Source organism: Streptomyces sp. NPDC030799 (assembly GCF_055572255.1).
The window spans coordinates 265,853-321,209 of record NZ_JBVIDS010000002.1 but is presented as its reverse complement, the minus strand read 5'-3'; the positions used below and the strand labels follow the sequence as shown (position 1 = coordinate 321,209).

Below are 55,357 nucleotides of genomic sequence, written 5' to 3'. Positions count from 1 at the left end.
TGATCTTCCCGGGATCGTTACCGTCCGAGGCGCTCTCGGCAGTCCCTCACTTCGCGGAGGCGGTGAGATCACCGCGCCGGGGCGACGCGAAGCCCTCCAGGTCGGCGCGGGTCAGGCCGGTGAGGCGGGCGACCTCGGCGATGTCGAGGGCGCCGCAGTCCAGGCCGCGCAGCAGGTAGCCGCTGAGGGCCTTGGCGGTGGCGGGCTCGTCCATCACGTCGCCGCCGGCGTGGTTGGCGTAGCGGGCGAGGCGGCCCGCCGCCTGCTCGAAGCCCTCGCGGTAGAAGGCGAAGACGGCGGCGTAACGGGTGGGGATGTGGCCGGGGTGCATGTCCCAGCCCTGGTAGTAGGCGCGGGCGAGGGCGCGGCGGGTGAGACCGTAGTGGAGGCGCCAGGCGTCGTGGACCTTGGCGGTCGGGCCGACGGGGAGGACGTTCGTCGAGCCGTCGGAGACGCGCACGCCGGTGCCCGCGGCGGCCACCTGCATGATCGCCTTGGCGTGGTCGGCGGCCGGGTGGTCGCTGGCCTGGTAGGCCGCGGAGACACCGAGGCAGGCGCTGTAGTCGAAGGTGCCGTAGTGCAGCCCGGTGGCACGGCCCTCGGCGGCCTGGATCATCCGGGCGACGGTGGCGGTGCCGTCGGTGGCGAGGATGGACTGGCTGGTCTCGATCTGGATCTCGAAACCGAGCCGGCCGGCGTCCAGGCCGTGCACCTTCTCGAAGGCCTCCAGGAGGCGGACGAAGGCGGAGACCTGCTCGGGGTACGTCACCTTCGGCAGGGTGAGGACCAGGCCCTCGGGCAGTCCGCCCGCCTCGATCAGACCGGTGAGGAAGACGTCGAGGGTGCGGATGCCCCGGTCGCGTACCGCGGCCTCCATGCACTTCATGCGGATGCCCATGTAGGGCGCCGCCGTGCCGTTCTCGTACGCCTCCGCGATCAGACGGGCCGCGCGGGCCGCCGCCGCGTCCTCCTCGGCGTCGGGGCGGGGGCCGTAGCCGTCCTCGAAGTCGACGCGCAGGTCTTCGATCGGCTCGTGTTCCAGCTTGGCGCGGACGCGGGAGTAGACCGGCTCGGCCAGCTCGCCGGGCAGGCCGAGCACCGCGGCGAAGGAGGCGGCGTCCGGTGCGTGTGCGTCGAGGGCGGCGAGCGCCTGGTCGCCCCAGGAACGGATGGTGTCGGCGGCGAAGGCGTCACCGGGGACGTAGACGGTGTGTACGGGCTGCCTGGTGCCGGGGTCCCCGGGATAGCGGCGCTCCAGCTCCGCGTCGACCGGTGCGAGGGAGGCGCTGATCTCCTCGCTGACGGCGCCCGCGAGGCTTGTCGCCACCTTCTCCTGCTGACCCATCCCACACCCTCCATTTTTCCGCTGTACGGAATCAACAATCCGTAGAACGAAGTTATCTGTGCGGTTCTCGCTGGTCAACACCCCGTCCGGACGCTGGTCGGCAGCCGGCCGGTCGTCACCAGGATGCACCGAGGCCCCCGTGACCGCGCCGGTCACAGGGGCCTCGTCGAGCCAGGGAGGCGCTCAGCCCTTGCGGGCCTTGATCTCCTCGGTCAGCTGGGGCACGACGTCGAAGAGGTCGCCGACCACACCGAAGTCGACCAGCTCGAAGATCGGGGCCTCGGAGTCCTTGTTGACGGCCACGATGGTCTTCGAGGTCTGCATACCGGCGCGGTGCTGGATGGCGCCGGAGATGCCGTTGGCGATGTACAGCTGCGGGGAGACCGACTTGCCGGTCTGGCCGACCTGGTTGGTGTGCGGGTACCAGCCGGCGTCGACGGCGGCACGCGAGGCGCCGACGGCGGCACCGAGGGAGTCGGCGAGCGCCTCGATGATCGAGAAGTTCTCGGCGCCGTTCACACCGCGGCCACCGGAGACCACGATCGCGGCCTCGGTCAGCTCCGGGCGGCCCGTCGACTCACGCGGCGTACGGCCGGTGATCTTGGTGCCGGTGGCCTTGTCCGAGAAGGTCACGGACAGGGCCTCGACGGCGCCGGCGGCAGGGGCGGCCTCGACGGCGGCCGAGTTCGGCTTGACCGTGATGACCGGGGTGCCCTTGATGACCCGCGACTTGGTGGTGAAGGACGCGGCGAACACCGACTGAGTGGCCACCGGGCCCTCGTCGCCGGCCTCCAGGTCGACGGCGTCGGTGATGATGCCGGAACCGATGCGCAGCGCCAGACGGGCGGCGATCTCCTTGCCCTCGGCGGAGGACGGGACCAGCACGGCGGCCGGGGAGACGGCCTCGTGGGCGGCCTGCAGGGCGTCCACCTTCGGCACGACCAGGTACTCGGCGTACTCGGACGCGTCGTGGGTGAGGACCTTCACCGCGCCGTGCTCGGCGAGCGTGGCGGCGGTGTCGGCGGCGCCGTTGCCCAGCGCGACGGCGACGGGCTCGCCGATGCGGCGGGCCAGGGTCAGCAGCTCAAGGGTCGGCTTGCGGACGGCACCGTCCACGTGGTCGACGTAGACGAGGACTTCAGCCATGGGATTGCTCTCCTGCGTAACGAAGTTGAGGGGCGGTCAGCGGGGGCGAGCCCTTAGATGAACTTCTGGCTCGCGAGGAACTCAGCGAGCTGCTTGCCGCCCTCGCCCTCGTCCTTGACGATGGTGCCGGCCGTACGGGCCGGGCGCTCGTTCGCGGCCTCGACCTTGGTGAACGCGCCGTCCAGGCCGACCTCCTCGGCCTCGATGTCCAGGTCGGACAGGTCCCAGGACTCCACCGGCTTCTTCTTGGCCGCCATGATGCCCTTGAAGGACGGGTAACGGGCCTCGCCGGACTGGTCGGTGACCGACACGACCGCCGGGAGGGAGGCCTCCAGCTGCTCGGAGGCGGCGTCGCCGTCGCGGCGGCCCTTCACGACGTCACCCTCGACGGAGACATCGGACAGCAGGGTGACCTGCGGGACGCCCAGGCGCTCGGCGACCAGGGCGGGTACGACGCCCATGGTGCCGTCGGTGGAGGCCATGCCAGAGATGACCAGGTCGTAACCGGCCTTCTCGATCGCCTTGGCCAGGACCAGGGAGGTGCCGATGGCGTCGGTGCCGTGCAGGTCGTCGTCCTCGACGTGGATGGCCTTGTCGGCACCCATCGAGAGGGCCTTGCGGAGCGCGTCCTTGGCGTCCTCGGGGCCGACCGTCAGAACGGTGACCTCGGCGTCGTCCGCGTCCTCCGCGATCTGCAGCGCCTGCTCGACCGCGTACTCGTCCAGTTCGGAGAGCAGACCGTCCACGTCGTCGCGGTCGACGGTCAGGTCATCGGCGAAGTGCCGGTCGCCAGTGGCGTCGGGCACGTACTTCACAGTGACAACGATCCTCAAGCTCACGCCGGCTCTCCTACTGCATCGTCATTTCCGGGCTGCCTCTTGCAGGCAGCATAGGCGCCTCAAGCGGCCGATCCCGGTCGGGGCGTCCGCGCGCTCCGACCGAAATATTACTCGTCAGTACACCCAGTTCATGCCCGCTAAGCAAGCGCTTTGAACTGTGACCTTCGCAACGCAGCGTAACCGGAACTCGACCGCTTCGCAGGACCGGGGAGCGTGATCAATCCCGCAGGCCGTTGAAGCGGCCCTGGTGGTAGAGGAGGGGACGGCCGGCGCCCGTGGGGTCGCCCAGGACCACCTCGGCCAGCACGATGCGGTGATCACCGGCGGGAACACGCCCGACGATCCGGCAGACCAGCCAGGCCAGCACGTCGTCGAGCACCGGTACGCCTTCCGGGCCCTCGCGCCACACGGTCGGCGCGCCGAAGCGGTCGGCACCGCTGCGGGCGAAGGTGGCTGCCAGCTCGCCCTGGTGCTCGCCGAGTATGTGGACGCCTATGTGCTCCGTCTCGGCGATGGCGGGCCAGCTGGAGGCGCCCGTGCCGATACCGAAGGAGACGAGCGGGGGCTCCGCGGAGACGGAGGTGAGGGAGGTGGCGGTGAAGCCGACCGGGCCGGCGTCACCACGTGCGGTGATCACCGCCACACCGGCGGCATGCCGACGGAAGGTCGAGCGCAACAGGTCGGGAGAAGCGAGCTGAACGGTGCCGAGGTCGGGCGAGGCCGTCATGGAGTTGTCCTTCTGATGGAGGTCACGAGTTGGGCCGTCGGTGCTCAGCAGCCCGGACAGGTGGCGCTCGCGGTGCGGGCCAGGTCGACGTGGACCCGGCCGTGGAGAAGGAGTTCGATCGGCATACGGTCAGGCTGACGATAGGTGGTGCGCCCAGTCAAGCGCGTTCCGGGATACGGAAGTCGCCGCTCCGTCTCCTGAGGCCCCCTCACACGGCCTCCCCCAGGGCCGCGATGACATCGGCCTTGCGGGGCTGTCCGGTGGCGCGCCGCACCACGCGGCCGTCGGCGTCCAGGACCAGGACGGTGGGCGTCTTCAGGATCTCCAGTGCGCGTACGAGGTCCAGACGGGCCTCGGCGTCGATCTCGACGTGAACCACTCCGGGGACCATCCCGGCGACCTCGCCGAGGATGCGCCGGGTGGCCCGGCAGGGCGCGCAGAAGGCGCTGGAGAACTGGACCAGCGTGGCCCGCTCACCGAGGTCGCCGCCCAGCTCGGCCGCGCCCAGCCGCTTGTCCTCGTCCCGCCCGCGCACCCGTACTCTCCCGCTCCGCCGCTTGTGCAGCACTCCGAAGGCGCCCGCCACGACGAGCACCGCCACGCACACCACCAGTCCGGTCATCATCTCCACCAGCATTCATGAGACTGCAAAGATTCCCGCCTCCCGCGGGGGTTCCCGTTGCGGAATGCTTGCTTCATGAACATCGACGTGAGGGGGCCGCGCTTCGGGGCGGCCGTGACGACGGCCGTACTGGCCGTGGCGCTGAGCCTGCAGAACACCTGGGTGCTGGGCTGGCAGACGGTGGCGTTCGCGCTCGGCGCCGCCGCGGGTGTGCAGCACTCGCCGTACGGCTGGGCGTTCCGCACGGCCGTACGGCCGCGACTCGGACCGCCGAGGGAGTTCGAGGCGCCGGAACCGCCCCGGTTCGCGCAGGCGGTGGGTCTGGTGTTCGCGGGGCTGGGGCTGGTCGGCTTCACGGTGGGACCCCAGTGGCTGGGACTGGCCGCGACCGGGGCGGCGCTCGCCGCAGCCTTCCTGAACGCGGCGTTCGGGTACTGCCTGGGATGCGAGTTCTTCCTGCTCCTGAAGAGGGTCACGGTGCGGACCGAGCAAGCGGAGTAAAGAGGACTTGAATATCGGAGGCGGGATATGGGCCGACGTGACGAGGATCTCGCCGCCGCGGGGCACCAGGACTGGCTACCCGTCCGTTCTTCGGGCACGATCTGCGAGACGCCGTAAACCTACGGCTGCGTAACTTTCCCGCCGGGAGCCCCTTTCCCGAGCAGAGCAGAGAGGGCCCACCCCGCCCATGGCAGAGCTGGTCTACCGTCCCGTCATCGGTCTCGCCAAGACGCTGTTCAAGGCCTGGGATCTGAAGATCGACTGCCAGGGGTCGGAGAACATCCCGCGCTCGGGCGGCGCCGTCCTGGTGAGCAATCACATCAGCTACCTGGACTTCGTCTTCAACGGCCTGGCAGCCCTGCCGCAGAAGCGTCTGGTGCGCTTCATGGCGAAGGAGTCCGTCTTCCGCCACCGGATCTCGGGACCGCTGATGCGCGGGATGAAGCACATCCCGGTGGACCGCAACCAGGGCGAGGCGGCCTACGCGCACGCGCTGGACTCGCTGCGCTCCGGCGAGGTGATCGGGGTCTTCCCGGAGGCCACCATCTCCCAGTCGTTCACGCTGAAGAGCTTCAAGTCCGGTGCGGCCCGCCTCGCACAGGACGCCGGTGTCCCGTTGATCCCGATGGCGGTGTGGGGCACCCAGCGGCTGTGGACGAAGGGCCACGCCCGCAACTTCAAGCGCGACCACCTGCCCGTCACCATCCGCGTCGGCGATGCGGTCGAGGCACCCCGCGACCAGTACGCCGGGGCCATCACCCGCCGGCTGCGCGAGGCCGTCCAGGAGCTGCTGGAGGCCGCACAGCGTGCCTACCCGGGCCGCCCCAAGGGCCCCGAGGACTCCTGGTGGCTGCCCGCCCACCTGGGCGGTACGGCACCGACGGTGGAGCAGCTGCGCACCGCCGAGGCGCGCTGACCTGCGTCGCTTCGGCCAGGTGGGGCTCGCGGCTTGAGCAATGTGTCCACCTGCGGGCCGGTCGCGGCTGATCGCGCAGTTCCCCGCGCCCCTGGGAAGCTGTAGTCGGCCTCATAGCGTGTCGGGGAGCGTCTTCCACAGGTACGGCCGGTCCGGGGCGGCTTTCAGGGCGTCCAGGACGACCGGATGCGGTGCGGCGTACAGCACCGGATGGTCCAGCTCGCCGGCCCCGGGGTCGGGGATCCAGGCCAGCCGCTCCCCGTCCAGGGAGAACTGGGCGTCCACGCCGGGCTTGTTGCCCCGTGGGTCCTGCCGGTGCCAGGCGCCGTGGAAGCGGACGGCGACCAGACCGTGCAGGGCATGACCGCTGCCGTCGTCGTGCGTCAGCCTCTGGTAGCACAGGGCCGTGGGGATGTCCTCGGCCCGCAGCAGGGCGGCCAGGGCGTGGGCCTTGGCGTGGCAGATGCCGGTGCCCAGCCGCAGGACGTCGGAGGCGCGCCAGGTGACGCGCATGTCGCCGGAGTCCTGGGAGTGCGGGACGGTGTCCCGTACGAACTCATAGGCGGCTCGCGCATATTCATACGAGTCGGCCGCGCCCTCGGCCAGCCTGGCGGCGGTTTTCCGCACGACGGGATGGCCATGGTCGATGGCCTCGTCGGCGGTCAAGTACGCGGACAGATCGGCGGTGTTCTGGATCAGCTCCATGCCCGCAGAGCATAGGAATGCGACCGCTCGACAGTCAATGACTTTTCGAGCGGCCGCATATCTATGCATCGCCGGTCAGCGGGCCATCTCCTCCTTGACCGCGGCCACGAACGTGTCGACGTCCTCCTCGCTGGTGTCGAAGGAGCACATCCAGCGCACGACCCCGGCGGCCTCGTCCCAGAAGTAGAACCGGAAGCGCTTCTGCAGCCGCTCGCTCACGTCGTGCGGGAGCTTCGCGAAGACGCCGTTCGCCTGCACCGGGTAGAGGATCTCCACGCCGTGCACCGCGCGGACACCCTCGGCGAGCCGCTGCGCCATCTCGTTGGCGTGCCGGGCGTTGCGCAGCCACAGATCCTTGGCCAGCAGCGCCTCCAACTGCACCGAGACGAAGCGCATCTTGGAGGCCAGCTGCATCGACATCTTCCGCAGGTGCTTCATCTGCCGCACCGCGTCCTGGTTGATGACCACGACCGCCTCGCCGAAGACGGCGCCGTTCTTGGTCCCGCCCAGCGAGAGGAGGTCGACGCCGACCGCGTTGGTGAACGTCCGCATCGGCACGTCCAGCGAGGCGGCCGCGTTGGCTATCCGGGAGCCGTCCAGGTGCACCTTCATACCGCGGGCGTGGGCGTGCTCGCAGATCGCGCGGATCTCGTCCGGCGTGTAGAGGGTGCCGAGCTCGGTGCTCTGGGTGATCGACACCACCTGGGGCATGGCCCGGTGCTCGTCCTCCCAGCCCCAGGCCTGCCGGTCGATCAGCTCGGGGGTGAGCTTGCCGTCGGGCGTGGGGACGGTGAGCAGCTTCAGGCCGCCCATGCGCTCGGGCGCGCCGCCCTCGTCGACGTTGATGTGCGCGCTCTCGGCGCAGATCACCGCGCCCCAGCGGTCGGTGACCGCCTGGAGCGCGACCACGTTGGCGCCGGTGCCGTTGAAGACCGGGAAGGCCTCGGCGGTGGCCCCGAAGTGGCTGCGGATGATCTGCTGGAGGTTCTCGGTGTACTCGTCCTCGCCGTACGCCACCTGGTGGCCGCCGTTGGCCAGGGCCAGGGCGGCCAGCACCTCCGGGTGGGCTCCGGCGTAGTTGTCACTGGCGAAACCGCGGACCTGCGGGTCGTGGTGGCGACGCGCGTCGGTCTTGGGAGGGTTCACGGCTTCTCGGTCAGCCACAGACGGTTTCCGTTCACTTCGGCGGCGGGCTTGCTCCAGACGCCCTCGATGGCCTCGGCGAGGTCCTTGACGTCCGTGAAACCCGCGAACTTCGCGTTGGGGCGTTCGGCGCGCATCGCGTCGTGCACCAACGCCTTCACCACCAGGATCGTAGCCGCGGACGTGGGACCTTCCTCACCCCCGGCCTTGCGGAAGTAGTCGGCCATGGCCAGCGTCCACGCCTCGGCGGCGGCCTTGGCCGACGCATAGGCGGCGTTGCCGGCGGTGGGCTTCGACGCGCCGGCCGCGCTGATCAGGACGTACCGGCCGCGCTCGCTGCGCTGCAGCGCCTCGTGGAAGGCGAGGGAGGTGTGCTGGACGGTCTTGACGAGCAGCAGCTCCAGGAAGTCCCAGTCGTCGAGGCTGGTCTTGGTGAAGGTCTCGCTGCCGCGCCAGCCGCCGACCAGGTGCACCAGGCCGTCGACGCGCCCGAAGTCCTTCTCGACGTGGGCGGCCCAGTCCCGGGTGGACTGCAGGTCGAGCAGATCCACCGTGTCACCGGTGACGGTGGCGCCACCGGAGGCGTACCGGGCCGCGTCCACGGCCTCGGACAGCCGCTGCGGGTCGTTGTCCGCGCCGACGACGGTCGCTCCGGCCTCGGCCAGACGCAGCAGGGTGGCGCGCCCGGCGGGTCCGCCCGCGCCGGCCACCGCGATCACGGCACCGCTGAGCGGCCCGTTCGCCCCGTTCCCCATGTTCTTCCCCTCTGCAGCAGTGTTCTGGACGCGTGAAGCAGTGTTCGGGTCGCTCACGCGGCGACCGGCTCGGCGCTGTCCGCCGTGATGCCCTTGGTGGAGGCGATCACATTCTTCAGCTTCTTGGACAGGGCCTCATAGAACATGCTCAGCGGAAACTCGTCCGGAAGCACGTCGTCCACCAGCTTGCGCGGCGGCTGGGTCAGGTCCAGGGCCTCCGGGCCCTTGGCCCAGGTGGAGCCGGGGTGCGGAGCGAGGTAGGTGCGGACCAGCTCGTAGCCGGCGAACCAGTGCACCAGCTTCGGGCGGTCGATGCCGTCCTTGTAGAGCTTCTCGATCTCGGCGCACAGCTGGTTGGTGACCTGCGGGGCGCGCTCCCAGTCGATGGAGAGCTTGTTGTCGGTCCAGCGGACGACGTCGTGCTTGTGCAGGTAGGCGAAGAGCAGCTGGCCGCCGAGGCCGTCGTAGTTGCGGTTGCGGTCGCCGGTGACCGGGAAGCGGAACATGCGGTCGAAGAGCACCGCGTACTGCACGTCACGGGCCTGCGGTACGCCGTCCGCCTCCAGCTTCACGGCCTCCTTGAAAGCGGTGAGGTCGCAGCGCAGCTCCTCCAGGCCGTACATCCAGAACGGCTGGCGCTGCTTGATCATGAACGGGTCGAAGGGCAGGTCGCCGTGGCTGTGGGTGCGGTCGTGGACCATGTCCCACAGCACGAAGGCCTCTTCGCAGCGCTTCTGGTCGTGGACCATGGCGGCGATGTCCTCGGGCAGCTGAAGGCCCAGGATGCCGACGGCGGCGTCGGTGACCCGGCGGAAACGGGCGGCCTCGCGGTCGCAGAAGATGCCACCCCAGGAGAATCGTTCCGGCGCCTCGCGTACGGCGATGGTCTCCGGGAAGAGGACCGCGGAGTTGGTGTCGTAGCCGGAGGTGAAGTCCTCGAAGGTGATGCCGCAGAACAGCGGGTTGTCGTAGCGCGTGCGCTCCAGCTCGGCCAGCCAGTCCGGCCAGACCATGCGCAGCACGACCGCCTCCAGGTTGCGGTCCGGGTTGCCGTTCTGCGTGTACATCGGGAAGACGACCAGGTGCTGCAGGCCGTCCGCGCGGTTCGCGGCGGGCTGGAAGGCCAGCAGGGAGTCCAGGAAGTCCGGCACCTGGAAGCCGCCCTCGGCCCAGCGGCGCAGGTCCTTCACGAGGGCCTGGTGGTAGGCCGCGTCGTGCGGGAGCAGCGGGGACAGCTCCTCGACGGCGTCGACGACACGCCGTACGGCGGCCTCGGCCTCCGCCGCGGCCGGGGCACCCTCGGCCGCGAAGTCGATCGATCCGTCCTGGGACTGCCATGGCCGGATCTGCTCCACGGCATCCTTGAGCACGGGCCAGGCCGGGTGCTCCACCACCCTGGTCAGCGAAGAAACCTGTCCCTCCGCACCCGCCTGCACAAGAATTTCCGTCATGTCCCATCCTCCACGGGAGAAGCTCGCGTAAGGACACCGTATGCATACCCGGTTTCAGCCAGCAAGAGGCAAGCTCAGGAAATTATTCTGTCGACGCCCATCACCACCGACATTTTTCCTGCCGTAAACCGTGACGACGCTCACTTCCGTCGATGGGGCCCGCTTCTGCCTCGCGGCGCCGCGGGGCGGTCAAGGGTGTGGAGGACTCGCCCACGGCAGGGTGACGGCGGGGGCGGATACCGGCCAGCTGACGGCGGCCACCCACCCGGATGCCTCGTGCACGTGCGGGTTCATCGCGGGGCACGGCCATTAGGCTGCGACTCTGCCCGCGGACGACGGCGTCCGCCCGTCCCGCGCGCGCCGAGCCGCCGTCGACGGAAGCGAGTTGAACCTTGAACTTCCTTACCATCGGTCACCGCGGGGTCATGGGTGTCGAGCCCGAGAACACCCTCCGTTCGTTCGTCGCCGCGCAGGACGCCGGCCTCGACCTGATCGAACTCGATCTGCACCTGAGCAAGGACGGTGCCCTGGTCGTCATGCACGACGCCGAGGTGGACCGTACGACCGACGGCACCGGACCGATCGCCGACAAGACCCTGGCCGAGCTGCGTGCCCTGGACGCGGGCCGGGGCGAGCGGGTGCCGGTGTTCGAGGAGGTGCTGGACGCGGTGCACACTCCGCTGCAGGCCGAGATCAAGGACGTGGCGGCGGCCCGGGCCCTGGCGACGGTGATGCACCAGCGCGATCTGGTCGGGCGTGTGGAGGTGTCGTCCTTCCACGACGACGCGGTCGCCGAGATCGCGCGGCTGGTGCCGGGCGTGCGCACGGCGCTGGTCGCCAGCCGCTACGGCACGGACGTGGTGGAGCGCGCGGTCGCCGTCGGCGCGGCGACCGTCTGCCTCAACATCCGCCGGCTCACCCTGGAGGTCGTCGAGCACGCCCGCGCGTCCGGGCTGCGGATCATCGGCTGGGTCGTCAACACGCAGGAGCATCTGCGCCTGGTACGCGCCCTGGAGCTCGACGGCGCGGCGACCGACTTCCCGCAGATCAAGCGCACCGGGCGCTTCACCGCGTAGGGCGTGCCGGACCCCGCGACGCCGGGATGATCCAAACGACACCCCCTGGGGGGCCGCGCCGGCGCGCGGGTCACACGGGAACGCTCACACGAGCTTCTTGACCAGCAGCTCGAACTGCAGGTCCGCGCGCTGCGGGACGCCGAAGCGCTCATCGCCGTACGGGAAGGGAGTCATCCTTCCCGTACGGCGGTAGCCGCGGCGCTCGTACCAGGCGATCAGATCGTCCCGTACGGAGATCACCGTCATGTGCATCTCGGTGACGCCCCAGGTCTCCCGGACCCGGCGCTCGGCCTCCGCCATGACCGTCTTGCCGAGGCCCGCGCCCTGCAGGGTGGGGCTGACCGCGAACATGCCGAAGTAGGCGTGGTCGCCACGGTGTTCGAGCTGGCAGCAGGCGACGATCCGGCCGTCCTGCTCCACGGTCAGCAGCCGGCTGTCGGGCGACTTGATGACCTCCAGCACACCCTCCGGATCCGTGCGCTGCCCCTCCAGGATGTCCGCCTCGGTGGTCCACCCGGCCCGGCTGGCGTCCCCGCGGTAGGCCGACTCGATCAGCGCGACCAGCGCGTCGACGTCGGCGTCGGTGGCATCTCGGAAGGTGGGTCCAGTGGCGGCGGTTTCCATGAGGCGGCCTTTCGGTCTCGGGCGTGGCAGAGCCAGGGTCGAGAGTAACCCTGCTCTAGGCTCCGCCTGCATGGTGCACGTACTCAGCAGCCGGACCCTGCTCACCCCCACCGACCCCGAGCGCTCCCGGGCCTTCTACGGAGAGCAGCTGGGGCTCGCCGTCTACCGCGAGTTCGGTACCGGTCCCGAGCGCGGGACGGTCTACTTCCTCGGCGGCGGCTTCCTGGAGCTCTCGGGAAGGTCCGAGACACCGCCGTCGCCCCCGGTCCGGCTGTGGTTGCAGGTGCCCGATGTGACGGCCGCGCACGAGGAGCTGCGCACAAAGGGCGTCGGCATCGTCCGGCCGCCGGTGCAGGAACCGTGGGGCCTGGTCGAGATGTGGATCGCCGACCCGGACGGCACCCGCATCGCCCTGGTGGAGGTCCCCGCGGACCATCCGCTGCGGTACCGGCCGGGACTCTAGCGTCCGGCGAGAAGGCAGGCCGTGGTGAACAGGGGCTTCGGCCCTGTTCGGTCGGCGGCCGGAGACAGATCCGCGGCAGGAGGCGGGCGGATACACGGTGCGCACCTGGGGGACGCGGCGGTCGCCGCGCTCACCCCGCGGTACCAGGAGTCCCAGCCGGTCGCGTGGCGCGCCGGGCTGTTCAACGCGCCCGGCACGCTGGGCCGGGTGGAGCCGGCGACCCGGGACACCCGGCGGGCCCGGGACTTCTGCACCAGGGTGCTCGGCTGGAGCGTCCGCGCCTCGCAGTGGTACACGCAGTGGGACATCGACGGCGAGGACTTCGGCGGCATGGCGGACATGGGCGACCGGTTCCCGCCCGAGGTCCCCCGCACTGGCTGCCGTACTTCGCGGTGGGCCACGTGCGCGACGGCCGAGGTCGCGGCGCGGGCGGGCGGTGCCGTCGCGCCGGCGTCCGTCTCCGTGCCGGACGGCCCGCGCATCGCGGTGCTGCGCGATCCGCAGGGCGCGGCGTTCCGGGTGCACCGGGCCGGTGCGGAGGGCTGAGCGGCGCTCTTGCCTTCGAGAACACTCCAGCCCCTAGCGTCGCACGCACCACTTGCCGGAAAGGGAAGCACACGTGCGGTACACACTGTTCGGACGGACCGGTCTGCGCGTCAGCGAGCTGGCGCTCGGCACGATGACCTTCGGGGAGGACCTGGGCTGGGGTGCCGACAACGACACCTGCGCCCGGATCCTCGACGCGTACGCCGACGCGGGCGGCAACTTCGTCGACACCGCGAACAACTACGCCTCGGGCAGCTCCGAGCGGATCCTCGGCGAACTGCTGGCCGGGCGCCGCGACCGGTTCGTGCTGGCGAGCAAGTACACCTGCGCCACCCACGACGGCGACCCCAACGCCGGGGGCAACCACCGCAAGAACCTCGTGCAGTCGGTCGAGGAGAGCCTGCGCCGGCTGCGCACCGACCGGCTCGACGTGCTGTGGGTGCACGCCCGGGACAACTTCACCCCGGTGGAGGAGGTGATGCGCGCCCTGGACGACGTCGTACGCGCCGGCAAGGTGCTCTACGTGGGGGTGTCGGACTGGCCGGCCTGGGAGATCGCCCAGGCCAACACCCTGGCGGAACTGAGGGGCTGGACGCCTTTCGCGGGCTCGCAGCTGCGCTACAGCCTGCTGGAGCGCACCCCGGAGCGTGAACTGCTTCCGCAGGCCCGGGCCTTCGACCTCGCCGTGCTCGCCTGGGCGCCGCTGGCGGCGGGCAAGCTCACCGGGAAGTACCGGCGTGGGGAGCGAGGCCGGCTGGACGTGCTGGGAGAACGGCCGAAGACAGGGGAGGAGGACGTGATCAGCGTCGTCCTGGACGTCGCCGAGCAGGGTGGCTGGAGTCCGGCGCAGGTGGCCCTGGCCTGGCTGCTGGCCCGGCCGGGGAACGTCGTCCCCATCATCTCCGCCACGAAGCCGGAGCAGCTGGCCGACAATCTCACGAGCACCGAGGTCCGGCTGGACGCGGACGCGGTGCAGCGGCTGGACGAGGTGAGCGCGGTCCCGCTGGGCTTCCCGCACGACTTCCTGCGCGAGCCGCCCGTCACACGCAACGTCTACGGCGACCGCTGGCCCGGCATCCAGGACCGCCGGTCGACATATCGGCGCACGGCACACGACGTGCTCTAGGTGTATTGGCCTGAAGCGTCACCTTCCAGCGCTGTGCCGGCTCGGTGCGTGCGCATCGGCTTGACGACACCCCCTAGGCGCGCAGCGCGCCCATGTGGCCCTCCAGACGGCTCAGCAACTCGGCCAGCAGACCGGCGAGTTCGTGCTGTCCCTCGGGGGCCAGCCCGGACAACACGGTGGTTTCGTAGGCGAGTTGCTCCGGGAGGATGCCGTCGACCAGTTCACGGCCGGTGTCGGTGAGGCGGAGGTGGGCGACGCGGCGGTCGCGGGTGTCGCCGCGCCGCTCGACCAGACCGCGTTCGGTCAGCTGCTTGAGCCGCTTGGTGACGGCGGCCCCGGAGGAGAAGGTCTCCCGGGCCAGCTCCCCCGGGGTCAGCTCGTGCCCGGTGCGGCGCAGCGCCCCCAGCAGGTCGAACTCGGGACGGCTGAGCCCGGCCCGGCGCAGCGGCGCGTCCTCGGCCTGCTGGAGCAGCGCGGCACAGCGGTTGATCCGGCCGATGACCTCCATGGGCCCGGTGTCCAGCTCGGGGTGGACGGCCTGCCACTGCCGGACCACGGCGGCGACGGTGTCACGGCGGCCGACGGTGTCCGCGCCACTGCCGGTGCCCCCGCCAGGGGCGGTCCCGGGGGCGGGCGCGCCGGGGGCGGGGCCCGTGTCGGACGCGGAGCCCGTGTCGGACGCGTCGTCCGTCGGCGTGTGGTCGCCGTTCCTCGCCGTCATGGCCGTATGCCCTCCGTCGTCCTGCCCGGGGCGCGGCCCTGGTCCTGGGGCCGGCCCGGGTTGTGGCCCTGGTCCTGGATCCGCGGTACGAACCCCTGGCGTCGTACCGTCGCCGCGAGCGTACGGTGTCCGGACTGTTCGGCGAGCACGACCCGCTCCTCGGGCAGGTCGCGCTGCCACCACTCGCCGGCTGCGGCGTCGGCCGTGGCGCGCAGGTCGACGAGGGCGGCGGCGAGGGCACGACGCGCGGACTCCAGAGCGCGGGGTGCCGGCTGCGGCTCGGCGAGCAGCCGGGCGGCGTCCTCGCGGGCGCGTTCCGCGGTCGTCAGCGCCTGGTCGAGACGGTCGCCCGCACGCCGGTTGGTGACGGCGACGGCCGCGACGAAGCCGACCAGCGCGCCGACGAGGGTGTCCGCGACCCGCTGGGTGATCAGCTCGGCCGGGTTCTGGGCGCGGGCGAACTCGGTGACGAGCAGGGCCATGGGGGTGACGCAGACGCTGCCCAGCCAGTAGTTGCGGCCGATCAGCGCCTCGGCGCCGAAGTTCAGGGCCAGGGTGCACAGCACCAGGGCGGCCGGGTGCAGATGGGCGAGCGGCGCGAGCGCGGCGAAGAGCAGGACGCCGACGACGTTGCCGACGACACGCTGGACGCCGCGGCTGAAGGTGAGGGTGACGTTGGCCTGGTAGAGCGAGGCCGCGGTGACCAGGGCCCAGTAGGGGCGGCCGACCCCGAGCGCGAGGGAGGCGTAGCCGGCGAGGGCGCAGCCGATCGCGGTCCGTGCGGCGATCGGGACGAGGGGGACCAGGCGGTGCCGCAACGACAGCCTGGGGTGGGCGGGTTCGGTGTCCACGCCGAGGAGTTCGTCGGCGGACTCGCGCGGTGAGTCGGCGCGCGGTATCCGGCCGGTGCCGCGCAGGTGGCGGGCCCAGGCGCGCAGCCGTGCGGAGTCGGTGTCGCCAGGTGCGGCGAGGGCGACCTCGGCACGGACGAGGAGCCGTTCCAGGGCGCGCCGGGTGCGGTCGGGCCGGGCGCCGGCAGCGAGCAGCGACTGCCGGGCGGCGTGGATCGCGGCGGCGGCCGCGGCCCGGGCCCGGGCGTGGCCGTCGGCGGTGCCGCGTGTGTCGGCGTACCCGGCGGCGGCGTTCAGGGCGTGGGCGGTGGCGCGGCGCTCGGGACCGTGCGGGCGGAGCAGTCCGGGTGCCATGCCGACCAGCCAGGCCCAGGCGCCGGCCGCCAGGGCCAGACCGACGTGGGCCGGCACCTGGCCGAGGATCTGCGGGGCGAACAGCGAGGCGGAGCTGATGAAGGTCAGCACCACGTTCGCGGGCGGTCCGAGGCGGGTCGCGTCGCACGCCGTCTTCTGGACGGCCGCCATGACGGCGCCGACAGTGACCAGGACGACGGGATCGGAGGTGAGCGACGCGACGAGCAGGGCGACGGCGAGCCCGCCGACCATGCCGAGCACCACCCGGGCGAGGACGCGGGCGCGGGCGGCGTAGGGCCGGTTGTGGCCGTACAGGGCGCACAGTGACCCGGCCATCGTGTACATCGCGAGGTCGAGGCGGCCGAGGGCCAGCAGGGTCAGGTTGGGCGGGGCGACCGCGGCGACCACGCTCAGCGCGGGCTTGAACCAGATGTCGGAGGGCCGACCGAGACGGAGCACTCCGGCGAGGGGGAGTCGGGGACGGGTCGCACTGCTCATACCATTAATTTAGCATGTGTTTTACTCGTAAAATTCTATGTCGGAATCGCTTCCACAGCGCGTTCACCTGTCGTGCTCCGGCGAGTGCTCCCCGTGTACACCCTTGCGCTCGCGTGCGCTCCACCTGGCGTGGGCATCGCATCCTCGACCCACCGTCGAGCGGGGAGGTGCGTGTGCACGGACCGGTGCCGGCAGCCTGGCTGCTGGTCGCACTGTGCGCCGCGACCGGCGCCTACTGCCTGATGCGCATGCGCAGCGGCGTGGAGGAGCAGCGCCGGGCCGCGGGCGGCGAGGCGCTCATGGGCTTCGGCATGGCCGTGATGGCCGTGCCGGCGGCGGTGTTCACGCCCCCGAGGTGGGCGTGGCCGGTGTACGCGGTCGTGTTCGCCGCCGCGGCCCTGCGCGCACTGTGGACGGTGCGCGCCGCCCGGCATCATCTGCACCACCTCGTGGGCGCCGCCACGATGGTCTACATGGCGGTGGTGATGGCCGCGGCCCCGCCCGGCGCGCACCACACGCACGGCGGCACCGGAGTGCCCTTGCTGACCGGCGCGCTGCTCGCGTACTTCACGGGGTACGTGCTGCTCGCCGGCGCCCGTCTGGTGCCCGCCGCCGTCGCGGTGGCCGGGGCCGTCGGCGCCCCGGCCGGCTGGGGCGACCGGCCGGAGCTGGCGCGGGCCTGCCGGCTGTCGATGGGGATCGGGATGGTGGCCATGCTGCTCACCATGTGAGCCAGAGAGCCGGCGAGCGAGTGAGCACGTACGCCACGGGAGCCGTGCGCGCTGTCAGGGGAGCCATGGGCGCAAGGTGCGCCCGGCGCGGGTGCGTTGTCTGCGTCACTTCGACGGCGTGGACCGTACCCGTGAGCGGCCTCGCCCTCATAGGGTGCTGACCATGATGGTCCCCGTGACCCTGCTGCTGCTCGGCGCCATGACCGCCGTCGTCGCCCCGCGGCTGCTCGCCCGGGCCGACTGGCCGGACCGTGAACCGGTCGTCGCCCTCTGGGTGTGGCAGTGTGTCGTGGCGGCCGTGCTGCTGTGCTGTCTGCTGTCGATGACGCTCAGCGCGTCGGCGGCCTGGCAGGCGGTACGCGGGCAGGTGTTCGCCCGGGCTCCGCGCGCCGTCGTCGATGCCTACGCCCTGGGCACGGCCGGCCCCTGGGCGGCGCCCACCGCCGTCCTGCTCGCCGTCGGCGGCCTGTGGAGCCTCGCGATGCTGGTGCGCGAGGTGGTACGGGCCCGTGCCCGGTGGCGCGCACGGCGGGCCGAACTCCTCGTGCGGGCCCCGCTGTTGCCGGGCGAGGAGCCGGCGAGCGGCCGGCTGGTGGTGCTGGAGGGCGAACGGCCCGATGCCTGGTGGCTGCCCGGTGCGGCACCCCGGCTGGTCATCACGACGGCCGCACTGCGTCGCCTGAAGGGGCGTCAACTGCACGCCCTGCTCGCCCACGAGCAGGGCCACGCCCAGGCCCGGCACGACTGGCTGCTGCACTGCTCGGCGGCGCTGGCGGCAGGGTTCCCGCAGGTGCCGGTGTTCGCCGCGTTCCGCGACGAGATGCACCGGCTGGTCGAGCTCGCCGCCGACGACATGGCCTCCCGGCGCTTCGGCCGGCTGACGACCGCGCTGGCGCTGGTCGAACTCAACGAGGAACGGGGCGTGTTCGGGCCCTGTCCCACGCCGCATGCCCATGTACCGCAGCGTGTGCACCGACTGCTGGCTCCCCCGGACCGGCTCCCCGCACTGCGCCGGCTGCGTTTGACGGCGGTCGCGGCGCTGGTGCCGGTGATCCCCGTGCTGGTGGCCCTGGTTCCCGGCTTGCGGGCGCTCGGCTGAGCCCCCGACCGTACGCCACACCGCACGAGCCGGCCGGTTGGTCGCCACGGGCTGCCCGACCGGCAAGGATCGCAGACATGCACCACAGCACCGCCCCGCCCCGGCCCCGCACCCTGCGCACCGCCGCGTTCGTCGCAGCCGCCCTCGGCATGTGCTGCGGACTGCTGTCGATCCTGGTCGTGATCCACTGGCACCCGCTGCTCGGCATGGACGGCGACATCTCCCGTACGACCCACCGCTGGGCGGTCCGCGACCCCGTTCTCACGCACGTCTTCCGGGTGCTGACGGACTGGGTCTGGGATCCGCTGACCATGCGTCTGGTGGGCGTGGTGGCCGCGGTGTGGCTGGTGTGGCGGTACGCCGCCTGGTGGACGGCGCTGTGGCTGGCGGCCACCGTGGCCCTCGCGGCGATCGTGCAGCAGACGGTCAAGGACGCCGTCGGCCGGCCGCGCCCGGTGTGGCCGGACCCCGTCGACTCCGCCCACTACGCGGCCTTTCCCTCCGGTCACGCCATGACGGCCACCGTGGTCTGTGGACTGCTGCTGTGGCTGCTGCACCGCTTCGGCGCGGGCCGGGCCCGGTGGCGTACGGCCGTGGCGGCGGCCGTGGTCTCGGTGGTGGGCGTGGGCGTCACCCGGGTGTGGCTGGGCGTCCACTGGCCCTCGGACGTGCTCGGCGGGTGGCTGTTCGGAGCGTTGCTCGTCACGCTGGCCGTGGTGGTGCACGAGTGGTCACGCCGCCGCCACGCCCCCGGTACGCCACTCGGCGGACCCCGATAGGGTCGGGCGCATGACTGCCGTGTTGTTCGACTTCTCCGGGACGCTGTTCCGCATCGAGTCCACCGAGTCCTGGCTGCGTGCGGTGCTGGCCGAGACGGGGCAGACGCTGCCCGAGCCCGAACTGCTGGCTGCCGCACGGGCCTTGGAGGAGGCCGGTGCGCTCGCGGGCGGCGCGGACCCGGTGGAGCTGCCGGAGGATCTGGCCGAGGTCTGGGCGGTGCGGGACGAGAGCGCGGAGCTGCACCGGGCCGCCTACACGGGTCTGTCCCGGCGGGTGCCGCTGCCCGATCCCGGACTGCACGACGCGCTGTACGAACGGCACATGACCCCGGCCGCCTGGGCTCCGTACCCGGACGCCGCCGAGGTGCTGCGCACGCTGCGCGAGCGCGGGATCGGCGTCGGCGTGGTCAGCAACGTGGGCTGGGACCTGCGGCCGGTCTTCCGCGAGCACGGTCTGGACAAGTATGTGGACGCGTATGTGCTGTCGTACGAGCACGGCGTGCAGAAACCGGACCCGCGGCTGTTCGCCGTCGCCTGTGCGGCGCTGGGCGCCGATCCGCGGCAGGTGCTGATGGTCGGCGACAGCAAGGAGGCGGACGGCGGCGCGACCACGCTCGGCTGCCGGGTGCACTTCGTCGACCACCTGCCGGTGACGGACCGGCCCGACGCGCTGCTTCCCGTGCTGGACCTGGTGGGATGACGCCCGGAGGCCGCCGACGGACCGGCCGGCCCTCGCAGCCCTCGGCCCGGTCGTGTTCGCGCTGCAGCTGTCCGGGCGTCCGAGCATCTGGCCGGAAGGCGCTGGGAGTGCGGGAAAAAGACTCGTTTCCGTGCCGTCCGCCTGAGACGATCCCCCGCGTCGCCCCAGACGGACGGCAACCCTGGACAGGGCGGCCCGCGCAGGGCTGCGCCCCCTGCGGTGAGTATAGTTGGCTGGCAGCCAGTCAACGCAGGAGTTACAGGATGTCCCCGCGCAGCGCCTCGGTCAATGAAGAGTTGCGGCGACGTTCCCGGGAGCGGCTGTTGCAGGCCGCCGTGGAACTGGTCGACGAGCGCGGTTACGAGGCCACCACCTTGGGCGACATCGCGGACCGGGCCGGTTCTGCGCGCGGACTGGTGTCGTATTACTTCCCCGGCAAGCGCCAGTTGGTGCAGTCCGCCGTACACCGGCTGATGCACCGCACGCTGGAAGAGGCGCTGGAGCGGGAACCGCACACCGAGGACGGCCGAGAGCGGCTCGCCCGGGCCATCGACGCGATCCTGGGACTGGCCCGCGACCGGCCGGTGCTGATGCGCCAGCACATGGCGGGGCTGCTGCAGGCGGAGGGCTTCGTGCAGTGCCCGGAGCAGCGCCGGCTGTCGGAGCTGCTCAGCGACACCGTCGCCCGGTACGGCTCCGAGGACGTCGTCATCGACTATTCGATGCTGCGGGCCCTGCTGATGGGTGCGGTGTACTCGGCGCTGATACCGGGGGTGCCGATGCCCGTCCCGGCGCTGCGGGCCGAACTGTTCGAGCGGTACGGGCTCGACTGGGAGTCGGGAGTGCCGCCGGAGAGCGTGCCGGGCGGTGAGGCGCGGGAACAGGACCTGTCCCGGTTCTTCGCCACGGAAGAGCGCCCCAGCCACCCCGGCCATCCCTGACGCGGCGGCAACTCGTCTCCGTTAACTCCGGTCAGTCGCGGCGCGCATGACGGGGCGTCAGGTATCCCGCGTCCCGTGCCTGGGCGATCAGCCTGAGGGAGCGGCGACGGCTGTGTCCGGTCGCGCCCATCACGGCGAGCACCGGGTCGAAGCCCTGCTGCTGGGCGGCGCGGTACTCCTGCGCCACGAGCCGCCGGCCCTCGTTGCCCCGCGGCCAGCCCGGCCGGGCGCGGCGCGGCCCCACGTAGTGCAGCACGCCGTCCTGCTTGCCGTCGGCTGCCGGTGCGCGCTCCCCGGCGGCGGGTTGCGGTGCGCGCTCCCTGGCGGCGGATTGCGGCGCGTGCCCGCCGGCGGCGGCATGCGGGGCTTGCTCACGGGCGGCGGGTTGCGGTGCGTGCCTGCCGGCGGCGGCATGCGGGGCTTGCTTCGTACCGACAGCTTCCGGTGCGTTCTCCCTGCTGTCGACTTCAGGCGCGCGCTCACCGACGGCGGCATGCGCGGCGTGTTCCATACGGCCGGCTTCCGGGACGGGCTCCCTGCCGGCGGCTTTCGAGGCGGGCTCCGTGATGGTGTGCTGCATGACGGCGGGTTCCGGGGCGGGCTCCGTGATGGTGTGCTGCATGACGGCGGGTTCCGGGGCGGGCTCCGCGCCGGCGGGTGGAGTGGCGTACGCCGCGCCGGCGGGTGGCGGTGCGCATGCCCCACCGACGGGTGGCGGTGCGCATGCCCCACCGACGGGTGGGAGTGCGTATGCCGCGCCGACGGCTTCCCGTTGCTGCCCCCGGTCGGCGGCTCCCCGTTCGCGCCGCTCTGCCGACCGCAGGTCGCCCCCGCCCTCGTACGACCGCTCCGCCGCCACCCCGCACGACTCCAGCAGCGGCGCTGAAATCCAGTTCGCGAGGACCGCCAGGTCGGTGAGGGACAGGGCCGGCTGCGCGCTGACGTCCTCGATGGAGACGCGTCCGTCGCGCAGGACGGCCAGGGCGTCGACGCGGGCGCCGTCGGGGAAGGCCAGCTGGACCTGGTACCAGGACGTCGTGCCGCCGTGCTCCCGCACCTTCCACGCGGGCCACACGGACACGGCGCCGTCCTCCGCGTTCCGATCAGAAAGATCAAGAAAGGATGCTTCTAGCACACACGCAACGTAACCGCATGATCGCATTCCATACGAACGGACACGCGTCGGCGTCACCCCGCCGGCCCCTGCCGCCGCGGGCCCGGGGATGCCATGCTGGAGCCGTCCGCACACCCTCCTTCGGGCAAGGAGTACCGCTGTGCTGCGTGTCGCCGTCGTCGGTTCGGGGCCGAGCGGGTGTTACACCGCCCAGACCCTGGTTCAGCGCGACCCCGGAGTGTGCGTGGACGTCCTGGACCGGCTGCCGTGCCCCTACGGCCTGGTCCGTTACGGCGTCGCTCCGGACCACGAGAAGATCAAGTCGCTGCAGAGCAGCCTGAGGACGGTGCTGGAGCACGAGCGGGTGCGCTTCCTCGGCGGGGTCCGGGTGGGCGGCCCGGGCGGCCTTCCGGTGGAGCGGCTGCGGGAGGCGTATCACGCGGTGGTGTACTGCGTGGGGGCCGCCACCGACCGCCGGCTGGGGATCCCGGGCGAGGAGTTGCCGGGCAGCTGGTCCGCGACCGACTTCGTGGCCTGGTACAGCGCGCATCCGGACGCGGCCGACGCCGGCTTCCTGCGCGGCGTGCGGTCGGCCGTCGTCATCGGCGTGGGCAATGTGGCGGTGGACGTGACCCGGATGCTGGTCCGGGGTGCCACCGAGCTGCGCCCGACGGACATCCCGCAGGCGGCGCTGGACACGCTGGCGGCGAGCGGGATCACCGAGGTGCACATGGTGGGCCGGCGTGGCCCCGCACAGGCCCGCTTCACCACCAAGGAGCTGCGCGAGCTGGGCGCGCTGCCCGGGTCCGAAGTCACCGTCGATCCGGCCGACCTGGCGCTGGATCCCGTCGACCCGACGGCGCTGCCCGCCGTACAGCGCCGCAATCTGGAGGTGCTGCGCGACTGGGCCGCCCGGCCCCCGGCCGGTGCCGGCCGGCACATCGGGCTGCGGTTCTTCCTGCGCCCCGTGGAACTGCTCGCGGACGGGGGCCGGGTGGGCGCCGTGCGCTTCGAGCGGACGGCGCCGGACGGGCACGGCGGGGTGACGGGCACCGGCCGGTTCGAGGACGTACCCGCCCAGTTGGTGCTGCGCTCGGTGGGCTATCGCGGAGTGGCGCTGGACGGGCTGCCGTTCGACCCGGCGAGCGGCACGGTGCCGAACGCGGCCGGCCGCGTCGTACGCGACGGTGTCCCCTCCCCGGGCGAATACGTCGCCGGGTGGATCAAGCGCGGCCCGACGGGAGTCATCGGCACCAACCGGCCCTGCGCCAAGGAGACGGCGACGTCGCTGCTCACGGACGCGCCCGCACTGCTCGGCAAGCAGCTGCCGGAGGATCCGGTGACGGCGCTGCGCGCGGCCGGGATCGAACCCGTGCCCTGGGCGGGGTGGCTGGCGATCGAGCAGGCCGAGGCCGCACTGGGGGCGCGGCTGGGGCGGAGCGTGGTCAAGCTGGCCGACTGGGACGCGCTGCTCACGGCGGCCCGGTCGGCGTAGCGCCGGGGACCGGCCACTCGGTGGCATGACCTGGTGGTACGGCCCGCTGGTTCACCTCAATGGCACGGCCGGGTGGCACGGCGTGGTGACACGGCGTGGTGGCATGACACGCGCCGGCAACAGAGCGGAAATCAACAAACTGTTCAAGTCCCTTACGGTCTCGTCCTGTTCGGATGCCACTCCCCCGCCGCTGACGGAGCCCCCATGACCACGACCGCAGACGTCCACCCCGTCGACGAGATCCCACCGGTACGGCAGTTGGCCGCCTTCGGACTGCAGCACGTGCTCGCGATGTACGCCGGTGCCGTCGCCGTGCCGCTGATCGTGGGCGGCGCGATGAAGCTGTCACCCGCGGATCTGGCGTATCTGATCACCGCCGACCTGCTGGTCTGCGGGATCGCCACGCTGATCCAGTGCGTCGGCTTCTGGCGGTTCGGCGTCCGGCTGCCGATCATGCAGGGCTGTACGTTCGCGGCCGTCTCGCCGATGGTGCTCATCGGGACGACGGGCGGCGGACTGCCCGCGATCTACGGCTCGGTGATCGTCGCAGGCCTTGCGATCATGCTGCTCGCGCCGGTCTTCGGCACGCTGTTGCGCTTCTTCCCGCCGCTGGTGACCGGCACGGTGATCCTGATCATCGGGCTCTCCCTGCTGCCGGTCGCGGGCAACTGGGCCGCGGGCGGCGTCGGCGCGAAGGACTTCGGCGCGCCGAAGAACCTGGCGCTGGCCGCCTTCGTGCTGGTGGTGGTGCTGGCCGTGCAGCGGTTCGGGCCCGCCTCGCTCGGCCGGATCGCCGTACTGACCGGCATCGCCGTCGGTCTCGCGGTCGCCGTGCCCTTCCACCTCACCGACTTCAGCGGGGTCGGCGACGCCGACTGGGTGGGCATCAGCACGCCGTTCCACTTCGGGGCGCCGCGGTTCAAGGCGTCGGCGATCGTGGCCATGCTGGTGGTGGCGCTGGTGGCGATGACCGAGACGACCGGTGACCTGATCGCGGTCGGCGAGCTGACGGGGCGTACGGTCGAACCGCGTTCCCTGTCCGACGGGCTACGGGCGGACGGGCTGTCGACCGTCCTGGGCGGAGTGTTCAACACCTTCCCGTACACGGCGTACGCACAGAACGTGGGACTGGTCGGCATGACGCGGATGCGCAGCCGCTGGGTGGTCGCGGCGGCGGGCGGCATGCTGGTGCTGCTCGGCCTGCTGCCCAAGCTGGGCGCGGTGGTCGCGGCGATCCCGGCGCCGGTGCTGGGCGGCGCCGGACTGGTCATGTTCGGGACGGTCGCGGCGAGCGGGCTGCGGACGCTGGCCCGGGTGGACTTCCGCGGCAACAACAATCTGACCGTGGTCGCCGTGTCGGTCGCGATCGGCATGCTGCCGGTGGGAGTGCCTACGGTCTACGAGAAGTTCCCGGACTGGTTCCAGACGGTGATGAACAGCGGGATCAGCGCGGGCTGTGTGTCCGCGATCACGCTGAACCTGCTGTTCAACCATCTTCCGGCGGGCAACCGCCTGTCTACGAAGGCCGGTTCAGACGTTCTCCCCGAGCCGGCCGGCCTGCCGGTCGGCGGCCGCGAGGAGGCTGTCGAGCAACCCCGGGAAGAGTCCCTCTAGCTCGTCCCGGCGCAGGCCGTTCATCTTGGCCGTGCCCCGGTAGACCTGCCGGATGACCCCGCTCTCGCGCAGCACCCGGAAGTGGTGGGTGGTGGTGGACTTGGTCACCGGCAGCTCGAACTGCGAGCAGGTCAACTCGGCTTCGGCGGCTGCGAGTTCGCGCACGATCTGCAGCCGCATCGGGTCGGAGAGGGCGTGCAGCACGGACTCCAGCCGGATTTCGTCGCGCTCCGGGTGCGGCAGTGCGCGGCCGGTGGTGGCGGTTTCGGTCACGGCGGCTGCCCTTCGTCGCGGTACTCCTCGGCTGCCAGCATTGTACGAGAGGCATCGTAGTTTGACACTTCTCGTAGTACGAGGGTTATCGTACGAGCCGACAGCGGTCCCGTGACGAACGGAGTCTGTAGTGAGCACGCTCTTCGAGAGCCTCACCCTGCGTGGAGTGACCATCCCGAACCGGGTGTGGATGCCTCCGATGTGCCAGTACTCGGCCGAGCCCGAGGGTCCGCTCGCGGGTGCCCCGCACGACTGGCACTTCGCGCACTACGCGGCGCGCGCCGCGGGCGGCACCGGCCTGGTGATCATGGAGGCCACGGCGGTCTCGCCGGAGGGCCGGATCTCCCCCTACGACCTCGGCCTCTGGAACGACACACAGGTGGAGGCCTTCCGCCGGATCACCCGGTTCCTCGGCGCCCAGGGCACGGTGCCGGCGGTCCAGCTCGCGCACAGCGGTCGCAAGGCATCGACCGACCGGCCCTGGAAGGGCGGTGCGCCAGTCGGACCGGAGGCGCACGGCTGGCAGCCACTCGCTCCGAGCGCGGTGGCCTTCGACGAGCGGCATCCGGTGCCGACCGAGCTGTCTGTGGATCAGATCCAGGAGGTCGTCGGCCAGTTCTCCGCCGCGGCCCGCCGGGCGCTCGCCGCGGGATTCGAGATCGCCGAGATCCATGGCGCCCACGGCTACCTGATCAATGAGTTCCTGTCCCCGCACTCCAACCACCGCACCGACGCCTACGGCGGCTCGTACGAGAACCGCACCCGGTTCGCCCTCGAGGTCGTGGACGCCGTACGCGCGGTGTGGCCGGAGGACAAGCCGGTGTTCTTCCGTATCTCGGCCACCGACTGGCTCCAGGACGGCGGCTGGACCGCGGACGACACGGTCCGCTTCGCCCACGACCTGCACACCCACGGCGTCGATCTGCTCGACGTCTCCACCGGCGGCAATGTCTCCGGGGTGACCGTTCCGACCGGCCCCGGCTACCAGGTGCCGTTCGCCGCCCGGGTGAAGGCCGAGACGCCACTGCGCGTCGCGGCCGTAGGACTGATCACCGAGGCCGGGCAGGCCGAGAAGATCGTGAAGAACGGCGAGGCCGACGCCGTCCTGCTGGGCCGCGAGCTGCTGCGCAACCCGTCCTGGGCCCGGCACGCCGCCCGCGAACTGGGCGGCGAGGTCCGGGTACCGGACCAGTACCACCGGTCGCTCTGACCACACCCGACCCAACTGCGGGACGGCAGCGGGCCGGTCGCCAGCGGGTCAGTCGGCAGTTGCCCGACTCCGACGGCAGCGGGCCAGTCGGCTACTGCCTGGCTTTGGCGGGGAGCGGTCAGTCGGCAGCTGCCCGGCTGCGGGGCGGCAGCAGGCCGGTCGATTCCTGCCCGGACGGCAGCGAGTCAGACGGCAGTTGCCCGACTCGACGGCAGCGGCCCGGCGGCTACTGCCCACCTGCGGCGTGGAGCGGACCAGTCGGCAGCTGCCCCTCTGCGGCGTGGCGGCGGACCAGCTGTCTCCTCGGAGGACCAGCCCGGCACCGTCAACGGGTCAACGGGTCGGTCCTCCGCCGCCCCGCCCGGCAGCCGGCGGGGCAGCCCCTCCACCGACCCGCCCGGCAGCCGGCGGAGCAGCCTCACCACCGGCCCAGGCACTTCCGTCGCCCGACCGGCACTGGCCGACCGGTCGGCTCCGGTGCGCGGCGCGGTGGCCGGCGGGCCGTCTTCCGCGGTGGGTCAGCCCGGCAGCAGGCGGCCGACCGTCTCCTCCAGGCGGGGCAGCGCCCGCTGGCCGGCCAGGGCCAGGGCGATCGCCGCGAGGACACCGGCCCAGGCGACCGGGCCGAGCGGGGTGCACCCGACCGCGTGGCTGACGCCCGGGGTCTGCACCGCCGCGACCAGCGCCACGGCGGAACCCAGGCAGGTGATCTGCACCAGGCGGCTGTCGCGCCGGTCCAGCCACGTCTGCACGAGCTGGGTGCCGACCACCCCGCACAGCGCCATCGTGCCGGAACGGCGCGCGGTGCCGGGCGTGAAGCGGCCCATCAGCCACGCCGTCACCGCGCCCAGGCAGGTGGTGAGCGCCCGGTGCCGGATCTGCCGCAGCAGCGGCGCGCCGAGCACGGCGGAGGCGTCCTCCGGCGATCCACCGCGGGTGCGTACGGTGCTCGGCTCGTCGTCCTTCTCGGTCACCGCCACCGCCATCGACGGGAACAGGTCGGTGAAGAGGTTCACCATGAGCATCTGCCGCGTGGACAGCGGCGCCCGGCCGGACAGCAGCGTGCCGAGGATGCCGAACCCGACCTCGCCCGCGTTGCCGCCGATCAGGATGGCGATGGCGTCGGCCACGCTGTGCCACAGCGCCCGCCCCTCGCCGACCGCGTCGATCAGGACCGTCAGATCGTCGTCGGTGAGGACGATGTCGGCGGCGTTGCGCGCGGCGGCCGAGCCGCGGGCGTTGATGCCGACGCCGATGTCGGCGGCGCGGATGGCCGCGGCGTCGTTGGCGCCGTCGCCCACCATGCCGACGACCCGGCCCGCGTCCCGCAGCGACTCGACGACCTGGAGCTTCTGCTCGGGCGCCACCCGGGCCACCACGCCCGCGTCCCGCAGCATCCGGGCCCTGGCCGCCCGGTCCGCCGCGGCCAGCTCGTCCCCGGTGACCACGACGGTCTCCTCGGGCCAGCCCAGCTCGGCGGCGATGGCCCGTGCGGTCTGCGGATGGTCGCCGGTGAGCATGACCGGTCGTACGCCCGCCTCGTTGAGCCCCTCCACCAGTGCCGTGGACGTCTCGCGCGGTACGTCGGACAGCGCCAGCAGGCCGGTGAACTCCAGCTCCTGCAGCGGCTGTTCGAGGATGTCGTCGGCATCCTGCCCGGCCGCGTCGAGCCGCCGTTCGGCCACCGCCAGGACCCTGAGGCCGTCCGCCGCCAGCGCGTGGGCCGCCTGCGCCGCGTGCTCCGGTAGACCCGGGCAGGCGGGCAGCACGGTCTCCGGGGCGCCCTTGACCACGAGCACGAGGGGGCCGTCCCCGCTCCGGCCGACGGCGGCGGCGTATCCACGTGCCGCCTCGAACGGAAGGTCCGCGAGCTGGGTCCAGTCCGGGTCGGCGCCGGCCGCGGCCAGCACCGCCTCGTCGGTGGCGTGCACCGGGCGGTCGCTGCCCCCGTTGAGCTGCGGACAGGCACGCGCGGCGGACCGGACGATGCCGGCCGACCCGGGGTCGTCCGCCGCGCGGACCGTGCCGTCGGCGCCCGAGGTACGCACCAGCCGCAGCCGGTTCTCGGTGAGCGTGCCGGTCTTGTCGAAGCAGATGGTGTCCATGCGCCCCAGCGCCTCCAGGGTGCGCGGGGTGCGGACGAGGACGCCGCCGCGGCTGAGGCGCCGGGCCGCGGCCAGCTGCGCGACCGTGGCGACCAGCGGCAGCCCCTCCGGTACGGCCGCCACGGCCACCGCCACACCACCGCTGACCGCCTCCCGGATGGGGGTGCCGCGCACCAGCGCGAGTCCGGTGACCGCGGCGCCGCCCGCCAGCGTCAACGGCAGGGCCTTGCGGGTGAGTTCCTGCAGCCGGGCCTGGACGCCGCCGGCCGGGGGCGTACGGGCGGCCAGGTGGACGGCGCGGGCGGCCTCCGTGCGCTCACCGATGTCGACCACGACGGCCCGGGCCTGCCCCGCCACGACCGTCGTCCCCTCGAAGACCATGCAGCGACGGTCGGCGACCGGGGCGTGCGGGGTCGGGTCCGTCTGCTTCTCCACCGGCAGCGACTCGCCGGTCAGGGCCGACTCGTCGACCTCCAGACCGTCCTGCCACAGCAGCCGGGCATCGGCGGGCACCACGTCGTCCGCCTTCAGCTGGATCACGTCACCCGGATGCAGCTTGCCCGCCTCCACGGTGCGCGTGCCGCCGACCGGTGCCTCCGTCTCCGGCGGCACGAGACGCGCCTTCTGCTGCTGCTCGGCGACCAGTCCGGACAGCGCCCGTTCGGCACGCAGCCGCTGGATGCCGCCGACCAGGGCGTTCAGGTCGAGGGCGCCGACGACGAGCAGGGCGTCCACGACCGAGCCGAGGATCGCGGACGCCGCCGACCCGACGGCGAGCACCGGGGTGAGCGGGTCGTGGAGTTCACCGCGTACGGCCCCGCCCAGCCGGTAGGACCAGCGCGCGGGCGCGGCCAGCGGGTGCCGGGCTACACCGGCGGCGGCCTCGCGCACGCGGGCGGTCAGCCCCTCGAAGGCGGTGCTCTCGGCGGCCGGTTCGTGCTCCAGCCGCTCCCGGGCCTGCTCGGGGTCCAGCTCGTGCCAGTGCACGCGCGGACGGGGGTGCGGGGGCCGGGCTGCCGCCACGCCGAGTGCGGCGCGGCCCCCGGAGAGCAGGGCCGACACGGCGGCGACGTCGACGGGGGCGTGTCGCATCCCCGGCAGCGCGGCCAGGCGCCCGTGACCGCCGCCCGACTCGCCGATGGCCACGAGGAGACCGGAGAGCGCGGCGCCGGAGCGGGCGAGGGTCTGGGCGTGTCGGCCGACCGTGCGGGCGGCCGGTATCGCGGTGAGCACCCGCCACACATCCGGCAGCCCGTGCAGGGCCAGCAGGTCCGCGCCCCAGACCACCGCGCCGTCGCGATCGGTGAGGGCGAGGGCGATGTCGGCGGCGCGCAGCCCGGCCAGGACCCCGTGCTCGTCGGCGGAGCCCACCCGGGCGACGGCGAGCACCGCGCCCGCGTCGCCGCGCGCCTCGTACACCACGTCGTCCAGCGGCCGGCGCGCGTCCACGACCTGGTCGGCGAGGCCGGTGAAGTCCTCCAGGGCGGGGTCGTCCACGAGCACCACCCGCAGGCCCGCCCGGCGGGCCGCGTCCAGGACCGGTTCGGCCCACGGGTCGGCCTCGCCGTCGTCGGTGCGCAGCACGCTGGGGTGCAGCACGACCGTGTCGGCCATCTCCAGCTGGCGCAGCCGCTCCGGGGCCCGCACCAGCACGCCGGTCCGGGCGAGCGCCGCGCTCAGGACGGCGTGGAAGGCGGCGGGACCGTAGCGGGCGGCCTTCGGCGAGCCCGCGAGCACCGCCTCCGCCGCCTCGCTGCCGTCGTGCTTGACCAGGAGGGTGACCGCGGCGCCCACCACGCTGCCCGCGGAGGCATGCGCGGCGTACTCCTGCGCCGGGGACTCCCGCAGCGGCGGTCGGGCGGCGCCGTCGGCCGGGAGGCTGACGCGATCCGGCCCGCACAGCTTGTCGTGCACCGCGTCGAAGGCGGCGGCGCGGGCCACCGTCTCGGCCACCTGGCAAGTCCGCAGGACGCCGTCGAGTATGAGCGAGGTCGGGGTCTGCCCGGCGCCGTGGGCGGCGGCGTTCGCACAGGCCAGCACGAGATCCATGCGAGCGTCGCCCAGCCGGGCGCGCAGCCAGGAGCGGAAGCGCGGGTTCTCCCGCAGCAGCGTCACGACCGCCGTGACCAGGCGGGGGGAGGGGGGCAGCCGGAGCGAGTAGGCGGTGAGCGCGGCGGCGATGCCCACCGCGTCGGCGGCGAGCGTGGCCACGGCGGCGCGCACCCCGGCCGGGTCGGCGGGATGCGTGGTCTCCTCCACGTCCTGGGCGGACAGCACCAGTCCGTGCCGCTCGGCCAGTTCGGCGGCGTGTTCCACGACCTGGTCGGCGGCCTCCTCGCCGGTCGCCGTCACCACCAGGCGCGCGAGCCCCTGGTCCCAGTAGGCGACGAGCACGTCGGGCCGCTCGGCCAGCGCTTCGGCCATCCGGCGCGCCAGATGTGCGGTGCCGCCCGCGCGCCGCGCGAGCTCCTGTTCCACGGGCCGCAGGGCCAGGTGGGTGCGGGCGCCGGCCCGCCAGTGGTCACCGGCGCCGGGCAGCGCGTTGCGGGCGACCCGGGCCACCCGTACGGCGGCATCCGCGCCGCGCACTCCCGCGCGCGCCGTGCCCGCGGCGACACCGGCGACCGCTCCGGCCGCCGGCGCGGCCGCCCGCGCCAGCAGCCGCGGTGCGGCGGGCAGTAGCCGTACGGCGGCCGAGGGCGCCGCCAGCAGTCCGAGCACCATGGCCCTCCTCAGAGCGTGGTGCGGTCAGGCCGCGCCGTGGGACCGAGCGGACCGGTGGACGGCTTGACCGCCGAACCCTCGGCACCGCGAGAGGTCCGTGCCCGGCCGGACGACCCCCCGCCACCATGGCTCCGGCCGCCACCGGACGCCGCCTCGCCCGCCGAGGCCCCGGCACCGTGAGAGACCCGGGCACTCCCGGGCGACCCACCACCGCCATGACTCCCGCCACCACCCGACGCCGCATCACCCGCGGAAGCCCCGGCACCGCCGGCAGCCGCAGCCCCGGCGCCGGACCGAGCCCCGCTCGTGGCCTCGGTGCCTCCGGCCGCCTCCGTCCCGTCCTCGCCGGAGGCCGCCGGGTCCGTGCCGCCGGCCGTGCCCCTCACCCCCGCCGACGCCGCTGCACTCGTGCCGCCGGCGTTGCGGGACCCCGTGCCGTGGCCGGACCTGAGGGCCGCGGTGCCGAGGTCGTGGGCGGGTTCGGGCCCCTGCCGGGCCGCGCTCTCGCGCTCGGCCGGATGCGCGGGCCGCGGTTGGGTGAGCCAGGCCACGGCTGCTCCCGTGAGGGCCACGGGCCACTCCACCACGCCCGCCGCACCGAGCACTCCGGCCCCCGCGTACACGGCGATGCGCCGTCCACGGGGCGACACCGCGCCGACCTTGTCCAGCGTCCCCTCGGCGGCCCTGCTCACCATCCCGGCCCCGGGCACCCTGCGCAGCACCGAGGCCGCGCCGTGCAGGGGCGCCGTGAGGGCCGACGACGACTTCTGCTCAGCCATGACTCTCCTCGGGTGAGTTCGCCTTACGTGCCCCACCGAGTGCCCGCCACTGCGCTGGTCATCCCCCGTTTCCGCTCAGGGGGCGCCACTCTTCCCAGGGAACTCCTCGGACCGCCTCGGCGCCACCCGCACCGCCAGACCCCGCGACGCCGGGATGATCCACACCACAGGGCCCAGCACCGCACGGGCGCCGGCCCGCCCCGGGGACCCGGGCCGTTCCGGCGCCGAGGGATCGCGTACCGCCCGGTCGAAGCCGATCACCGCGTCGACGTGGCCGGGGCGCGGATCCAGGCATTCACCCGTCGCCGGGGGTCTCCCGCTCCCCGGCCGCCTCGGCGTACTCGGGATGCGCGGCGGACGGCAGGGCGAGCAGTCGGAGCGTGGCGCACGGAGCCGGTTGCCGGCTTCCTCCGGTGGCTGCGGCACAGGTGCGGCAGCGGCCGTCCTCGCCCGGCCGGTGCTCGGCGAGCAGTGCCCGGCCCGCCTCGACGTTCCGCAGGATGCGCGCCGGATCATGACGCGCCACATGAGTGAGCAGCCGCACCGGGTCCTCGGCGCCGAACTGCACCAGTGGCGTGTGCGTCGTCCCGCGGTCCCGGGAGGTGAGCACCTGCTCGACGTGGTCCGCCATGACGCCCCGGACCGCGCCGGGCGCCCCCGCGATCGCGTCGCGGGCCACCCGCTCCTCCTCCTGGAACCGGGCCCGCAGGAACCGTGCGAGAGCCACCGCCGTCATGCGGCACGCTCCCCGAGCCCCACCGACGCGGCCAACTCCCGCTGGTAGTGGGCGTAGGCCGTGCGCAGGGCCTCCCCCGGCCAGTCGGCGGGCAGGAGGACGGGGGGCAGAACGGGATCGGTCAGCAGGTGGCGTACGGCCGCCGCGTGGGCGGTGAGCCGGTCCGCCGGGCTGCGGGCGGCTGCCGTGTGCGCAAGCAGCGTCCGGGCGGTGGCCGCCCACGTGTCCAGCGGCCAGAGCCGGGCGACCAGCTCCTGCCCGGGCTCGTCGGGGCGCGCGGTGTACGTCCGGGCCACGGAGTGCAGCAGGTCCGGCAGGGCGCGGTCGAGGTTGGCCGGACGGAGCCACACGCCCTCGCGGAGTTCGGCCAGGCGCAGGGCGGTCAACCGGGTGCGCAGCTCGGCGCGTTCGGCGGGGCCGCGACCGGTCGCGGTGATCACCACCATCTCCCAGTCGCCGTCCCACGCGCGCGTGCCGGGCCGCAGCGCCTCGTCCTGGCGCTGCTGGCGCGCCAGCAGCCGGTCGCTGAGCCGGTAGACGGCATCGGTACGGCGCAGGTCGCCCGCGGTCACCATCCGGCTCAGCGCGGCCCGCAGCGTGGAGCCACCGACGCCGAACGGCTCCACCAGCCGGACCAGGTCCTTCACCGGCAGTTCCGCCGGGTGCGCGCCGAGGAGCAGGCTCAGCACGACCGACCGCGCCGACAGCGGCCGCAGGCCTGCCTCCTCCGGCTCGGGCGGGACGTTCATGCGCATGAGCACGTACTGTACGCGCGCCCTCGTATTGCATCATTGCTACGACCGCAGAAAGAGTGCAACATGCTGGCATGGTCCCGATTCCCGCGCAGTCGCCCTCGCAGCCGCGGCCCCAGCCGCCGTACGCCACGCACGACGTCACCAACCAGGCCCCGCCCCTGGCTCCCTACGACGCCTCCGACGACCCGGCGCTGCTGGAGGGGCTGCGCCGGGAGGGCGCCGGGTGGGCCGAGGAGGGCATCCGGCGGCTGGGGGCGCGCGCCGGCAGCGCGGAGGCGCAGGAGTGGGGTGAGCTGGCGAACCGGCACGAGCCGGTCCTGCGTACCCACGACCGCTACGGCCACCGCGTCGACGAGGTGGAGTTCCACCCCAGCTGGCACCACCTGATGCGCACGGCGGTCGCCGAGGGCCTGGCCGGGGCCCCCTGGGCGGACGAGCGGCCCGGCGCCCATGTGGCCCGTACGGCGGGCGGCCTGGTGTGGGGGCACACGGAGGCCGGCCACGGCTGCCCGACGTCGATGACGTACGCCGCCGTGCCCGCGCTGCGGGCCCAACCGGATCTGGCCAAGGTCTACGAACCGCTGCTCACCAGCCGGGAGTACGACCCCGAACTGCGCGTGCCGGCCGATAAGCCGGGGCTGCTGGCGGGGATGGGCATGACCGAGAAGCAGGGCGGGTCGGACGTCCGGACGAACACCACCGTGGCCACGCCCACCGGTGAGCCCGGCGTGTACACGCTGCGCGGGCACAAGTGGTTCACGTCGGCGCCGATGTGCGATGTCTTCCTGGTGCTGGCGCAGGCTCCCGGCGGGCTGTCGTGCTTCCTGGTGCCGCGTGTGCTGCCGGACGGCACCCGCAACACCTTCCGCATCCAGCGCCTGAAGGACAAGCTGGGCAACCGGTCCAACGCGTCCTCGGAGCCGGAGTTCGACCGCACGGTGGCCTGGCTGGTGGGGCCGGAGGGCCGAGGGGTGAAGACCATCATCGAGATGGTCAACTGCACCCGGCTGGACTGTGTGATGTCCTCGGCGACCCTGATGCGCAAGACGCTGGTGGAGGCCGGCCACCACGCCCGGCATCGCAGCGCGTTCGGCGCCCGGCTGATCGACCAGCCGCTGATGCGCAACGTCCTGGCCGACCTCGCGCTGGAGTCGGAGGCGGCGACGACGCTCGCACTGCGGCTGGCCGGAGCGGCCGACCGGGCGGTGCGCGGGGACGCCGGGGAGCGCGCCTTCCGGCGGATCGCGACCGCCGTCGGCAAGTACTGGGTCACCAAGCGGGGCCCCGCGTTCACCGCGGAGGCGCTGGAGTGCCTGGGCGGCAACGGGTACGTCGAGGACTCGGGCATGCCCCGGCACTACCGGGAGGCGCCGCTGCTGTCGATCTGGGAGGGGTCGGGCAACGTCAACGCGCTCGATGTGCTGCGCGCGCTCGGCCGGGAACCGGACACCGCAGATGCCCTGTTCGCCGAACTCGCCCTCGCGCGCGGGGCGGACGCCCGCCTGGACACGGCCGTCGCCGCGCTCAAGGACCAGTTGGCCGAAACGGACCAGGTGGGTGCCCGCCGGCTGGTCGAGCGGATGGCGCTCGCCCTCCAGGCCTCCCTGCTGGTCCGGCACGCCCCCACCCCGGTCGCGGACGCCTTCTGCGCAAGCCGGCTGGGCGGCGACTGGGGACACGCGTTCGGCACCCTGCCCGCCCGGGCGGGCCTCGACGAGATCCTGGCTCGGGCCCTGCCCGGCCTGAACTGACACCTCCGGTCGGGGGCGCGCGGGCCGCTCGCGCGCCCCCGCCGACCGCTCACTCCCTGGCCGGTGACAGCCGACGGATCGCACACAGTCAGCGCGCGGTTCCCCACCGTTGTCAGTGCCGTGGTGCACACTCGCGATCAGGTGGCACTCGTCTGGGGAGGACAACGTGGTCACGGGGATCGACGAGGTCGACTGGGCCTCGCTGCGGCACGCGTACGGCACGGCGGAGGACGTGCCCGGATGGTTACGGGCCCTGGCGTCCGCCGACACCGCCGAGCGGGCGACCGCGCTCGACGGGATGTACGGCGCGCTGCACCACCAGGGGCGTGTGTACGACTCGACACTGGCCTGCGTCCCCTTCCTGCTCTCGCTCGTGGCCCGCGAGGAGCTGCCGGACCGGTCCGGCGTCATGGAACTGCTGGTTGTCATCGGCGCGGAGAACACGGACGGGGATCCACGCGCACGGGAAGCGGTGTGCGCGGGCGCCGAGGTCTTCGTCCCGCTCGCCGAAGACCCTGACCCGGCGGTGCGCCGGGCCGCCGCCGGGGCCCTCGTGCACTTCCTGACCGCCCCCGCGCGGGTACTGGACCTGTTGCGGCACCGGCTGCGGGCAGAGCGGGACGACCGCGTTCTGCTCGCCCTCACGGAGGCGCTCGGTCTGTTCGTCCGCCGGTACCCCGCGCACGCCGACGCCGCGGTGGACCTCCTGGCCGAGCAGGGTGCGCCGCCGTACTCCCCGGGGCTGCGGCTCGCCGCGCTCGGCCAGCTCGCGCTCGTCGCACCCGACCGGCTGCCCGCCGATGTCGTGCCGACGGCGGTCCGGCTGCTCCGGGAGCGCTCCGCACACCGTGACCGGGTCCACGAGCCCTCCGCCGACACGCTCGTGGGGCGCTTACGGCGGCTGCGCCCGTCCGACGAGGAGGGTTCCCGACTGCTGCGCACCCTGCACACCGGACTCGGCGACCGCGTGGACGACCGGACCGCGCTCCTGCGCGGGCAGTTGACCAGCCCGGATCCGGTGGACCGGTGCAACGCCGTGTGGACGGCGGCGGCACTGCTGCGCGGCTGGCGCGGCGACCACAGCGGCACGGTCCGGCTGCTCGGCGCCCAACTGGCCGCAGAGGAGGACCGGTTACGAGACGCGGCGGTCGCGGTCCTCGCAGAACTGGGACCGCTCACCGCACCCGCCGCGGACGAGCTGCACGCGCTCGTGTGTGCCCGCCCCGACCTGTGGACGCACCGCTTGGAACGCGGCTCCCCCACGTTGGGCGGACCGCTCAGGGCACTGGCCGGGAGCGGCGATCCGCGCGCGCTCCCGGCCCTGGCCCAGCTGCTGGCCGGCCCGGCCGCACCCGTGGACCTGGGGTTCGCACTGGCCCGCCTGGGCGCCGCCGCGGCCCCCCTCGCCCACGCGGTACGGCACCGGCTCGGCCGGATCCCGCCGGCCTCGCCCTCCGCCGCCCGGCTCGCCGCCCCGCTGCTGGCGGCGGTCGGCGCGATCGGAGACGAGGACGCGGTTCCCGAGGTGTTGCGGCTGCTGTCGGGAGCTCCCGACGGCCTGGGAGCACGGGAGGCGGTCGCGGGGCACGCCGTCGAGACCCTGGAGGCGCTGAACGCCGCCGCGCAGGCGGTACCCCTCCTGCACGCACTGCTGCGCACCCGGCACGCCGCCGCGGCGGCCGGCGCGCTCTGGTCCGCGCACCAGGACGCCTCCGCCGTACTCCCCGCGCTGCTGCGGGAGTTGGCCCAAGCCGATCCGGAACGCCGGTGCCGGGCCGCCGGGCAGCTCGGCAGACTGGGGCCGGCCGCGCGTTCCGCGCTCCCCGCGCTGCGCCGGATGGCCTCCTCCCGGCCGGCGCAGGAGCGGGTGTCGGCCGCCTGCGCGCTGTGGCGCATCGACGCGGATCCCGAGCCGGTCCTGCCCGTGTTCCGGGCTGCCTGGACGGACACCCCGCACACCCGCGCTCCGATCGCCCGGTGCCTCACCACGATGGGCCCGGCCGCCGCCCCGCTACGGCATCTGGTGGTGGCGGAACTCGCCGCTCCGCGTCGCCTCCCCGCCCCCCCGGGAGGTCGCGGCGGCCAGGCCGTATCGCAGGACGAGGCGCTGCTGAGAGCGTGCCGGGAGGCGCTGGCGGCGATGTAGGGGGTCACGGCGGGCACTTGTCCGAGCCGATGAGCTCGGGAACGCGGCTGTGCACCTCCAACACGGGCGACGCTCCAGCGGGTGCGGGTGCGGTCCGACGCCGGGTTGCGCCGGCCCCCTGCCGCCCGCCACTCAGTCGCCGCCTTCGGGCAGACGGTCGACGGTCCTGGACACCTCGGCCTGGACACAGCGCCGCGGACACCCCGGCCTGGAAGCCGGCCCGTTGGCCCGGCCGGCGCCTCCGGGAGCGAGGCGGTCGGCTACCGCGGGAGGCACTGCCGGCTCCCCCTCACCTGAGCCGGGCTGCCCGCCCCGCGCGCACCGGAGGGTCAGCCGATCGCGCACTTGCGCCCCCTGGTGGACGCGCGGGACGCGGCGCGGGGCACCCCCCCGCTGCTCGGCCTGGGGCGGCATCAGCTGCTCGGTCCCGTGCGCCACGCGCTACTCGGCCCGGCGTGACACCGCTGCTCGGTCCCGTGCGCCACGCGCTACTCGGCCCGGCGTGACACCGCTGCTCGATCCGGTGCGGCACCGCTGCTCGGTTCCGTGCGCCACGCACTGCTCGGCCCCGTCGGCTCCACGGCGGCAGCGCTGCGGCCCGGATGATCCCCGGCGGCGGTGCCGGGGCGGCCGGGTTCTTCCGGCCGTACAGGCAGCCGGGTCGGCGACCGTGATCAGACCATGCGTCCCCACTGCGGGCCGAGCCGGGCCCATTCCGTGTCCCAGGCGTCCATGCGGCGGCGTTCCAGACGGGCGCGCAGGGCGAGGCCCCCGACAAAGGGGACCACCGCGGTGCTCACGCCCACCAGGCAGCCGATCAGGGTGCCGCGGAAGGCGGCCTCCGCGACGGAGGCGGGGCGGCTGACGAGACGGCCCTGCGGGTCGGTCCAGACGGTGACCGGCGTGCCGGCCTTGCTGCCGGGCTCGACCCGCACCTGACCGGTGCGGGCGGAGCCGTCGGCCGCCGTCCAGCGCACCTTCGCCCAGACCTGATCACCGGAGGAGGTGTGGCCGTGCGCGGGCCGGTTTCCCGGGACGCGTGCCGCGACGCGGGCCACGACGGGGCGCGAGGCCGCCCGCTCCCCGGCAAGTCCGTGCTCCACCGACCGGGCCGCCACGAGTCCGGCCGAAACCCCGGCCAGGACGGTCAGCAGCCAAGCGCCGAGCACCACCCAGGCCTCCACCAAGTCGGCCCGGCGTTTGAGCGGGTTGCGCCGCCAGCGCCACAGCCACACCTTCGGACCACGGAACGCCTTCAAAGGCATCCTCCTCACGAGCGCACCGACCGGCCGGACCGCCCTCCCATACGCGGGAGATCGCTCCGTTGCTCACGACGAGCCGTCTCCCCGACGGTCGCACGAGACACCCCGTTCGCGCAGGCGCATGCCGCAACGGGCCCCGGCCGATCGTCGTCACGGGCCGACGACACCGCTGTGACCTGCAGAAACACGCTCTCCGGGGGAGAGTGTCAGTGGTGGGGTGCAGACTGGCCGATAACTGACGACTACCTGACTCACGACTACCTGGACGACGGCGTCCCGGAGGTGATCGGCATGACCGAGGTACTGCTGGCGGTGGGCACCCGCAAAGGTCTGTTCATCGGGCGCCGAAGGGACGGCGGCGCCTGGGAGTTCGACGACAGTCCGTATTTCAATGCTCAGGCGGTCTACTCGGTCGCGATCGACACCCGGGAGGACCGGCCCCGGCTGCTGGCGGGCGGCGACAGCGCGCACTGGGGTCCGTCGGTCTTCCACTCCGACGACCTCGGCCGCACCTGGACCGAACCGGCGCAGCCGGCCGTCAAGTTCCCCAAGGACACCGGCGCCTCCCTGGAGCGCGTCTGGCAGCTGCATCCGGCCGCCGCCGAGCCCGGCGTGGTCTACGCGGGCACGGAACCGGCGGCGCTGTACCGCTCGGAGGACCGCGGCGAGAGCTTCTCCCTGGTCCGGCCGCTGTGGGAGCATCCGACGCGCTCGCAGTGGGTGCCGGGCGGCGGCGGTGAGGGCCTGCACACCGTGGTCACCGACGCCCGTGACCCCCGCGCGGTGACCGTGGCCGTTTCGACGGCCGGGGTGTTCCGCTCCACCGACGGCGGTGCGAGCTGGGCGCCGTCCAACTCGGGGGTGTCGGCGGTGTTCCTGCCGGATCCGAACCCGGAGTTCGGCCAGTGCGTGCACAAGGTCGCCAAGGATGCGGGCGACCCCGACCGGCTGTATCTGCAGAACCACTGGGGGGTGTACCGAAGCGACGACGCGGGCGCGCACTGGACCGACATCGGCGCGGATCTGCCGTCGACGTTCGGCTTCGCGGTGGCCACGCATCCGCACCGGGGCGACACGGCGTACGTCTTCCCGATCAACGCCGACGCGGACCGGGTGCCCGCCGAGCGCCGTTGCCGGGTCTTCCGGACCACGGACGCGGGCCGGACCTGGGAGCCGCTGTCGACGGGGCTGCCGGCGGAGGACCACTACGGCACGGTGCTGCGGGACGCCCTGTGCACCGACGACGCCGAACCGGCGGGGGTCTATTTCGGCAACCGCAACGGCGAAGTGTTCGCCTCGGCCGACGACGGCGACAGCTGGCGGCAGTTGGCTGCCCATCTGCCGGACGTGCTGTGCGTGCGGGCGGCGGTGATCGGCTGAGCCGCACGGGCGGGCCGCGAGGGCGTCTGCGTCGCGCTTTGGGGCTCGGCCACCGGTTGATCGTCCTCCTGCCCGCGGCAGGAGGTGACGCCCGTGGCACCCCGGCGAGCGACCCGGGACAGCGGATCGACCGGTGTCCCGGGAGGTGCCACAGCGAGTGCCGGCCCTCGTGATCGACCAGCAGCTGTGGCCCGGCACCTGACGGCCTCTCAACGGTCACGCCGCCGATGCAAGGGCTGGACGCCGCCCGGACGCGGAGGAGCCGTGGCGTTACGGCAGTCGCCAGTCCACAGGCTGGGCACCCTGCCGCAGCAGCAGGTCATTGGCCCGGCTGAACGGCCGCGAACCGAAGAAGCCGCGGTCCGCCGACATCGGAGACGGGTGCGCGGACTCGATCGCCGGAAGGTCCCCGAGCAACGGCCGCAGATTCCGCGCGTCACGCCCCCACAGGACCGACACCAGCGGTTTGCCGCGCGCGGCCAACGCCCGTATCGCCTGCTCCGTGACCTGCTCCCAGCCCTTCCCGCGGTGGGCCCCGGGCTTGCGCGGGGCCGTCGTCAACGCCCTGTTGAGCAACAGCACGCCCTGCTGCGTCCATGGCGTCAGATCGCCGTTCGACGGCCTGGGCAGCCCCAGGTCGGAGTGCATCTCCCGGAAGATGTTCTCCAGACTGCCCGGCAACGAACGCACCTCCGGGGAGACCGCGAAGCTCAACCCGATGGCCATACCCGGCGTGGGGTAGGGGTCCTGACCGACGATCAGGACGCGGACGTCGTCGAAGGGCTGCTGGAAGGCCCTCAGGACGTTCGGTCCAGCCGGCAGATAGGTCCGGCCCGCAGCTATCTCGGCCCGGAGGAAGTCCCCCATGGCGGCGATACGTTCGGCCACAGGCTCAAGAGCCTTCGCCCAGCCTGGTTCAACAAGTTCGCGCAAGGGTCGTGGTGCCACGGCGCGTCACTCTACTGGCACGCACAGGCACCCTGCATACGCCGGTAAGCCTCCGCCCGAGGGCCATCCCTCAGGCGCTACTCTTCGTCCTCGTCGAAACCTTCGATCCGGTCGGGCGGGTCACGCAGCCGGTCACCGAGAAGGAGGGCAGCTTGTTCCGTCCAGTGATCAAGCACCGCCTGTCGTTCTCGGCCGCCCCCGAGGTACGCCCGCTGCCGGCGGTGAAGTCCGCGCGCCCGTCGCCCGGCTCGGCCGACTACGGGTTCTTCGGCTCGCGCCCGCTCAGCCGGGCCGCCGCCCTGCCGAGCCGGCAGGGCGGCCGGCCGGTGGACAGGCGGCTGCCATGACCGTCCCCGGTTGTCTGGCGGTGGACTCGGGAGGCTCCGGCCTGCGGGTAGCCGTCGGCGTGCCGGGCCGGGCGCCCGCCGCAGAGCGGGAGTCACGGGAACCGGTCCGCACGGGGGCACGGGGCATCGATCCCGCCCACCTGATGGCGCAACTCGTCCCGCTGGCCCGGGCGTCCGCCGCCGAGGCCGGGATCAGCCGGCTGGAGACGGCCGTCATCGGCGCCGCCGGGTTCGCCAGCCTGGGCGACGCCCTGCGCGCCGAACTGCCGGGCGCCCTCGCCCGGGAGCTGGGCGTCCGGCAGGTGGCGCTCGCCGCCGACGCCGTCACCGCCTACGTCGGCGCCCTCGGGCCGCGCCCGGGCGCGGTGCTCGCCGCGGGTACCGGGCTGATCGCGGTCGGCACCGACCTGACCGCCTGGCACCGGGCCGACGGGTGGGGCCATCTGCTCGGGGACTGCGGTAGCGGCGCATGGATCGGGCGGGCCGGCCTGGAGGCGGCGCTGCGCGCCCACGACGGCCGGGACGGCGGCTCCGCACCGCTGCTGGCCCGTGCGGAGGAGCAGTTCGGGCCGGTGCGCGGCCTGCCGGGTCTGGTCTATCCCCGCTCCGACCGACCCGCCGTACTGGCCTCCTTCGCCCCCCAGGTGGCCGCGTGCGCCGCGCAGGACCCGACCGCCGCGGGCATCCTGCGCGCGGCGGCCCGGCACATGGCCGAGTCCGCGGCGGCCGTGTGCCCGGCGGAGGGCACGCCCCGAGTGGCGCTCACCGGTGGCCTGTTCCGCCTGGGCGATCCACTCCTCAACCCTCTGCGCGAGGAGCTGGCCGGCAGGCTGCCGCACGCCCGGCAGGTGCCGGCCGAGGGCGATCCGCTGCACGGCGCCGTGAGGATCGCGGCCGACCTGGCGGTCGGGCGGCTCACCCTGCCGGGTGAAAAGACCATGCTCCACGTGGTCCCGGTGCAAGCCGGCTGAGGCCCCCGCGAAGCGGATCGTTCCCCCCTTTCACTGCCTGTCGCCCCCTTGGTGCCCCTGTCACCCTCTTGCCGCCCTTTTGTCAGCCCATGTTCTCGGCACGTGCTCGGAACATGTGTCATACGCTTGTCACTCATCAGACAAAACCGGACGGAAACCGCTCACCTGCACCCTCCCCGAACGGAGGAACCCGCAAAGCCAGTAACATGCGGCGCCATGAGCACCCCCACTGGGCCCGAGTCCGGCCTGCCCGTACGAATGCCGCGACCCCGCCAGCCCGGACGGCACCGCCGACCGGAACCGCTGGTCGCTCCCGAGGGTGCGCCCGCGCTCGCCCTCGCGGTGCCCGGTGCACCCAGCGCCGCCACGCGCGCCCTTGCCGAGGAGGTCGTGAGCATCGCCCGCTCCGAGCTGCCCGGCCTGGACGCCCGGATCGGATACCTGGACGGGGACGACGCCGAGTTCCCCACGCTCCGGTCCGTGCTCGCGCACGCCGCCGAGCAGCGCACGGCCCGTTACGAGCAGGCCGTCGCCGCGGGGCTCGAAGGGGTCAAGGAGCCCGACGGCCCGGTCGCGGTCGTCGTGCCGCTGCTGGCCGGCCCGGACAGCGCCCTGCTGCGGCAGATCCGCCAGTCCGTGATGGACAGCCGGGTCGCCGCCGAGCTGACCGATGTGCTCGGCCCGCACCCGCTGCTCGCCGAGGCGCTGCACGTGCGGCTGTCCGAGGCAGGTCTGGCCCGTGCCGACCGCGCCCGCCTGTTCACCGTGGCCACCGCCGCGGACGGGATCATCCTGGCGTCCGTGGGCGGCGACGAGGCCGTACAGGCGGCCGGGATCACCGGCATGCTGCTCGCCGCGCGCCTGGCCGTGCCGGTGATGGCGGCGGCCCTGGACCAGGAGGGCTCGATCTCCTCCGTCGCCGGGCAGCTGCGGTCCTCGGGCTCGCAGCAGCTGGCCCTGGCGCCGTATCTGATCGGCCCGGAGATCGACCCGGCGCTGCTGGCGGCGGCCGCCGAGGAGGCGGGCTGCGCCACGGCCGAGGCGCTCGGCGCATACCCGGCGATCGGCAAGCTCGCCCTCGCCAAGTACACGACGGCGCTGGGCATCGCCCCGCAGCAGCCGCAGGGCATGCCGGTCCGCTGACCACACGCCGGCATACGGCACCCGTACGACAAAGGGCCCGCTCCACACCCCGGAGCGGGCCCTTCGCCTCAGCCGAAGACGATGCAGGAGGCCGCAGGAACCGGCACCGAACCGTCGTACCGGGGCACACCGGTCGCCTTGTCCACGGCGAACCATGTGACCTCGCCGGAGCGCTCATTGGCCGCGTAGAGGAAGCCGCCGTGCTCGGCGAGCGCGCGTGGCCAGTGCCCGCCGCAGGGCACGGTGCCGGTCAGCCGGAGTGTCTCGCCCTCGGTGGCGAGGACCGACAGGACGTCCTCGCCGCGGGTCGCGGTCCACACGAAGCGACCGTCGGGCGAGACCACGATGCCGGACGGATAGGCGTCGCCGGCGGGCGCACCGGGCAGCACGGGGACCTCGGTCAGCGGCTTGAGGGAGCCGGCCTCGGCGTCCCAGCGGCACACGGTCACCGTGGGGGTGAGTTCATTGACGACGTAGGCGTGCGCGCCGTCCGGGTGGAAGGCCAGATGACGGGGGCCTGAGCCGGGGCGCAGGGCGAACTCGCGGTGCAGGGCGGGGGCACCGTCCGCGAGGGTGCAGACCCGTACCGAGTCCGTGCCGAGGTCGACGCTGACGGCCCACCGGCCGCTCGGGTCGGCCTGCACCTGGTGGGCGTGCGGGCCGCGCTGGCGCCGGTCATGCGGTCCGGAGCCGGTGTGCTGCAGCTGCCCGGAGGGCTTGGCGGCGAGCGTGCCGTCCGGGAGCAGGGGTACGGCGGTGACGCTGCCGGAGCCGTAGTTGGCGGTGAGCAGGTGTCCGGCGTACAGGCCGAGGTGGGCCGGTCCGCTGCCGTCGACCGGTACGGGGGGCCCGGCGAGTACCGGCCGGCCGCCGTCGACGCGGTAGGCGGCGACGGCGCCCTCGGCCGTCTCGCTGACCGCGTAGAGCGTCTCCCCGTCCGGCGCCAGGGCCAGGTAGGACGGGTCGGGTACGTCGTTCACGGCGGGGCCGAGGGCGAGGGCGCCGCCGTCCGGCGCGACCTCGGCGGTCACGAGGCCGGGGCCGCCCGCGGCCGTGAACGAGCCGATGAAAGCCCGGCGCCTGCCGGGCCTGCCGTCCTCTGCCACCGCTGTCCCCTCTCGGTCCTCGGTCGAGCCCGTCCGGGGCCGACGGTAGCAGCCGATCAGGCCGGTCTAGACCAAGAGGCGCGGGCACGCAGGGAGGTTTTGCACGCGCCCTCCGGCGCCGGCTCCGCACAGTCACCTTGGGGCATTCGACTGCCGGGAAGCGGAGCCGGTCACTGGGGGATGTGCTCAGGCCCCCACCAACCGCGACCCCGACGGTGCCCTCAGGGGTTCGGCCAGGTCGGCGAGGGCGCGTTCCAGGCCGTGCAGGTGGGCCAGGGCCGGTTCGGAGGGCGGGTCGGCGGGGCCATGGACAGGCTCCGGACGGCCCGCGGTGAGCGCCTCGACCGCGGCCTCCACCCGCCAGCATGCCGCGGCCAGGCGGGCGTCGTGGGAGGCCTCGGGATCGGCGGCGACCGCCACCAGGCCATGGACCTCGCGGGCACAGTCGTCGAGAAGGGCGAGGACCCTGCGGGCGCGCCGCTTGCGGGCCGGCATCGGGTTCAGCGGGTGCACCAGCGGGGCCACCGAGAGCCGGACCCGGCCGAGCAGCTGCTCCAGTTCGGCCACGCGAGGCGCCGGGTCCGCCGTCGGGGAGCCGGCGAGGCGTGCCGCGGCCTCGGCCGTGCAGGCGTGGACGCAGCGCAGGGCACGCTGGATCCAGGCGTCCGTGACGGCATGGGTGGTGACCGGCAGCACGAACAGCACGGCGAGCGCGGCGCCCAGCGCGCCCACGCCGGTCTCGGCCAGGCGCAGCGCGAGCAGGCCGGGTTCGAGGACGCCGAGGAGGCCGTAGAGCAGCTCGGCGAGCAGCGTCACCCAGAGCATCATCCAGGTGTAGGAGACGGCGGCCGTGTAGAAGATGCCGAAGACCGCGACGGCGACGAGGACGGCCGTCGGGACCGGCGCGCCGTCCACGGGGACGGCGACGAGGAAGCCCAGGCAGATGCCGATGACCGTGCCGAGGACCCGGCGGAAGCCGCGTACCAGCGTCTCGCCGCGCGATGCGGTGTTGACGAAGATCCACCAGGTGGCGCCGACGGCCCAGTACCAGCGCTGTCCGGACAGCAGCTGGCCCACGACCAGCGCGAAGCCCGCGCCCGCCGTCGCCTGGACGGCCTGCCGGGTGGTCACCCGGGCCAGCCCGCGCCAGGCGGGCGGGGCAGGTACGGCGGCCGGGGGCAGCCGGCGCTCGTAGCACCACACGCCGAAGCGCACCACGGCCGCACTGAGCACGGACAGCAGGACGGCGGCGTACAGCTCGGGCAGCTGTGCCGGGGCGGTGTGCAGGAACTGCGCCACGAAGAACGTCATGAAGGCGAACACGCCGAGGCTGTGCCCGCGCGGTCCCCAGCGGCGCGCGTACACCCCGGCACCGACGACGGCCAGGAAGGCCAGGTCGCGCGCGACGGGTACGTCGTGCAGCTCGGCCGCGACGGCGAGCACCGGCACGCCCACGGCGGGCAGCAGCGCGGTGGTGACCACCTGTCCGCGCACGGTCGGGTCGGCGACGGTGAACAGGGCGAGCAGTGCGGCGAGGCCGCCGGTGACCGCACCCGCGAGGGAGTACCCGGCGAGGAGGCAGACGACGACCGCGAGGCCGATGCCGAGGACGGCCCGCGCGGCGAAGCGCAACCGCGCCCGCCCCGGGTCCGGAGCCACGAACATCCTCTTCACCACTGCTGCCCTCCCCATGGAACACCGGCACAGAAAAGGCGCCGCGGAGGTCCGCAGCGCCATCGACGGATCCATGAGAGCATCCCCCGGGTCACTGGCTCAAGTGTGATCCGAATCGCTGAGCCATTGGTACAACTCCCGGCAGGCGGTCGTGCCGACCGGAATGCCAACGGACCAGGTCGGGCGGCACACAGGGCAGCACGCATGCTGAGCCATTGGTACAGTCGTCCATCATGGCCGTGGACGAACTCGACACCCGCATCCTGCGGCTGCTTCTGGAGCAGCCGCGCACCAGCGTGCGCGAGTACGCCCGTATCCTCGGCGTCGCCCGTGGCACGCTCCAGGCACGCCTGGACCGTTTGGAACGGGACGGTGTGATCACCGGCACCGGGCCCTCCCTCTCCCCCGCCGCCCTGGGTCATCCGGTGCTGGCGTTCGTGCACATCGAGGTCACCCAGGGCCATCTGGACGACGTGGGGGACGCGCTGGCCGCCGTGCCGGAGATCGTGGAGGCGTTCTCGATCACGGGTGGCGGGGATCTGCTCGCCCGGGTGGTGGGCCGGGACAACGCCCATCTGGAGGACGTCATCCAGAAGCTGATCAGCCTGCCGGGCGTCGTGCGCACCCGCACGGAGGTGGCGCTGCGCGAGCGCGTCCCGCACCGGTTGCTGCCCCTGGTGGAGTCGGTGGGCCGGGCGGTCCGCGCCTGACCCTTGGCACGCTCGGTTGCGCGATCCCGGCGCCCTCTCGGGTCGTCTTCGATCTCGCGCGAGTGCGGGCGCGGCCGGGCGGAGCGGCGCGCTCGGCGGCTCTTCCCGCCGTGCGGGGGACGCCACGGATGCATAGCGTGATCGTATGACTACAGACCAGGTCGACCCGGCCCAGCGCGATCGACGGTGGAAAGCGCTCGCCGTCTGCCTGACCGCCGCCTTCATGTCCTTGCTGGACACGTCGATCGTGAACGTGGCACTCCCCTCGGTCGAGCGCGGGCTCTCCGCCACCCCGGCCGACCTGTCCTGGGTCGTGTCCGGTTACGCGCTCACCTTCGGTCTGGTCCTGGTCCCGGCGGGACGGCTCGGTGACCTGCGCGGACAGCGCGAGACCTTTCTGGCCGGGCTCGCCCTGTTCACGCTCGCCTCGGCGGCCTGCGGGCTCTCCTCCAGCCCGGCCTGGCTGGTGCTGTTCCGGCTGGTGCAGGGAGCATCGGCCGGCATGCTCGCGCCGCAGACCACGGCGCTGATCCAGCTGATGTTCCAGGGTGCTGAACGGGCCCGCGCCTTCGGCATGATGGGCGCCACCATCGGCGTCTCCACGGCGGTCGGCCCATTGGCGGGCGGTCTGCTGATCCACGCTGCCAGCGGGGACGACGGCTGGCGCTCGGTGTTCTACGTCAACCTGCCCATCGGCGTCGTCGTCTTCTGCGCGGCGCTGCGGCTGCTGCCCCGCTCCCCCGGCTCACCGGGCAAGCGCGAGTGCTTCGACGTGCCGGGTGTCCTGCTGCTCGGCTCGGGTGTGCTCGCCCTGATGCTGCCCCTGGTGCAGGAGCAGCAGTGGCACGGGCGGCTGAAGTGGGCCCTGCTTCCGGCCGGCGCCGGGCTGCTGGCCGCATTCTGGACATGGGAACGGCGCCAGCAGCGGCACGGCCGGGCCCCCCTGGTCGATCTACGGCTCTTCGCACTGCGCTCCTTCTCGCTCGGCGCACTGCTGAGCCTGGTGTACTTCGGCGGCTTCACGACGCTGTTCTTCGTCTACACGATCTTCCTGCAGAACGGGATGGGCTACAGCGCGCTGGCGGCGGCCCTGTCGTCGATGCCCTTCGCGACGGGGACGGCGGTGGGTGCCGCGGTCGGCGGCCGCCTGGTCACACGCTTCGGACGCAAGCTGGTCGTCACCGGGCTGTGCACGGTGACGGTGGGGATCCTCGGCGTCATCGCGGCCGTGCACTGGGTACCCGGCCGGGGCGTGGCCTGGGCGGCAGCCCTCCCCATGCTGCTCGCCGGGCTCGGCTCGGGTCTGACCACCTCCCCCAACACCACGCTCACCCTGACCCTCGTGCCCGTGCGGCGGGCCGGAGCGGCGGGCGGGGTGCTGCAGACCGGGCAGCGCATCGGCTCGGCTGCCGGTGTCGCGGCGGTGGGTTCGGTGTTCTTCGCCCACCTGGCCAACCACGGCGACCCGGCCGCCGCACTCCAGTACGGCCTGCTCACCTGCGTAGGCATCATCCTGCTGGCCCTCTGCCTGGCCTTCGCCGACCTGCGGGAACGCAGGACCCAGCCCGACCAGCCGAGGCAGACCGCGCGGCAGGAGGCGTAGGCGGGGCGCCGCGACGCGGGGCCGTACGGCGGCGGTCCGGTCGCGTCGCGGCCGTGGCTCGATTCCGCAGGGCGGGTTCGTGCGCCGGCCCGCGTTCCGTCGCGGTGCCGCTCCGGGTCTCACGACCTCCGGCGCGGCTTGCCCCGCTTGGGGGTCTGCTTGGTTCCCGCCCCCCGCGCGCGTGGCGTGCGCCCCGTGGACTTTGCCGCAGGCTTCTGCCGGGTGCCACCCGGTTCGGCACGCTTCCGCTGCTGCTCGGCCGGCGCGGAGGCCGGAGGGTTGGGCTTCGTACGGCCCCGGGTGCTGTTGACGGTGCGGCCGCGGACGATGCCGATGAGGTCCTCCACCAGCTCGGTGGTGGCCTCCTCGGGCCAGGAGAGGGCGACGCTCGACTGGGGGGCGTCGGTGACAGGGCGGTAGGTGAGGTCCTTGCGGTGGTACAGCCGGGCGAGGGACTGCGGCACGACCAGGAGGCCGACGTTGGCGGCCACCAGCTCGATCGCATCCTCGGTCGTCGCGGGACGCTCGAAGGCGGGCTCCCCGGGCGGGCCGTCGCCGTCCCACTCGAAGACGTCGTCAAGGGGGTGGAAGAGCACTTCCTCGGCGAGGTCGGCGAGAGTCACCTCGTCCACAGCCGTGATCAGGTGGTCCTTGGGGACGACGACCACTGTGGTCTCGGTGTAGAGCGGGATCGCGCTGAAGAACGTACGGTCCACAGGGAGCCGTACGAAACCCGCGTCGGCCTCCCCCGCACGCAGCACCTCGGGCGCCTCGGCGGCCGGTACCTGGACGAGGGTGAGCGGGATGTCCGGCAGGCGCTCGCCCCAGATCCTCGCCCATTTGGCGGGCGTCACTCCGGGAACGTACGCGAGCCGGAACGACGGTGATTCCTCCGAGCCTGTCACCAGGCCAGGTTACCGGCCGTGGCCGGCTCACCGGCACCGGCCGTGGTCGGGCCCCCTGCACGCGGCCGATACCCTTGACCTCATGAGTTCGCAGCAGAGCACCCAGACGATGAAGCCCGCGACCGCGGCGAAGAAGCTGGGTGTGTACCTCCCCGCCACCCCCGCCTCGTTCCAGGAGGGCGTCATCTCGCGCGCCGAGCTGAACGAGCTGCAGGCGAACCCGCCGGAGTGGCTGAGCGAGCTGCGACGCAACGGCCCCCACCCGCGTCCGGTGGTCGCCGCGAAGCTCGGGGTGTCCATCGCCGGCCTCGCGCGCGGCGGGGTCACCGAGCCGCTGACCACCGAGCAGATCGAGGCGCTCAAGCAGGAGCGGCCCGAGTGGCTGGAGAAGGAGCGCGCCACGCAGGCCGACGTCCGCAAGGAGGCCGCACGGATCAAGCAGATGAAGCAGGAGCGCGCCGCCGGGCGCGACTGATCTTCCCTTGGGCGCGGCCGGCCGCGGCGCCGCCCACTGCCACGAGTTCGCCGCGTTTGCTGTGGCTGGTGACGACGACCGTGCTGCCGGGGCCGCTCGGGATCAGCGACCGGACCTGGAGCCGCGCCCTCTTCCCCGGCGCCGTCGCTCCGGGCGGCCTCCAACTCCTCGCGCGTGGTGTCGAGTTCGTCGCCCGCTCCACACCGCGAGAGCCACCGGGCGCCCCGCCGCCGGACATGCTTCATCTGCACTCAGGCGTCCGCGACCACCACTCCGACCAGGGCCGTGGCCCCCTGCGCGGCGAGCGTCCCCGACTCAGGAGCGGGCCGGTGTCGGCGCCGCCGGGGTCAGCCGAGGAAGCTGAGTCGCACCTTGCGTTCGGGGTTGTCGCGGTTGGTGTCCACCAGGCACACCGACTGCCAGGTGCCCAGTTCCAGGCGGCCGGCGATGACCGGGAGGGTCGCGTGGGGCGGGACGATGGCCGGGAGGACGTGGTCGCGGCCGTGGCCGGGGCTGCCGTGGCGGTGCTGCCAGCGGTCGTCGGCGGGGAGCAGGGTGTGCAGGGCGGCGAGGAGGTCGTCGTCACTCCCGGCACCGGTCTCGATGACGGCGATTCCGGCGGTGGCGTGCGGGACGAAGATGTTGAGCAGGCCGTCGCGGCCGGCCGCCGCCTCCCGCAGGAAGTCCTCGCAGTCTGCGGTGAGGTCGACGACGCGTTCCCGGGAGCCGGTGGAGACGTCCAGCATTCGGGTGGTGAAGGCATCTGACATGCCCCCATCCTGACCCATACGCCGCGCTTCATACTCTGCGGCGCGGGCGATTACAGAGACGAGCGGTCCATGGGGCGAGAGACCATGGACCATGGAGCGGCCGTCTGGCTACGTACGGCCGCATGTTGCGTACGGCCCTGCTCACCACGCACGCTCACATCGAACTGCCGCGGATGGGCTCCGCCGCGTGTCGCCGCGGCCGCTGACCACTTGCTGCCGGTGCCCAGGGCGGATGCAGTGCTCTCCCACCCGGCCGACGCCGAGTGCCCTGAGCTGCGTGTCTGGCTGTCAACCGAGGTGCTGGCGATCTTCCGTTTCCATGCGGTGGAGGCGTTCGACTTCGATGTAGATCTGCGGGAGCTCCAGGGGCAGGAGCGACTCGTCGTAGTAGGTCCTAGAGGCCGGGTCGGCCAGCGACGCGAACGCGGAGAGGAAGAACGGCTCCGGACCTTACGCCGATCCCCGGCATGGATGTCAGGACCTTTGAAAAAGGGCCTCGGCGCGCAGGATGGCCGCCCTCGGAGCGTGGCCCGAGCCAGTGGTACCCGATGCGCCGGGACCACTGGCTTCTCGGCCCAACCATGTGCATGGTTGTAGCGTGGCGGCGCGGTCAGAGCCGACCTGCCACGAAGTCGGCCACCTGGGTGCCGAGTTGCTGGCCCGCGTGATTGTCGAGGGAGGTGTGCTGGCCGGACCAGATCCGGCTGAGCCACGCTTCGGTGGCGGCGTCCTGGAAGCCGGTGAAGGTTCGAGTGACGCCCTTCGAGGTCACCGCAAAATGATGCCGCGCCCCGTAGAGTCCGGCGAGCGTCGTTGCCGCAGCCTGGCTGAGAGCGCCGTGAGCGCCCGGATAGGACGGATCCGGTGCGGTCGGCAGCAGAGGGGTCCAGCTGGGATCCCCGACGATGCTCGGGTTGTAGTGCGTACCGCCGAGCCGGATGGCCGTCACTGGCCGCCATACGCGGTAGGCGTACTTGGCGTCGTACATCGCGATCGCGGTGTCGGCGAGGGACAGGTCGAGCCGGGCGAAGACCTTCACCGCCTTCTCCAGGTTCGCGTTCTGGGAGGTGACGAGGTTCTGCGTGATCTGGTTCCAGACGTTCCATACGGGTGCTGCCGCCCAGAACTTCGCGGCTGCCGTCTGATCGGGAGTGCGGGTGGTGCTGGTCTTGCTCCCCAGGCTCTTGACCTCGTTCAAGGAGGTGGCGTACGCGGCGCTGCTCACGGCCGGCGGCGGTGCCGGGCGGAACTGCCGTCCGTGGGCCAGTACGAACGGCTTGACCGAGCCCCAGTCGGTGAACACCGGTGTCGGGAAATTGGGAGGGGTGGGCCGGTAGTCCCCGGCCTTGTCGCCGGGGCGGAACCGCGGCGGCTTGGCTGAGGATCCGTCGTTGGACCGCAGGGCGATCAGCCGGCGGGCGACCTCCGCTCCCACACCAATGCCCGCCTGCTTGCCCGGGCCGTCGGAAATCGCGGACAATTGGCTGCTCAGCCGCTGGTTCAAGCCTGCGCGCCTGGCCGGGTAAAGGGCGACCAGCACATCGTGGGCCGCCTGGTCCGCTGCGGCGTCCGCACGAGCGCCTCTGGGCGCCGTCACCGAGAACACATAGGCGGGGCCGGCCCGGGTGATCGATACCACCGCGTCGTACTCGGCAGCCTGCAGAAGCGCGAAGCTGCGCGTGGGTTGGACGGTGGACGGCTGCGCCTTCGGATTGCTGAGGATGGTGACGAGCTCGCGGTTCCACTCCACGACCGACATCCCTGCCCCCGTCGCGGCAGTGCGCAGGGCCGGCGAGTGAGCGGTGGTGGACCCGAAGGCCGGGCCGGCGAGTCCGGCTGCCAGCGCGGCTCCGGCAAGTATGGCGAGTGTCTTCTGCTTTCCACCCATGTTCTGTGGCTCCTTGTCGCTGGTGGCGGGCTGTGACAACTGGCGGTCATGCGCGTGGCTCATCTGGGTCGGCCACGCGAGCGTGATGGTGTCGGGGTGGTACGGGCCGGCAGCCAGGTCGAGATGGCGGCGGTCGTGGAGGACGAGTTGCCCAGCGGGTTCCGCGGCAGCTGCGACGGGGCCGGGGTAGTCCAGGGCCCTCCGGTCCATGAGGGCCTTCCGGCGTAGCGGCCAGGCGCGTTCGGCTCCGGGGGCCAGCACTTGGTGCATCTCGCGGCGCAGATCTGGCGCATGCGTACATGCCTCGTGCGGGGGCGGGGCGTCGATGCCCTTGCCGCTGTTCGGGGTGACGTCCACGCTCACACCTCCGCCGGTACGCAGGCGCCGGCGCCGCAGCGTTGACACAGCACCGTGTCGTGGTGGGTGCCGCCACGATCGAGTGCCGATGGGCGGGCCGCGGACCGCATGGGCACCTGGGCCGGGCCCGGGCAGCCGTCGATGGGACACGGCTTGTGGGTCGCGAAGGACCACTCGGCGAGGGTGTCGGGTGGCCCTTCGCCGCGGCCGCCCCCGGTGGCCCGTCGCTGTGCTGCAGTGCCGGCCCCGGCAGGTCGCAGCTCGTGCGGAGCGTCCGGCCCGGTCATGGCGAGCACCTCAGGCAGGCGCGGACTTCGCGGCCGCTGCGTGTCTGGCGAATCTCGGTCGACTGGGCAAGGGACTGGACGATGCCGGTGCCACGGCCGTGTTCGTCGGAGGCGATGCCGGGGCGATGACGCTCCACGGCGGCGCCGGAGTCGGTGACCACGATGTGCAGAGTTTCGTGGTCGAGGGCGAGCAGCAGGGTCATGCGCTCATGGCCGTACTGGGCAGCGTTGGCGGCGAGTTCGTCGACGATGAGAACGGCGGAGTCCCGCTCACCCGCGGGCACACTCCAGGTCTCCAGCAAATCGGCTGCGAAGTGACGAGCGGCGGAGACGTGCGCCTCCTGCGCCGGCAGGGTGAGCAGTGCATGGCGGCGGCAGGGCCGGCCGAGCAGTGAAGTCGGGCTGGGGGAGTCGGTCACGAACATGGTCTTCTGGCTCTTCTGTCGATGTGCGGAGACCGGAACGGGGTGACCACAAGCAATTCGGGGGTGGTCGGCAGGCCGGATCCTGATCCTGCGTGGGCGCGCTCAATCAGTTCCACGGACGACACATGCCGGACGGTTCGAGCTAATTGCCTTTTTTGTTCCCTGCCTACATTGCGGCTGGATCGCGGTCCTCCGCGTGCAGACGTGATGGATCCTCTTCTCCGGGTTGTACGGACTTCGGGAAAAAGAGGAGTCGGTGCGCACCCCGTCGGCCCGCTCATGCATGAAGTCAGCTGCGGACTGGGCCGGTTCGACGGAGCGGGGGCGAGAGTGACCACGGCCCGGAAACCGTCGGCGCGTCGCGGGAAGGGCCAGGGTGTCGGTCTTCGCCTCCTCCGGCGGAAGCGGAGATGTATGCCGCCGCACCCCATTCGCACAGCCGTGGTCGCCCGTGTACGTGGCCGGCACCCGCGGGGCGGGATGGCCGACCGGCCCCTGCGGAGGTCGCGTGACGGAAGCAGGCCAGAGCCCCAGCCGGTCGCGTACCCGGATGGCCTTCGCCTTGATCAACCTGGCGGGGGTGATCGTTCCCGGCTGGCGGCGGCCGACTCGACCATCAGCCGCCTCCGCGCGCCGGCTGCCGCTCAGCCCCTCGGCCGTACAGGTGCCGGTGCCGGCCTCCGAGGCCGCCACATTCATCGGCCGCGAGCCCTTGTCGGACGGTCCCGCCGATCCCGGAGCCACGCGGTCCGGCGGGATCGAGGGGCTACGGTGATCACGAGCGTGACCGTCCAGCCGGTGTCACGGTTCCTCACGCCCCGCTGCTGCCGTCACGCCACTGGGCGACCGGCCGCCCAGTGACATGACCGCCATGGTCTGGCCTCACGCTCGGATGGTGACCAGCTTCTGACCGTTGCCTGCGAGGATCTCGAAGTGCTCGATGGCTCCCGGAGCCATGGCGACCGCTCCTGGGATCGTGGTGCCGGGAGGGTACTCGCCTGCCCGCCAGGTAGCGCCGTCCGTCCTGGCCCCGCCGGGCCCGACCGCCTGCAGCCGACAGGTGATTCCGGCGGGTGCCCCTCCTGCGGAGATCTGCAGGACACTGCCCCAGGCAGAGGGCGAGACCTTCACCGAGGCGGAGACGCCGGTGGTGGGATCACTCCCGGAGAAGGTGCGCCAGACGGTCGGCGCGGTCGGCCCGGGCGGCCTCGCCTGACTGCCCACGGATCCGATGGCCGCCAGCCATGTGCCACCGGCCGCTGCCGCGATGAACGTCAGCGAGGCTGCAGCGCCGGCCAGTTGCAGACGCCAAGACCTGCGGCGCCTGGCCGCAGCCTGCTGGAGCAGCCTCTCCAGCACACCCCCCTCTGAGGTCTTCGACACCGCGGGCGCGGCGGGCCGTTCGGGCAGCGGGGAGCCCTGCGCGCTTTCGGCTGCCCGTGCCATCAGTCGGTCGGTCAGGTCCGTTTCGGCCGCCGGCACCGTCTGGCCCGAGGCTTCGGCTTCGGTCACCGTCGCCAGCAGCGCAGGCAATCCCGCCAGCTGGGCGTGTTCGGCCCGGCATTCGGTGCATGCCGCGAGGTGGATGCGCACCTGGTCCATTTCCGACGAGGGCAGCGTACCCAAGACGTAACCTCCCAGCATCAGCCGGAGGGCGTCGTGCTCCGCACTCATGGTCGCCGCCTCCTGCCCGCCACGGTCATGGCTCGATCCCCCGTTCCTGCAGCGCCAGCCGCAGGGCGTGC

At 73.0% G+C, this 55,357-nt stretch carries 52 protein-coding genes and 4 pseudogenes (2 of these 56 cut by a window edge); 26 read left to right on the top strand and 30 right to left on the bottom strand.

Annotated features, from left to right (window positions below):
- Positions 1-3, top strand: the 3' end of a protein-coding gene (locus ACZ41I_RS05375) for a hypothetical protein (RefSeq protein ID WP_468513204.1). Its footprint begins 786 nt before the window's first position; 3 of the gene's 789 nt are visible here — the last part of the coding sequence; the start codon falls outside the window, past its left edge; its stop codon occupies positions 1-3.
- 43 nt (positions 4-46) lie between these two features.
- Here ACZ41I_RS05375 and ACZ41I_RS05370 read toward each other — a convergent pair whose 3' ends face one another.
- The 6 genes from ACZ41I_RS05370 to ACZ41I_RS05345 form a co-directional block, all read right to left on the bottom strand.
- Entirely contained in the window at positions 47-1,345 is a 1,299-nt protein-coding gene (locus tag ACZ41I_RS05370) for a DUF6986 family protein (protein ID WP_468513203.1), read from the bottom strand.
- Between the two features lie 183 nt (positions 1,346-1,528).
- Positions 1,529-2,491: an electron transfer flavoprotein subunit alpha/FixB family protein gene (locus tag ACZ41I_RS05365; RefSeq protein ID WP_363219752.1), complete on the bottom strand. Its 963-nt coding sequence runs from the start codon at positions 2,489-2,491 to the stop codon at positions 1,529-1,531.
- 53 nt (positions 2,492-2,544) lie between these two features.
- The gene (locus ACZ41I_RS05360; RefSeq protein WP_363219751.1) at positions 2,545-3,330 is read right to left on the bottom strand and encodes an electron transfer flavoprotein subunit beta/FixA family protein; all 786 of its coding nucleotides are present in this window, start codon (positions 3,328-3,330) and stop codon (positions 2,545-2,547) included.
- Positions 3,331-3,547: 217 nt separating this feature from the next.
- Positions 3,548-4,057, bottom strand: coding sequence for a flavin reductase family protein (locus ACZ41I_RS05355; protein ID WP_399763025.1), 510 nt, complete (start codon positions 4,055-4,057; stop codon positions 3,548-3,550).
- Positions 4,058-4,101: 44 nt separating this feature from the next.
- Positions 4,102-4,182, bottom strand: a complete 81-nt coding sequence (locus tag ACZ41I_RS05350) for a putative leader peptide (protein WP_363219762.1) — start codon at positions 4,180-4,182, stop codon at positions 4,102-4,104.
- A gap of 83 nt (positions 4,183-4,265) precedes the next feature.
- Positions 4,266-4,679, bottom strand: a complete 414-nt coding sequence (locus tag ACZ41I_RS05345; RefSeq protein WP_468513429.1) for a TlpA family protein disulfide reductase — start codon at positions 4,677-4,679, stop codon at positions 4,266-4,268.
- 75 nt (positions 4,680-4,754) lie between these two features.
- Between ACZ41I_RS05345 and ACZ41I_RS05340 the strand changes: the two genes are divergently transcribed.
- Positions 4,755-5,180 (top strand): DUF4395 domain-containing protein, encoded by a 426-nt coding sequence (locus ACZ41I_RS05340; RefSeq protein WP_363218515.1) that lies wholly within the window; start codon positions 4,755-4,757, stop codon positions 5,178-5,180.
- Between the two features lie 187 nt (positions 5,181-5,367).
- Positions 5,368-6,096, top strand: coding sequence for a lysophospholipid acyltransferase family protein (locus ACZ41I_RS05335; RefSeq protein ID WP_399763027.1), 729 nt, complete (start codon positions 5,368-5,370; stop codon positions 6,094-6,096).
- Positions 6,097-6,207: 111 nt separating this feature from the next.
- Here the strand turns inward: ACZ41I_RS05335 and ACZ41I_RS05330 are convergent, their stop codons facing one another.
- The 4 genes from ACZ41I_RS05330 to ACZ41I_RS05315 form a co-directional block, all read right to left on the bottom strand.
- Complete coding sequence (locus ACZ41I_RS05330) at positions 6,208-6,801, bottom strand: transglutaminase domain-containing protein (protein WP_468317614.1); 594 nt, start codon at positions 6,799-6,801, stop codon at positions 6,208-6,210.
- Between the two features lie 75 nt (positions 6,802-6,876).
- The gene (locus ACZ41I_RS05325) at positions 6,877-7,947 is read right to left on the bottom strand and encodes a threonine aldolase family protein (protein WP_363218512.1); all 1,071 of its coding nucleotides are present in this window, start codon (positions 7,945-7,947) and stop codon (positions 6,877-6,879) included.
- Positions 7,944-8,699 carry an SDR family NAD(P)-dependent oxidoreductase gene (locus tag ACZ41I_RS05320; protein WP_363218511.1) on the bottom strand — a complete coding sequence of 252 codons (756 nt, stop codon included), beginning with the start codon at positions 8,697-8,699 and terminating at the stop codon, positions 7,944-7,946. The genes ACZ41I_RS05325 and ACZ41I_RS05320 overlap by 4 nt, the downstream gene beginning before the upstream one ends.
- Positions 8,700-8,752: 53 nt before the next feature.
- Complete coding sequence (locus ACZ41I_RS05315; RefSeq protein WP_468513202.1) at positions 8,753-10,150, bottom strand: DUF6421 family protein; 1,398 nt, start codon at positions 10,148-10,150, stop codon at positions 8,753-8,755.
- A 392-nt stretch (positions 10,151-10,542) separates the two neighbouring features.
- On the opposite strand from ACZ41I_RS05315, the gene ACZ41I_RS05310 reads away from it, so the two are divergent.
- Entirely contained in the window at positions 10,543-11,226 is a 684-nt protein-coding gene (locus tag ACZ41I_RS05310) for a glycerophosphodiester phosphodiesterase (RefSeq protein ID WP_363218509.1), read from the top strand.
- Positions 11,227-11,310: 84 nt separating this feature from the next.
- Here the strand turns inward: ACZ41I_RS05310 and ACZ41I_RS05305 are convergent, their stop codons facing one another.
- Positions 11,311-11,850, bottom strand: coding sequence for a GNAT family N-acetyltransferase (locus tag ACZ41I_RS05305; RefSeq protein WP_399763031.1), 540 nt, complete (start codon positions 11,848-11,850; stop codon positions 11,311-11,313).
- A gap of 70 nt (positions 11,851-11,920) precedes the next feature.
- Between ACZ41I_RS05305 and ACZ41I_RS05300 the strand changes: the two genes are divergently transcribed.
- The 3 genes and pseudogenes from ACZ41I_RS05300 (at position 11,921) to ACZ41I_RS05290 (ending at position 13,985) form a co-directional block, all read left to right on the top strand.
- Complete coding sequence (locus ACZ41I_RS05300; protein ID WP_399763033.1) at positions 11,921-12,313, top strand: VOC family protein; 393 nt, start codon at positions 11,921-11,923, stop codon at positions 12,311-12,313.
- A 43-nt stretch (positions 12,314-12,356) separates the two neighbouring features.
- Positions 12,357-12,859, top strand: a pseudogene (locus ACZ41I_RS05295) (VOC family protein); the annotation flags it as partial.
- A gap of 73 nt (positions 12,860-12,932) precedes the next feature.
- Positions 12,933-13,985, top strand: a complete 1,053-nt coding sequence (locus ACZ41I_RS05290; RefSeq protein WP_468513201.1) for an aldo/keto reductase — start codon at positions 12,933-12,935, stop codon at positions 13,983-13,985.
- A 73-nt stretch (positions 13,986-14,058) separates the two neighbouring features.
- On the opposite strand, the gene ACZ41I_RS05285 is transcribed toward ACZ41I_RS05290, so the two are convergent.
- On the bottom strand, positions 14,059-14,706 hold the full coding sequence (locus tag ACZ41I_RS05285) for a MarR family winged helix-turn-helix transcriptional regulator (protein ID WP_468513200.1): 648 nt from the start codon (positions 14,704-14,706) through the stop codon (positions 14,059-14,061).
- Positions 14,703-16,409: an FUSC family protein gene (locus tag ACZ41I_RS05280; protein ID WP_468513199.1), complete on the bottom strand. Its 1,707-nt coding sequence runs from the start codon at positions 16,407-16,409 to the stop codon at positions 14,703-14,705. Before ACZ41I_RS05280 ends, ACZ41I_RS05285 begins: the two co-directional genes overlap by 4 nt.
- Positions 16,410-16,582: 173 nt before the next feature.
- On the opposite strand from ACZ41I_RS05280, the gene ACZ41I_RS05275 reads away from it, so the two are divergent.
- The 5 genes from ACZ41I_RS05275 (at position 16,583) to ACZ41I_RS05255 (ending at position 20,659) form a co-directional block, all read left to right on the top strand.
- Positions 16,583-17,140 carry a DUF5134 domain-containing protein gene (locus ACZ41I_RS05275; RefSeq protein ID WP_399763041.1) on the top strand — a complete coding sequence of 186 codons (558 nt, stop codon included), beginning with the start codon at positions 16,583-16,585 and terminating at the stop codon, positions 17,138-17,140.
- A 163-nt stretch (positions 17,141-17,303) separates the two neighbouring features.
- A complete protein-coding gene (locus tag ACZ41I_RS05270) occupies positions 17,304-18,239 on the top strand; it encodes a M56 family metallopeptidase (protein ID WP_399763043.1) in 936 nt (311 codons plus the stop codon).
- Positions 18,240-18,316: 77 nt separating this feature from the next.
- On the top strand, positions 18,317-19,018 hold the full coding sequence (locus tag ACZ41I_RS05265; RefSeq protein WP_363218502.1) for a phosphatase PAP2 family protein: 702 nt from the start codon (positions 18,317-18,319) through the stop codon (positions 19,016-19,018).
- Between the two features lie 10 nt (positions 19,019-19,028).
- Entirely contained in the window at positions 19,029-19,718 is a 690-nt protein-coding gene (locus tag ACZ41I_RS05260; protein WP_468513198.1) for an HAD family hydrolase, read from the top strand.
- Positions 19,719-19,981: 263 nt separating this feature from the next.
- Positions 19,982-20,659 (top strand): TetR/AcrR family transcriptional regulator, encoded by a 678-nt coding sequence (locus ACZ41I_RS05255; protein WP_363218500.1) that lies wholly within the window; start codon positions 19,982-19,984, stop codon positions 20,657-20,659.
- A 31-nt stretch (positions 20,660-20,690) separates the two neighbouring features.
- Here the strand turns inward: ACZ41I_RS05255 and ACZ41I_RS05250 are convergent.
- Both ACZ41I_RS05250 and ACZ41I_RS05245 read right to left on the bottom strand, forming a co-directional pair.
- Positions 20,691-20,954 (bottom strand): annotated as a pseudogene (locus tag ACZ41I_RS05250) (DUF6214 family protein); the annotation flags it as partial.
- A 528-nt stretch (positions 20,955-21,482) separates the two neighbouring features.
- A pseudogene (locus ACZ41I_RS05245) lies at positions 21,483-21,821 on the bottom strand (DUF6214 family protein); the annotation flags it as partial.
- A gap of 112 nt (positions 21,822-21,933) precedes the next feature.
- On the opposite strand from ACZ41I_RS05245, the gene ACZ41I_RS05240 reads away from it, so the two are divergent.
- Both ACZ41I_RS05240 and ACZ41I_RS05235 read left to right on the top strand, forming a co-directional pair.
- Complete coding sequence (locus ACZ41I_RS05240; RefSeq protein ID WP_468513197.1) at positions 21,934-23,268, top strand: FAD-dependent oxidoreductase; 1,335 nt, start codon at positions 21,934-21,936, stop codon at positions 23,266-23,268.
- A gap of 204 nt (positions 23,269-23,472) precedes the next feature.
- Positions 23,473-24,882, top strand: coding sequence for a nucleobase:cation symporter-2 family protein (locus ACZ41I_RS05235; protein WP_363218498.1), 1,410 nt, complete (start codon positions 23,473-23,475; stop codon positions 24,880-24,882).
- Here ACZ41I_RS05235 and ACZ41I_RS05230 read toward each other — a convergent pair.
- Positions 24,799-25,155 carry an ArsR/SmtB family transcription factor gene (locus ACZ41I_RS05230; protein ID WP_363218497.1) on the bottom strand — a complete coding sequence of 119 codons (357 nt, stop codon included), beginning with the start codon at positions 25,153-25,155 and terminating at the stop codon, positions 24,799-24,801. The two genes, ACZ41I_RS05235 and ACZ41I_RS05230, sit on opposite strands and share 84 nt — an antisense overlap.
- A gap of 130 nt (positions 25,156-25,285) precedes the next feature.
- Between ACZ41I_RS05230 and ACZ41I_RS05225 the strand changes: the two genes are divergently transcribed.
- A complete protein-coding gene (locus tag ACZ41I_RS05225; RefSeq protein WP_468317595.1) occupies positions 25,286-26,365 on the top strand; it encodes an NADH:flavin oxidoreductase/NADH oxidase in 1,080 nt (359 codons plus the stop codon).
- Between the two features lie 518 nt (positions 26,366-26,883).
- Here the strand turns inward: ACZ41I_RS05225 and ACZ41I_RS05220 are convergent.
- From ACZ41I_RS05220 to ACZ41I_RS05205, 4 genes are all read right to left on the bottom strand, one after another.
- Complete coding sequence (locus tag ACZ41I_RS05220) at positions 26,884-31,194, bottom strand: HAD-IC family P-type ATPase (RefSeq protein ID WP_468513196.1); 4,311 nt, start codon at positions 31,192-31,194, stop codon at positions 26,884-26,886.
- A gap of 8 nt (positions 31,195-31,202) precedes the next feature.
- Entirely contained in the window at positions 31,203-31,973 is a 771-nt protein-coding gene (locus tag ACZ41I_RS05215) for a hypothetical protein (protein ID WP_468513195.1), read from the bottom strand.
- 295 nt (positions 31,974-32,268) lie between these two features.
- On the bottom strand, positions 32,269-32,709 hold the full coding sequence (locus ACZ41I_RS05210) for a DUF6221 family protein (RefSeq protein WP_468513194.1): 441 nt from the start codon (positions 32,707-32,709) through the stop codon (positions 32,269-32,271).
- Positions 32,706-33,464 carry a PaaX family transcriptional regulator C-terminal domain-containing protein gene (locus tag ACZ41I_RS05205; protein ID WP_468513193.1) on the bottom strand — a complete coding sequence of 253 codons (759 nt, stop codon included), beginning with the start codon at positions 33,462-33,464 and terminating at the stop codon, positions 32,706-32,708. The genes ACZ41I_RS05210 and ACZ41I_RS05205 overlap by 4 nt, the downstream gene beginning before the upstream one ends.
- A gap of 71 nt (positions 33,465-33,535) precedes the next feature.
- Between ACZ41I_RS05205 and ACZ41I_RS05200 the strand changes: the two genes are divergently transcribed.
- The gene (locus ACZ41I_RS05200; RefSeq protein WP_468513192.1) at positions 33,536-35,215 is read left to right on the top strand and encodes a DNA alkylation response protein; all 1,680 of its coding nucleotides are present in this window, start codon (positions 33,536-33,538) and stop codon (positions 35,213-35,215) included.
- A 166-nt stretch (positions 35,216-35,381) separates the two neighbouring features.
- Positions 35,382-37,361, top strand: a complete 1,980-nt coding sequence (locus ACZ41I_RS05195) for a HEAT repeat domain-containing protein (protein WP_468513191.1) — start codon at positions 35,382-35,384, stop codon at positions 37,359-37,361.
- Between the two features lie 674 nt (positions 37,362-38,035).
- Here the strand turns inward: ACZ41I_RS05195 and ACZ41I_RS05190 are convergent.
- Entirely contained in the window at positions 38,036-38,626 is a 591-nt protein-coding gene (locus ACZ41I_RS05190; protein WP_468317576.1) for an Rv1733c family protein, read from the bottom strand.
- A 288-nt stretch (positions 38,627-38,914) separates the two neighbouring features.
- Here ACZ41I_RS05190 and ACZ41I_RS05185 point away from each other — a divergent pair, with 288 nt between their 5' ends.
- Positions 38,915-40,003 carry a WD40/YVTN/BNR-like repeat-containing protein gene (locus ACZ41I_RS05185; RefSeq protein WP_363215377.1) on the top strand — a complete coding sequence of 363 codons (1,089 nt, stop codon included), beginning with the start codon at positions 38,915-38,917 and terminating at the stop codon, positions 40,001-40,003.
- 270 nt (positions 40,004-40,273) lie between these two features.
- On the opposite strand, the gene ACZ41I_RS05180 is transcribed toward ACZ41I_RS05185, so the two are convergent.
- Positions 40,274-40,951: a uracil-DNA glycosylase gene (locus ACZ41I_RS05180; RefSeq protein ID WP_468513190.1), complete on the bottom strand. Its 678-nt coding sequence runs from the start codon at positions 40,949-40,951 to the stop codon at positions 40,274-40,276.
- 152 nt (positions 40,952-41,103) lie between these two features.
- On the opposite strand from ACZ41I_RS05180, the gene ACZ41I_RS05175 reads away from it, so the two are divergent.
- The 3 genes from ACZ41I_RS05175 to ACZ41I_RS05165 all read left to right on the top strand — a co-directional run bounded on the left by ACZ41I_RS05175 (position 41,104) and on the right by ACZ41I_RS05165 (position 43,412).
- Positions 41,104-41,298, top strand: coding sequence for a hypothetical protein (locus ACZ41I_RS05175; RefSeq protein ID WP_468513189.1), 195 nt, complete (start codon positions 41,104-41,106; stop codon positions 41,296-41,298).
- A complete protein-coding gene (locus ACZ41I_RS05170; protein WP_399763067.1) occupies positions 41,295-42,269 on the top strand; it encodes an N-acetylglucosamine kinase in 975 nt (324 codons plus the stop codon). Before ACZ41I_RS05175 ends, ACZ41I_RS05170 begins: the two co-directional genes overlap by 4 nt.
- A 216-nt stretch (positions 42,270-42,485) precedes the next feature.
- Positions 42,486-43,412, top strand: coding sequence for a sirohydrochlorin chelatase (locus ACZ41I_RS05165; protein ID WP_468513188.1), 927 nt, complete (start codon positions 42,486-42,488; stop codon positions 43,410-43,412).
- A gap of 68 nt (positions 43,413-43,480) precedes the next feature.
- Here ACZ41I_RS05165 and ACZ41I_RS05160 read toward each other — a convergent pair whose 3' ends face one another.
- Entirely contained in the window at positions 43,481-44,518 is a 1,038-nt protein-coding gene (locus ACZ41I_RS05160; protein WP_468513187.1) for a lactonase family protein, read from the bottom strand.
- Between the two features lie 186 nt (positions 44,519-44,704).
- The gene (locus ACZ41I_RS05155; protein WP_468513186.1) at positions 44,705-46,195 is read right to left on the bottom strand and encodes an FUSC family protein; all 1,491 of its coding nucleotides are present in this window, start codon (positions 46,193-46,195) and stop codon (positions 44,705-44,707) included.
- 230 nt (positions 46,196-46,425) lie between these two features.
- Here ACZ41I_RS05155 and ACZ41I_RS05150 point away from each other — a divergent pair, with 230 nt between their 5' ends.
- A complete protein-coding gene (locus ACZ41I_RS05150; RefSeq protein ID WP_363215371.1) occupies positions 46,426-46,902 on the top strand; it encodes an Lrp/AsnC family transcriptional regulator in 477 nt (158 codons plus the stop codon).
- Between the two features lie 145 nt (positions 46,903-47,047).
- Entirely contained in the window at positions 47,048-48,505 is a 1,458-nt protein-coding gene (locus ACZ41I_RS05145; protein ID WP_399763072.1) for an MFS transporter, read from the top strand.
- 119 nt (positions 48,506-48,624) lie between these two features.
- Here ACZ41I_RS05145 and ACZ41I_RS05140 read toward each other — a convergent pair whose 3' ends face one another.
- Positions 48,625-49,410, bottom strand: coding sequence for a LysR family transcriptional regulator substrate-binding protein (locus ACZ41I_RS05140; protein WP_468513185.1), 786 nt, complete (start codon positions 49,408-49,410; stop codon positions 48,625-48,627).
- A gap of 82 nt (positions 49,411-49,492) precedes the next feature.
- Here ACZ41I_RS05140 and ACZ41I_RS05135 point away from each other — a divergent pair, with 82 nt between their 5' ends.
- A complete protein-coding gene (locus ACZ41I_RS05135; protein ID WP_468513184.1) occupies positions 49,493-49,885 on the top strand; it encodes a DUF5997 family protein in 393 nt (130 codons plus the stop codon).
- Between the two features lie 347 nt (positions 49,886-50,232).
- On the opposite strand, the gene ACZ41I_RS05130 is transcribed toward ACZ41I_RS05135, so the two are convergent.
- The gene (locus ACZ41I_RS05130) at positions 50,233-50,655 is read right to left on the bottom strand and encodes a secondary thiamine-phosphate synthase enzyme YjbQ (protein ID WP_363215367.1); all 423 of its coding nucleotides are present in this window, start codon (positions 50,653-50,655) and stop codon (positions 50,233-50,235) included.
- Positions 50,656-50,868: 213 nt separating this feature from the next.
- Here ACZ41I_RS05130 and ACZ41I_RS05125 point away from each other — a divergent pair.
- A pseudogene (locus ACZ41I_RS05125) lies at positions 50,869-51,072 on the top strand (hypothetical protein); the annotation flags it as partial.
- A 193-nt stretch (positions 51,073-51,265) separates the two neighbouring features.
- Here the strand turns inward: ACZ41I_RS05125 and ACZ41I_RS05120 are convergent.
- A complete protein-coding gene (locus ACZ41I_RS05120; RefSeq protein ID WP_468513183.1) occupies positions 51,266-52,900 on the bottom strand; it encodes a vanadium-dependent haloperoxidase in 1,635 nt (544 codons plus the stop codon).
- Positions 52,901-53,183: 283 nt separating this feature from the next.
- Positions 53,184-53,606: an ATP-binding protein gene (locus ACZ41I_RS05115; RefSeq protein ID WP_399763076.1), complete on the bottom strand. Its 423-nt coding sequence runs from the start codon at positions 53,604-53,606 to the stop codon at positions 53,184-53,186.
- 514 nt (positions 53,607-54,120) lie between these two features.
- Between ACZ41I_RS05115 and ACZ41I_RS05110 the strand changes: the two genes are divergently transcribed.
- Positions 54,121-54,387: a hypothetical protein gene (locus ACZ41I_RS05110; RefSeq protein WP_468317553.1), complete on the top strand. Its 267-nt coding sequence runs from the start codon at positions 54,121-54,123 to the stop codon at positions 54,385-54,387.
- 107 nt (positions 54,388-54,494) lie between these two features.
- On the opposite strand, the gene ACZ41I_RS05105 is transcribed toward ACZ41I_RS05110, so the two are convergent.
- Both ACZ41I_RS05105 and ACZ41I_RS05100 read right to left on the bottom strand, forming a co-directional pair.
- A complete protein-coding gene (locus ACZ41I_RS05105; protein WP_468513182.1) occupies positions 54,495-55,286 on the bottom strand; it encodes an anti-sigma factor in 792 nt (263 codons plus the stop codon).
- A gap of 25 nt (positions 55,287-55,311) precedes the next feature.
- Positions 55,312-55,357 carry the final stretch of a sigma-70 family RNA polymerase sigma factor gene (locus ACZ41I_RS05100; protein ID WP_468513428.1) on the bottom strand. 557 nt of this gene lie beyond the right edge of the window, so the window shows 46 of its 603 coding nt (coding positions 558-603); the start codon falls outside the window, past its right edge; its stop codon occupies positions 55,312-55,314.

Excerpts from the sequence above, each read along its gene's own strand:
- ACZ41I_RS05370 (WP_468513203.1), bottom strand. The coding sequence starts at position 1,345 with ATGGGTCAGCAGGAGAAGGTGGCGACAAGCCTCGCGGGCGCCGTCAGC.
- ACZ41I_RS05365 (WP_363219752.1), bottom strand. The coding sequence starts at position 2,491 with ATGGCTGAAGTCCTCGTCTACGTCGACCACGTGGACGGTGCCGTCCGC.
- ACZ41I_RS05355 (WP_399763025.1), bottom strand. The coding sequence starts at position 4,057 with ATGACGGCCTCGCCCGACCTCGGCACCGTTCAGCTCGCTTCTCCCGAC.
- ACZ41I_RS05350 (WP_363219762.1), bottom strand. The coding sequence starts at position 4,182 with ATGCCGATCGAACTCCTTCTCCACGGCCGGGTCCACGTCGACCTGGCC.
- ACZ41I_RS05345 (WP_468513429.1), bottom strand. The coding sequence starts at position 4,679 with ATGACCGGACTGGTGGTGTGCGTGGCGGTGCTCGTCGTGGCGGGCGCC.
- ACZ41I_RS05340 (WP_363218515.1), top strand. The coding sequence starts at position 4,755 with ATGAACATCGACGTGAGGGGGCCGCGCTTCGGGGCGGCCGTGACGACG.
- ACZ41I_RS05335 (WP_399763027.1), top strand. The coding sequence starts at position 5,368 with ATGGCAGAGCTGGTCTACCGTCCCGTCATCGGTCTCGCCAAGACGCTG.
- ACZ41I_RS05330 (WP_468317614.1), bottom strand. The coding sequence starts at position 6,801 with ATGGAGCTGATCCAGAACACCGCCGATCTGTCCGCGTACTTGACCGCC.
- ACZ41I_RS05320 (WP_363218511.1), bottom strand. The coding sequence starts at position 8,699 with ATGGGGAACGGGGCGAACGGGCCGCTCAGCGGTGCCGTGATCGCGGTG.
- ACZ41I_RS05315 (WP_468513202.1), bottom strand. The coding sequence starts at position 10,150 with ATGACGGAAATTCTTGTGCAGGCGGGTGCGGAGGGACAGGTTTCTTCG.
- ACZ41I_RS05305 (WP_399763031.1), bottom strand. The coding sequence starts at position 11,850 with ATGGAAACCGCCGCCACTGGACCCACCTTCCGAGATGCCACCGACGCC.
- ACZ41I_RS05300 (WP_399763033.1), top strand. The coding sequence starts at position 11,921 with ATGGTGCACGTACTCAGCAGCCGGACCCTGCTCACCCCCACCGACCCC.
- ACZ41I_RS05285 (WP_468513200.1), bottom strand. The coding sequence starts at position 14,706 with ATGACGGCGAGGAACGGCGACCACACGCCGACGGACGACGCGTCCGAC.
- ACZ41I_RS05280 (WP_468513199.1), bottom strand. The coding sequence starts at position 16,409 with ATGAGCAGTGCGACCCGTCCCCGACTCCCCCTCGCCGGAGTGCTCCGT.
- ACZ41I_RS05270 (WP_399763043.1), top strand. The coding sequence starts at position 17,304 with ATGATGGTCCCCGTGACCCTGCTGCTGCTCGGCGCCATGACCGCCGTC.
- ACZ41I_RS05265 (WP_363218502.1), top strand. The coding sequence starts at position 18,317 with ATGCACCACAGCACCGCCCCGCCCCGGCCCCGCACCCTGCGCACCGCC.
- ACZ41I_RS05260 (WP_468513198.1), top strand. The coding sequence starts at position 19,029 with ATGACTGCCGTGTTGTTCGACTTCTCCGGGACGCTGTTCCGCATCGAG.
- ACZ41I_RS05255 (WP_363218500.1), top strand. The coding sequence starts at position 19,982 with ATGTCCCCGCGCAGCGCCTCGGTCAATGAAGAGTTGCGGCGACGTTCC.
- ACZ41I_RS05235 (WP_363218498.1), top strand. The coding sequence starts at position 23,473 with ATGACCACGACCGCAGACGTCCACCCCGTCGACGAGATCCCACCGGTA.
- ACZ41I_RS05220 (WP_468513196.1), bottom strand. The coding sequence starts at position 31,194 with ATGGTGCTCGGACTGCTGGCGGCGCCCTCGGCCGCCGTACGGCTACTG.
- ACZ41I_RS05215 (WP_468513195.1), bottom strand. The coding sequence starts at position 31,973 with ATGGCTGAGCAGAAGTCGTCGTCGGCCCTCACGGCGCCCCTGCACGGC.
- ACZ41I_RS05210 (WP_468513194.1), bottom strand. The coding sequence starts at position 32,709 with ATGACGGCGGTGGCTCTCGCACGGTTCCTGCGGGCCCGGTTCCAGGAG.
- ACZ41I_RS05205 (WP_468513193.1), bottom strand. The coding sequence starts at position 33,464 with ATGCGCATGAACGTCCCGCCCGAGCCGGAGGAGGCAGGCCTGCGGCCG.
- ACZ41I_RS05200 (WP_468513192.1), top strand. The coding sequence starts at position 33,536 with ATGGTCCCGATTCCCGCGCAGTCGCCCTCGCAGCCGCGGCCCCAGCCG.
- ACZ41I_RS05190 (WP_468317576.1), bottom strand. The coding sequence starts at position 38,626 with ATGCCTTTGAAGGCGTTCCGTGGTCCGAAGGTGTGGCTGTGGCGCTGG.
- ACZ41I_RS05185 (WP_363215377.1), top strand. The coding sequence starts at position 38,915 with ATGACCGAGGTACTGCTGGCGGTGGGCACCCGCAAAGGTCTGTTCATC.
- ACZ41I_RS05170 (WP_399763067.1), top strand. The coding sequence starts at position 41,295 with ATGACCGTCCCCGGTTGTCTGGCGGTGGACTCGGGAGGCTCCGGCCTG.
- ACZ41I_RS05165 (WP_468513188.1), top strand. The coding sequence starts at position 42,486 with ATGAGCACCCCCACTGGGCCCGAGTCCGGCCTGCCCGTACGAATGCCG.
- ACZ41I_RS05150 (WP_363215371.1), top strand. The coding sequence starts at position 46,426 with ATGGCCGTGGACGAACTCGACACCCGCATCCTGCGGCTGCTTCTGGAG.
- ACZ41I_RS05145 (WP_399763072.1), top strand. The coding sequence starts at position 47,048 with ATGACTACAGACCAGGTCGACCCGGCCCAGCGCGATCGACGGTGGAAA.
- ACZ41I_RS05135 (WP_468513184.1), top strand. The coding sequence starts at position 49,493 with ATGAGTTCGCAGCAGAGCACCCAGACGATGAAGCCCGCGACCGCGGCG.
- ACZ41I_RS05130 (WP_363215367.1), bottom strand. The coding sequence starts at position 50,655 with ATGTCAGATGCCTTCACCACCCGAATGCTGGACGTCTCCACCGGCTCC.
- ACZ41I_RS05105 (WP_468513182.1), bottom strand. The coding sequence starts at position 55,286 with ATGAGTGCGGAGCACGACGCCCTCCGGCTGATGCTGGGAGGTTACGTC.